This window comes from Sphingomonas sp. 179-I 2A4 NHS, assembly GCF_045369135.1.
Taxonomy (GTDB): domain Bacteria; phylum Pseudomonadota; class Alphaproteobacteria; order Sphingomonadales; family Sphingomonadaceae; genus Sphingomonas.
Genome location: NZ_JBIQFL010000009.1, coordinates 53,822 through 110,141, shown reverse-complemented (window position 1 = coordinate 110,141; position 56,320 = coordinate 53,822). Strand labels below are relative to the sequence as shown.

Here is a 56,320-nt window from a genome sequence, read left to right as displayed (position 1 = left end):
CGCGAGCTGCCGTGGCATGAACGGCGCGCGCGGCTGGAAGCGTTCGTCCCGCGGCTCGATCCCGAGCGGTTCGACATTTCCGCGCTGATCGAAGCCGCGGATTTCACCGAGCTGGAAGGCATCCGGGCCGGCGCGCGCGACGCGGCGATCGAGGGCGTGATGCTGAAGCGGCGCGATTCGCCGTACGTCACCGGGCGACGCGTTGGCCTGTGGTACAAATGGAAGCGCGACCCGCTGACCGCCGACTGCGTCATGATGTACGCCCAGCGCGGCAACGGGCGGCGATCGTCCTTCTACAGCGATTATACCTTCGGGTGCTGGACGGAAGGCGGCGAGCTGCTGCCGGTGGGCAAGGCCTATTCCGGGATCACCGACGAGGAGCTGAAGCAGCTCGACAAGTTCGTGCGCAACAACACGGTCAATCGCTTCGGCCCGGTGCGCGAAGTGGAGAAGACGCTGGTGCTGGAGGTGGCGTTCGATTCGATCCACGCCTCCAAGCGGCACAAGTCGGGCGTCGCGATGCGCTTTCCCCGCATCGCGCGGATCAGGACGGACAAGCCGGCGGCGGAGGCGGACACATTGGCGGCGTTGCAGCGGCTGGTGACGTGATGGGCGCCGCCAGCGCGCCGTCAGGCGAGGCCGACGCGCAGGTGCGCTTCGGGCAGTGGCGTGCCCAGGTCGCTACCTGCCCGCGATCCCGCGACGGGCGCGCCGGCGGCTGTCGGTAGTGCAAGGAGGCTCAGCGCATAGCCGATGACGGCGCTGCCGCCGTAGCCGACGAGGGGCGTCGGATAGTTGCCGAACGCGGACGCCACGATCGTCGCGAACCAGACGGCGCCGAACACCGCATAGGTCGGCCGTTTGGCGGGATCTTGGCGCCAGCCGATGATCGCCGGGATCAGGAGAAGCGCCAGCCCGCCCCACACGGCGATGCCGGCGGCGGGGTGAACGTCGAACGACGAATAGAGGATCTGATCGACATAGGGGACGGCCATCAGCGTATCGGCCTGCGCCAGCGTTGCCACGAAGCCGGCGACGCTCGCCGCCAGCGCGACGAGGACGTGGCGATCACGGCTGGTGATCGCAAGCGCGGCGAGGCTGAGCGCAAGGATGCCGGCCATGGCACGGTCGGGCTGGAGGGCGATGGCCGCAGCGGCAGCGACGATGCCGATCGTCGCCAGCGTCGTGCGGGCCCGCGAGAAGGCGACGAGCATCAGCGGCACCAGGATCGAGGTGGGCTGGATCGCCAGACCGCCCACGCTGACCCAGCGGGACGCGCCATCGACCCGGGCGCCGATCAGCGCCGTCGCCAGTAGCGCCGCCGCCATCGCCGCGATCACGGCCCCGGTCGCTGCCCGCCCCGCCGCCACGGCGCGCCCGAACAGCAGCAGCATCGTCAGGCCGATCACCAGCGCCCCGCCGTTGATGCCGAGGTACCGCGCCGGCGCAGCGGCGATGGCCATATAGGCAAGGCCGAGCAGGACGGCGCCGATCGCGCACGCAATGCCGACCGTGCGGGGGCGACGGATCATCTCGTACATGGTCATGCTGTTCGATCCTTTGCTGAACGCAGCGTCGCCGATGAGCGCGCCGAAGGGGTGAACAACATGCGCGGCGATGGCCCGCGGCATGAGCCCGCACAGGCTGTCGAGCGTGAACAGGAGCGCCCTGGTATCGTCCGGGATGCTGGCCGCCTCGTGACGGACGGCCCATCCCCAGGGCTGCAACGAAGGCGGCAGGGTGGCTTGCAGGGCGCGGCAAGCGAGATCGGTGAGGCGGCGGCGAATACTCAAGCTCATACCGTCGCCTCCCGCTGCTGCGGCGCCCGGCTTGCCGTGCCGCCGGGGGGATTGGCGCGGGCGATCTGCACGCCGCTCGCGGTCAGGCGGTAGACGTGGCGCGGCGGGCGCCCCCCTTCCGCCGGTTGCTGCCACTCCGCCTCGAGATATCCTTGCGATTCGAGGCGAATGAGCAGCGGATACAGCGTGCCGGACTTCACGCCGGCCTGGCGTGCGAGATCATAGCCGTGCGACCATTGGCCGCCGCGATCTAGGAGGACGGCGAGGACGTTCCGGGCATGAGGAGAGAGCGCACGCGTTCGAGACATTCACTATAACTCTACCTAGGTAGAGTTCCCGTCAAGCGGGAATCTGGATGCTGCTGCGCTCCTTCGTTGCGGTGTGTGAGTTGGAGCAGACGTTGGCGCTGGAAGTCGCGTGTGGTTCGGTCAAGCATCGAGGCGGCAGCGCTGCGCTGTGCTTTCGCGCGGAACAGGACGGACAGGCCAGCGGCGGAGGCGGGCAGGCATACGACTGCGCGGGAGGATGTATGGCGGGCATGAAAACGGGCGAGGTGAGGGGCGGGTGCCTGTGCGGGGCGGTTCGCCTGGCGGCGGCGGGTGCCCCCTATCGGGTCGGCCTGTGCCATTGCCTCGACTGCCGCAAGCACAGCGGCGCCCTGTTCTTCGCGGCGGCGATCTATCCCGAGGGTGCGGTGATCGTGACGGGCGAAACGCGTGCCATGGGCGGTCGGCACTTCTGCCCGCAATGCGGCTCCTCGATATTCTCGCGCTACGGCGACGAGATTGAGGTCAATCTGGGTGCGCTGGACGAGACCGACCAGTTCGTGCCGACCTACGAATGCAGGACGATCCGGCGTGAAGGCTGGATGCCGCCTTTCGGTCTCGACGCTCGTTATGAGCGCGATCGGACCGCGACGGGGCGGGAAGGCAATTAGGACGCGGTGGGATCAGCTTTCCGCCGAGGTCGAGCCCGGTGGCGCTGCAGCTATCTGACGCTCCATCCACCTCGCCTTCAGCGTCTCGCTGGTGTCGCGCGAGCCGTCGTGGCTCCAGCCGGGCGGGCGCCAGAGGTAGCCGAGCTTGGCGCCCCACGGCGCGGCGCGCAGATCGCGCGCGATGGCGATCCATTCGTGAAAGGCGGCCCAGAGAAGGTTGAAGCTGCCGAGCTGGTGGACGATGCCGTAGCGCGGGCGATCGTCGTCACGTTCGGGCTCGAAGGTGCGGAACAGGCGATCCCAGATGATGAACACCCCGGCATAGTTGCGATCGAGGTAGCGCGGGTTGGTGGCGTGGTGGACGCGGTGGTGCGAGGGCGTGTTCATCACCGCCTCGAACCAGCGCGGCATCCGCCCGATTACCTCGGTGTGAATCCAGAACTGGTAGATGAGGTTCAGGCCGGCGACGAAGAACACCATCGCGGGCGGAAAGCCGATCAGGAACAAGGGCAGGCGGAAGAGGAAGGCGAGGCTGAAGAAGCCGGTCCACGTCTGTCGCAGCGCGGTGGAGAGGTTATAATGCTGCGAGCTGTGGTGGATGACATGGCTTGCCCAGAACCAGCGGACGCGATGCGCGGAGCGGTGGAAGGCGTAATAGGCCAGATCGTCGATGACGAAGGCGACGACGAACCAATACCAGGCATAGCCAATATCGAAGAGGCGGAACTGGTGTAGCCAGTTGGCGAGCGCAAGGAGCCCGCCGGCGGACAGCACCCCGGCCACCGTGCTGCCGAGCCCGAGGCCAAGCGAGGTCAGCGTATCGCGCGGTTCGTAGCGCGTGCGATCCTTCACCCGCGCGACGATCATTTCCGCCAGCACGAGCATCACGAAGCCGGGCACCGCCAGGCTCACCGGATCGGGCAGCGCTGCCACCGTCACGCATCCTCTCTCTTGTTGAGAGGAGCTTACACCCGTGTCAGTTGCGGCGCCAGCCGGCGGACGTCGAGGTTGTCCACCCCGGCGACGAGCACTGTCCCGAAACGATCCTGCGTCGCGACCAGCATGCCATCGGCGGTTGCCCGCACGTCTCGCCAGGCGATCTCCCGCGCGGCGGTGCGCGCGCCATGCGCCTTCAGCACGACGACGCGCATGTTTTCGCCGAAGATCAGCGCGGCGCGGCGATCGGCACCCAGGGCCACCGAACGGGCGACGAAGCCGGGAAGCGCATCCTCGGCGGCGCGCATCGCTTCCTCCGGCCCTTCAAGCGCCGCATCCTTCCCGCCGAGCTTCAGCCGCGCGGCGATCCCGCCGAGCAGGAGCACCGCGGCCAGCGAGCCGGCAAAGACGAGCCAGTTCATGTGGCGACGATCAGTCGGCGGGCTTCACCGCATCCATCAACGGGCGAAGACCAGTGAGATCGTAGCCGGCGGCCCGCGCCTGCGTGACGAGTTCGTCCTGATCCGCGCCAAGCCCGGCCTGCGACAGCGCCCACAGGTTGCACGAGCGGGTGCCGGAGCGGCAATAGGCCAGCACCGGCCCGTTGGCGTTCGAAAGCGCGTCGATCATCGCCGTCACTTGCGGCATCGAGAAGCCGGCGTGGGTGACGGGGATCGCGGTATAAGCCAGGCCGTGATCCTCAGCCGCGGCGCGGATCGCGTCACCGCTCGGCTGACCGCCTTCCTCGCCATCTGGGCGGTTGTTGACGATCGCGACGAAGCCGGCCGCCTTGATCGCGGCGATATCCTCTGGGTCGATCTGCGGAGCGACCGAGATACGGTCATCGATGCGGCGGATGTCGAGCATGATGCGCAGATAGCGCAGGTTGGCGCGGGGGAGAACCGGTTCGTCGGTGTTGGCGCGGTTCTTTTTGGGCGCTCAGTTCTCCCGGATCACGCGCAGGAACGCGTCTCCATAAGCGTCGAGCTTGCGCTGGCCGACGCCGGTGAGCATGCCGAGCGAGGCGCGCGAGGCGGGGCGCATCCGGGCCATGTCGCGCAGCACCGAATCGTGGAAGATCACATAGGGCGGCACGCCGGCCTCCTGCGCCAGTTCGCGGCGGCGGGTGCGCAGCGCGTCGAACAGCGGATCGTTGACCGGATTGGGCGCGTGATCGCCGCGGCGGCGCCGTTCGCGCTTGGGCGGAATGACGAGCTTCAGATTATCCTCGCCCTTGATCAGCCCCCGCGCGGCGGGGCCGAATTCGAGGCCGCCGTGGGGATTGGTGCGCAACGCGTCACGCAGCAGCAGGGCGCGGCCGACCGGCTTCAGCAGCATGCGCTCCTCGCCATCGACGATGTTCCACACCGACAGCGCCTCATGCCCGTTCATCAGGCTGCGCTCGGACGACTTACCGGTCAGCACCTCCTCGATATAGGTGGAGCCGAAGCTTTGCCCGGTGCGGAAGACGGCGGAGAGATACTTGCGCGCCGTCTCGGTCGCGTCGATCGCCGCCGGGGGTGACAGGCAATTGTCGCAATTGCCGCATGTTTCCGGGGGCTCTTCGCCGAAATGGGCGAGCAGGATGCGGCGGCGGCAGCCGGCGGTCTCGACCAGCGCGCCCAGTGCATTGAGGCGCTGGCGCTCGCCGGGCTGGCGGTGCGGCTCCACTTCGCCGATGCGCTGGCGGGCGCGGGCGAAATCGTCGGCACCCCAGAAGAGATGCGCGATCGCCGGATCGCCGTCGCGCCCGGCGCGTCCGGTTTCCTGGTAATAGGCCTCGATCGACTTGGGCAGGCCGGCATGCGCGACGAAGCGGACGTCGGGCTTGTCGATCCCCATGCCGAACGCGACCGTGGCGCAGATCACCATATCCTCGCTGGCGACGAAATCGGCCTGGTTCTTCCGGCGCACCTCGGGATCGAGCCCGGCGTGATAGGCGCGCACGGGCCGGCCGGTGGCGGTGCGCAGCGCCTCGGCGAGCTTCTCGGTCCCGGCGCGCGAGGGAACGTAGACGATGCCGGCACCCGGCGTGTCGCGCACGATATCGGCGATCTGGCGCGTCGTATTGTCGCGCGGGGTGATCGAATAACGGATGTTGGGCCGGTCGAAACCGGCGACGATCATGCCGTCGTGCGGGATGCCGAGCTGATCGAGGATGTCGGCGCGGGTATGCTCGTCGGCGGTGGCGGTGAGCGCGAGCCGCGGCACGGCCGGGAAGCGATCGAGCAACGGGCGCAGCAGGCGGTAATCGGGACGGAAATCATGCCCCCATTCGCTGACGCAATGCGCCTCGTCGATCGCGAACAGCGCGACGCGGCCGCGGTCGAGCAGGTCGCGGAAGTCGGCGGTGGAGGCGCGTTCGGGCGCGACATACAACAGGTCCAGCGCGCCATCGAGGAAGCGGCCGCGCGTCTCCGCCTTGTTTTCGTCGACGCTGGTGAGCGTGGCGGCGCGGATGCCGACCGCCTCGGCCGCGCGCAGCTGATCGTGCATCAGCGCAATGAGCGGCGAGACGACGATGCAGGTGCCATCGAGCATGGTCGCGGGCAGCTGATAGGTCAGCGACTTGCCGGCGCCTGTCGGCATCACCGCCAGCGTCGACTGGCCGGCGAGCACACGATCGACGACGTGACGCTGGACGCCGCGGAAATCGGGGAAACCGAACAGCTTGTGGAGGACGGAAACGGGATCGGCGGCCATTGCGGGTGGCTCTAGGCGCCCGGTGCCGGCGTGTCACCCGCGCGACCGGTGCTTTCATCCCGCCGCGCGAGCCCCTAGGTTCCGGCGATGAACAAGGTACGCGACAACCGGGCCGAACAGGAATTCGAGCTCGACGTGGACGGCCATCGCGCGATCGCCGCCTATCAGCGCGAGGGCGAGCGGATCGTCTTCACCCACACCGTCGTCCCGCGCGAGATCGAGGGGCGGGGCGTTGCCTCGCGCCTGATCCGCGCCGCGCTGGACAGTGCGCGCGACCAGGGGCTGAAGGTGATCGCGCAATGCCAGTTCGTCGCGGCGTTCATCCGCAAGCATCCGGAGTATCGCGACCTGCTGGCGTGAAGCGCGCGCGGGCGGCGGCGGATCACTCCGCGATTTCGGCGTCCGTTTCCTCTTCCTCGCGGCGCTCGTTCGCCTGGCGCGCCCATAGCTCGGCATAGGTGCCGCCGGCGCGCAGCAGCTCGGCATGGGTGCCCTGTTCGACGACGCGGCCGGCCTCCAGCACGACGATCTTGTCGGCGTGGACGATGGTGGACAGGCGGTGGGCGATGACGATCGTCGTCCGGCCGCGCTCGATCGCGTGGAGCGTCGCCATGATGTCCGCCTCTGTCCGGCTGTCGAGCGCGGAGGTGGCTTCGTCGAGGATCAGGATCGGCGGGTTCTTGAGCAGGGTGCGCGCGATCGCGACGCGCTGCTTCTCGCCGCCCGACAGCTTCAGCCCGCGCTCGCCGACGCGGGTGGCATAGCCGTCTGGCTGGCTTTCGATGAAGCCCGCGATCGCCGCCCCGCGCGCGGCGGAGCGGATCTCGGCATCGTCGGCACCTTCGCGGCCGTAGGCGATGTTGTACCCGATCGTGTCGTTGAACAGCACCGTATCCTGCGGGACGATGCCGATCGCGCGGCGCAGGCTGGCCTGGGTGACCTCGGCGATATCCTGGCTATCGATGGTGATGCGGCCACCGGTGAGATCGTAGAAGCGGTACAGCAGCCGGGCGAGCGTGGACTTGCCAGCGCCGGACGGGCCGACGACCGCGACGGTGGCGCCGGCCGGGATGTCGAGCGTGATGCCCTTCAGGATATCGCGACCGGGATCATAGCCGAAGCGCACGTTCTCGAACTTCAGATGCCCGCGGGAGACGTTGAGCGGCTTGGCGCCCGGTGCGTCGACCACCTCCGACGGCGTGTCCACCAGGTCGAACATCGCGCCCATGTCGATCACGCCCTGGCGGATCGTGCGATAGACCATGCCGAGAAGGTCAAGCGGGCGGAACAGCTGCGACAGGAGCGTCGAGACGAGCACCACGTCACCGGCCGAGAAGCGGCCCTGCGCCCAGCCCCAGACGACGAACGCCATCCCGGCGCCCAGCATCAGGTTGGTGATCGCGGCCTGGCCGATGTTGAGCCAGGCGAGGCTGTTTTCCGAGCGCACCGCCGCCTTGGCATAGGCGCCCATGGCGGCATCGTAACGCTTGGCCTCGCGATCTTCGGCGCCGAAATATTTCACCGTCTCGAAGTTCAGCAGCGAATCCACCGCATGGGCGACCGCGCCGGTATCGAGGTTGTTCATTTGCTCGCGCAGGGCAGCCCGCCAGTCGGTCACCTTACGGGTGAACCAGATGTAGACGACCACCATCACCAATGTCGCGGCGACGAGCGGCCAGCCGAACTTCACCCAGAAGATGCCCAGCACCAGGGTAAGCTCGAGCACCGTCGGCGCGATGTTGAACAGGAGGAAATAGAGCATCGTATCGATGCTCTTGGTGCCGCGCTCCACCACCTTGGTGACCGCGCCGGTGCGGCGTTCGAGGTGGAAGCGCAGAGACAGATCGTGAAGGTGGCGGAACACCTGCGCGGCGAGGCGCCGGGTCGCTTCCTGCCCGACGCTTTCGAACACCGTGTTGCGAAGGTTGTCGAACAGGGTGGTGCCGAACCGGGCCGCGGCATAGCCAACCACCAGCAGGATGACGAGCATCGCCGGCGAGCGCGGCACGCCGGCCATGCCATCAACCGCGCCCTGCAGCGCGAACGGCGCGCCATAGACCTGCACCAGCTTCGAGGCGACGACGAGCGCCATCGCGCCCGCGACGCGCAGCTTCATGCCGGGCGCGTCGGACGGCCAGAGATAGGGAAGGAAGCGGCGCAGCGTCGGGCCGAGAGGGCGATCTGCGCTGCGGGTGGTCGGATCGGTGGGGGGCATTGCCGCGCTATGTCGGCGCGGCAGGGCTTTCGTGCAATGGTTTGGGAATCGTGGAAGGGGGTTGCGCGGGCCCCGCCGGTTGGGAGAGGGGCGCGCGCATGGTCGACAAGAGTTGGGGGCTGCCCCCCGCGCGTTCCCCCGGTGAAGCTCGCAAGCCGATTGAGCCGCTCGCCCGCGAGCCGCTGACGGCGCGGCTCAATGCCCGCGCATCGGCGCGCGCGGCACAGGCGGCGCAGCGCGAGGCGGAGCGGCTCGCGAAGAGGGAAGCGAACGTCGCGCTCGCGGCGCGCGATCCGCATGCCGCCGCCGCGCAGCGCCACCGCGGATCGGGCCGCAAGGACGTGGTGCGCGAGCAGCGCGACACCAGCGGCTATCGCATGGTGGCGGACGAGGCGCGCATCCGCATGCTGGCCTCGCGCGGCGCCTCCCCGCAGAGCCTCGCCGACGTCCTTGGCCTGCCGATCGAGACGATCCGGCAGGCGCTGGCGGACGCCGAGTAGGGGGCTCCTGCCGCTACTTTCCTCCCGTTCGTTTCGGGGCAGTCGAGAGACCGGGCTCAGCGTTTGGCGCTGGTCTCCCGACGCTGCCCGAAACGAAGGGCGGTGGCAGTCACTTCTTCGGCGCGAGGCCCGTCACGAACTCGGCGCCGTGGCGGATCTCCGCGGTGGAGCCCTCCAGCGCGTTGCCGATCGGCTCCGCGCGGCCGCCAAGGCAGGGGGCGAGGAAGTTCTCCGTCACCGCGTTGAACGCGATGTTGTTCACCGGCCGGGCAAAGCCATGGCCCTCGTCCGGGAAGACGACATAGGTGACGGGGATGTTCTTTGCCTTCATCGCGTCGACGATCTGGTCGCTTTCGCGCACGTTGACGCGCGGATCATTGGCGCCCTGGCCGATCAGCAGCGGCTTCCTGATCCTGTCCGCGGCGAACAGCGGCGAGCGTTCCTTGAGGATCGCCTGGCCTTCCGGCGTCGTCGGGTCACCCATGCGGCGGTACATCTGCTGCTTGCCCGCCTCCCAATAGGCCGGGATCGAGGCGAGCAGGGTGTTGAGGTTCGACGGGCCGACGATGTCGACGCCGCACGCGAAAGTGTCGGGCGTGAAGGCGAGGCCGGCGAGCGTCGCATAGCCGCCGTAGGAGCCGCCCATGATCGCGACCTTGTCCTTCGTCGTCACACCCTCGCGCACGGCCCAGTCGACCGCGTCGAGCAGGTCGTCGTGCATCTTCTTGCCCCATTCCATGTTCCCGGCGGCAAGGAACCTCTTGCCGAAGCCGGTGGAGGCGCGGAAGTTGACCGAGAGCACCGCATAGCCGCGGTTCGCGAGCCACTGGTGGTAGCTGTTATAGCCATAGCCGTCGCGGTCCCACGGCCCGCCGTGGACGAACAGCACCATCGGCACGGGCTTGTCCGCCTTGCCATCGCCGTTCGCGTCGACGCCCTTGGGCAGCGTCAGATACGACACGAGATCGAGCCCGTCGCGCGACTTGATCACCGTCGGGATCATCGGGACCAGCGGCGCGCCGACGAGCGCGGGGCGCGAGACGTAAAGCTGCTTCAGCGCCTTCGCCTTGCGGTCATAGACCCAGGTGGAGGCGGGGGCGGACACCGGATCGAAGGCGACGAGCCATTTGTCGTCCGCCTCGGTACGGCTGGTGACGGTGAATTCGCCTTTGTTCTGCGCCTTGAGGAAGGCGAGATCCGCCTTCACTGCATCGCCGACGGGCACATATTCGCTGCGCAGATAATCCTGGCGGTATGCCTCGATCACGCCGGTCTTGGGATTGAACAGGCCGTTGCTGATATCGACGCGCGGATCCTGCGCGATCAGCGTCATCTTGCCGCTGGAATCCTGTGCCATGAGCGCACCGGTGTCGCGATCGCGCGAATCTGCCCAGTAGAGCGTCTTGCCATCGGTGGTGAAGCCGAGCGCGCCGGTCGTCGCGCTGTCATCCAGGCCGTAGGAGACGATCGGTGTCGGCTCCACCTTGCCGTCCGTCACGCGGAACCAATCGTCACCGCCATCGGCGCGTGGGCGTGAGGCGAGACGCACGTTCAGCGCATCATCGGCGACAAAGCCGCCATAGCCATCGTTCTGCATCACCAGCGTCAGCTTGCCGGTCTTGAGATCGAGGCTGTGGACATCGTGCCAACGCGGATCGCGATTGTTGAGGCCGATCAGGATCCGGTCCTTGATCACGGTGCTGGCGCCGATCGGCATCACGCGCACCTTGTCGAACGGCGTGTAATCGCGCGCGTCGCCGCCGGTGACCGGAACACCATAGAGGCGGAAGTTCTCGTCACCGCCCTTGTCGTTGACGAACAGCACCTGGCTCGAATCCGGCGCCCAGAAGGTCTGGCGGATCGGGCGCGCCTTTTCCGCCGTCAGCGGCCTTGCGGCCGAGGGATTGTCGGCCGGGGCGACCCAGACGTTGAGCACGCCGTCGCGCGGGGCGATGAAGCTGATCCAACGGCCGTCGGGCGACAGCTGGCCCCCGGTCTTTTCCGGATTGCCGAACAGCTTCGACCGCTCGATCAGCGGCACCGCCGCGTCAGGCCGGGCTCCCCCGGGCGCCGCCGCAACGGCCGCCGCCGTCAATGCCATGCCGGTCGCGGCCAGCAGCAGTTTCGTCGCGAGGCGCATGCTCTTCCATCCCCCATCATTATGGTGCCGACTGTGTCACGCGAATAGCACACCGGCAAGAGCAAACGGAACAGTTTGAAGGCCTTGCGGGTTTAAGGGCGGAGTGGAGGCGATGATGCAACCGATCTTCTTCGTGCTGGCGATCATGGGCTGCGGCGACGACGCCACGGGCTGCGCCGAGGCCCGGATCGAGCCGGTGCGCTATGCCACCGTGCACCAGTGCCGCGCCGCCCTTCCGCAGGCGCTGGCGCGCAACACGGACCTCGCATTTCCCGTGATCAGTGCCGCCTGCCGATCGAACGGGCCGATCATCGCGAAGAACGACAAGGCTGCGCCGCAGGGCTGAGGGCGTGGGCGCTTAGCGCTGGCTGGGTGCGGCGGTCCAGCGGGTGAACTCGGTATTTTTTTGTGTGGCAACGTCGGGCGTGGCGCTCGTGTCGGCGCCCGACGGGGCCGATGTCGCGAACCCCAACGCGGACCTTGATTAACGCCGCACTCCCCGCTACGTCCCCGCTTCCGCCAGGCCTGGAGACGTGGGTGAGTGGCTGAAACCAACGCTTTGCTAAAGCGTCGTACGGGAAACTGTACCGAGGGTTCGAATCCCTCCGTCTCCGCCACCTTCCTGTCTGCCGCGCCGCTCGGTTGACGACCACGGTGACAGCCGCTGCATTCGATAGCTCAGTGGCGGTGATCTTCGTCGCGCTCCATCAACTTCGTTGAGCGCCTTCGGCGGGCCACCCCGAAAGGTGCGGCGAAGATTTGCATCAAGGTGCGATAAGGCGCTGACCGCCCTTTGATAGCTCGGCCACGTGCTCGCGTTCGCCCTTGGGCAGGAGCTGCCGCGCCGCCTGACGCAATCGGCATTTGCACTGCAACCTTCTGTTTCCATTGGTGTTCTTGGAAGGCTCGCGCGCCGCGGACTTGCGGTAACAGCACGGGCTCTCCCGAGAACCGCAGAACCTCGACGAGATCTGTTGTCGCGGCATGCTGCGCCGCTTCTTGCCGCGAGTTCGCATGCGCTTCCTGATCGCCGAAAGTGAGCCGCCCGCTGCGCGTGAGAAGCGCCGCGAGAGCGTCGGACGCAGTTCGGGTGAGACCTTCCTCGCTCGCCTGGGCCATCTCGTCCCCGGAGCCGTCTGTGATCGGGTGAAGCCGGCGGATCGCGGTACCTGCATCCCGTCACTGGGCGCCCTGGAAAGCTATGACGCGGTGTTCCTGACCGGCTCTCCGCTGCATCTGTATGAGGACACCCCCGAGACGCGGCGCGAGATCGAGTTCATGCGCGCGATTTTTCGCTCGGGCACGCCGTCGTTCGGATCCTGTGCCGGGTTGCAGGTCGCCGTCGTAGCGGCCGGCGGTACCGTCCGGTCGATGCGGGAGCGTCGCGAGGCAGGCTTTGCGCGCCGAATCGTGCGGCAGACCAGCGGCGAGGGCCACCCGCTCCTCGAAGGCCGGCCACGCGTGTTCGACGCGCCGGCGATCCACACCGACGAGGTGGAGGCGTTGCCGCCAGGCGGCTCCTTGCTCGCCTCCAATGCCGTGACACGCGTCCAGGCAGCGGAGATCCGGCACGACGGGGGCGTCTTCTGGGGCGTCCAATATCATCCGGAGATTTCGCTGCGCGAGGTTGCGGCCGCGCTGCGCCGGCAGGCGGACGACCTAATCGAACAAGGGCTCGCCCGCGCGACGAGCGATGTGGAGACACATGCGGCGCTGATCGAGGCGCTTTACGGGGAGCCCGAACGGCGCGATCTCGCGTGGCGGCTCGGCGTCGATGAACAGATCACCGATCCGACGAGGCGGATGACCGAACTGCGCAACTTTGTCACCAGCCTCGTGCTGCCGGTGCGATCGGCGCGCGGGCGTGGGTGAGCGTCACGGGTCGCTGCCGCCGCATGGCTTGCCGGTGCGTTACCATTGATCCTCCGAGGAGCCCGCTGCGATGGACGACGCTGCCCTGACCCACCCGTCCCCGGCACCGCCCGGCCTCAGTTCCGTGCTGGAGCGCAACATGCAGCGGATGCGGGAGCGGCGGGCGCAGGAGGAAGCCGAGGCCACGCTCTCCGAGCGCGTGTCGGACGCGATCACCAAATTTGCGGGAAGCATGACTTTCGTGATGATCCACGCAGTGGCCTATGGCACGTGGATCCTCATCAACCTGGGTGTCGTGCCGGGTCTCAGGCCGTTCGACCCCAGCTTCGTGATGCTTGCGATGGAAGCGAGCGTCGAGGCGATCTTCCTTTCGACGTTCGTGCTCATCAGCCAGAACCGGATGATGGGCGCTGCCGCCAGACAGTCGGAGCTCGACCTCCAAATCAACCTCCTCACCGAGCATGAGCTGACTAGGCTGGTGGCGCTGGTTGACGCCATGGCGCGGAAGATGGGGGTGGACGCCGTGCGCCCGAGTGAGCTCGACGAAATCAAGCAGGATGTGTCACCCGAGGCGGTGCTGGACGGGCTGGAACGACAGGAGGACGAAGCGTGAAGGTCCCCCTGGCTTGATGCCGGGCCTCCCGACCGCAGGCGAACCGATGACATCGCGATCGAGCGTCGAAATGCGCCGGCTTACGGCCTGCAGGTGCCTCGCCTCAACCTGATCACCGTGCTCGCATCAACGCCGTCCCGATCTCCGCCGACTTCGCATCTCGAAGCGCGCCGCACAGGCGGATGCTTTCCAGCGTGCGTTCGTAATCGAGGACGCCGGTGCCGGCTTCGCGGATCTTGCTGCCGACCGCTGCATCAATGCGCGCGGCGCGGTCGACGCCGCATTGCATCGTGAAGGACTGGGCGAGGCGGCCGGCGAAGATGCCGTTCGCGTTGCCGAGCAACGGCTCGATGTTGGCGATGATCCAGTCGCCGGTCATCGCGACGGTGCCCGATGCATGCGCGAGGCGAAGCAGCATCGTCGCACGCTCCAGCGAGCGCAGGCGCGGGTCAGTGAAGCCGAGCGCCCAGGTGGCGATTTCCGGCTGGCCGCTGTCGGCGACCGCGGCCAGTGCGGCGCTGCGCACCACGGGATCCTCGCTGGTGAGGCCGAGATCCATGATCTTCTTGGCGGCGGGGAGGCCCCCCTGCTGGACGATCGCGGCGAAGCCATCGGCGAGATAGGTCGGGTCTATCGCGGCCTTGTCGCCGGCGATGTAGCGCTGCGCCGCGGTGGAAAGCTTCGCCCGCACGGCCTTGTCCGCCGCCTCGCGCGCCAGCAGCGAGACGAGGTCCGCGCGCAGCTTCTGCCGGTCGGGATCGTCCTTGGCATAAGCGCCCGCCGTCGGATCGAAGCCGAGTGCTGCGAGACGCGGGGCAAAGGTGCGGTCGAGATAGGCGCGATAGGCGGGCACCGCGGCGGCGGGGATCACGCCGCGGCGGTTCAGCCCGGCAAGCCGCTGCGCGCCGTCGAGCGCGGCGTTGGAATCAGGATTGGCGGCAAGCGCGGCGGTGCCGGCGAGCAGGCGGGGCGCGTCCATCCGGCCGGCGCGGAACGCGGCCCACAGGCTGTCGCTGGCGGCGATCGCCTCTGCGCCAGTCATCGTCGGGAACGTCGCGATCAGGCGGTCCCAGTCGGCGGGCTCCAGATCGAAGCGGTAATAGCCGGTGCCGCCCGCATTGGGCATCAGCGCGGCGTTGCCGGCGGGCGCGTCGATCACCGCCGACGGCCCGTCGATCAACGTGCACTTCCGCGTCGCCGCGACGCTGTAGCAGAAGGGCACCGTCCAGCGCGTCGGCTGCGGCGCCTGGCCGATGAAGGTGTAGCGCGACTGGCTGGCGACGAGGCGATTGCCGTCGCGCTTCAGCGTGATCAGCGGCACGCCCTGCTGATCGACGAAGCTCTGCATCGCGGTCACGACGCGCGGGTCCTGCGCCGCGTCGGCCAGGCTCTTGAAGAAGTCAGCCGTCGCGGCATTGCCATAGGCGTGGCGCTTCAGGTGCAGGCGCACGCCGTCGCGGAACTTCTCGTCGCCGAGATAGCCGGCGATCATCGCGATGACATGGCCGCCCTTGCCGTAGGTGATGCTGTCGAAGGCGGAATCGATGTTCGCATTCTCGGTGATCGGCTCATGGATCGGGCGGCCAACCGTGAGCGAATCCGTGTTCATTGCGGAGAAGCCGTCCTCCAGCCCGCCGACGCCGATGTTGAGTTCCGGCCGCCATTCGCCGCCGATGCGAAAGCCCATCCAGTTGGCGAAGCTTTCGTTCAGCCACAGATCGTCCCACCAGACGGGGGAGACGAGATCGCCAAACCACTGGTGGGCAAGCTCATGCGCCACCACCATGCCGAACACCTTCTTCTGCGACACCGGCGCATCGGGCGCGAGCGCGATGATACCGTCGCCGTAGATGTCGGCGCCGGCATTCTCCATCGCGCCGGGCATGATCGGCGAGCCGATCTGGTCAAGCTTGGGGAAGGGGAAGGGGGTGCCGAAATAGCGTTCCAGCAGCGTCACGATGCGCGGCGTTTCAGCCTGCACATAGGCCGTCTTATCCTTCAGCGGCTGGGTCAGCGCGATGCCGAGCGGCAGCGGCTCGGCACGCTCCGGCGTCGGCGCGATCGCCTCGACCTGGTGCACGAACGGACCGGTGACCAGCGCGACGAGATAAGTGGGAAGCGGACGGGTGGCGGCGAACTGGTGCTTCTCCAGCGCGCCGGCGCGCGTCACGCCTTGCTCGGGCGCGTTGCTGATCGCCTTGAAGCCGGGATCGGTGGTAATCGAGATGGTGAAGGGCGTCTTGAATCCCGGCTCGTCGAAGCTGGGGAAAGCGGCGCGCGCGTCAATCGATTCAAACTGCGTCCAGCTATACCATTGGTCGCCGACCTTGACGCGGTAGAGGCCCGACGCGTTGTCGCCGAAATTGCCGGTCCAGTCGAACACCAGGGTGACGGCGCCGGCGGGCACCGGCTGCGCGAAATCGAGCTGCGCAGTGCCGGTCTTGTCCACCTGCGTGAAGGTCGCCGGGATCGTTCGCCCGCCGACCCGCGCCGATGCCTTCACCTTCAGGTCGCGGCCGTGGAGGTAGAGCCGGGTGGTCGGCGCCTTTACCGTCACGTCGATCTCGCCGTGTCCGGAGAAGCCGGGCTCCTTCGGCTGGATCGTGAAGTCGAGACGATAGGCTTTGGGGGTGGCGGCATCCGATAGCCGGCCTTTGGGTGCAGCCGGATCGGCGGTGGTCGTGGGGGCGGCGGTTGCCGGCGCGGCTGCGGTTTGCGCGCCTGCCGTGGAGGACAGCAAGGCCAGGGTGGTGGCAAGCAAAATGGCGCGCATGGAAGCTCCGAAAACCAGATCACGACGATCGGTACGGCGCGGAGCTTCCGCCAGCAAGCATCCGTAATGACTATTGCGGCCAGATTGTCGCCGCTTGCCGATTATCGATGGGCCCGCGGCCATGATGCGGCGCGCCGGCGACGGTCAGCGGCAGATCAGAAGCGCATATCCCAGCCCAACGTAAACGTGCGCCCGCGGCCGGCGAAGAAGGCGAGGTTGTCGTTCGGCAGCCGCGTGTCGCTGTTATAATCGATGTAGAAATTGTCGAAGATGTTGTGCGCGCTGAGCGTGAAGCCGCCGATCCCGGTCTGGTAACGGATCGATGCGTCCGTCACGTTATAGCCCGCGAAATTGTTGCGCGGGTCGGGGTTCGCCTTTCCGCGGAAGTTGCGTGAGAGGTAATATTGCGTCTGCACGCGTGCCATCACCGGGCCATTGGCGTAATCCACGGCGAGGTTGAGCCGGTCGGGCGAGATGTTGGTCCCGTCGAGATCGGTGTCGACCACCCCGTCGGGTGCGCGGCTGTCGCTGTCATATCGACCGAGGATATGGGCATAGCCGGTCGATAGGCGCAGGCCCTTCAGCGGCATGGCGACGCCCAGGTTTACCTCCAGGCCCTGGATCTCGACCCGCTGCCGCTGCACCTCGAAGATGCCGTTGCCGAGCGCGACGAGCACCTGGCCATTGTCGCTCGACGACCAGAAATAGGTCGCGCTGGCATCCAGCGGCCCGCGCTTCACCTCGACGCCGACTTCGCGGTTGTTGGAGATGACGGGATCAATCGCGCGGAAGCTGCTGAGATCAGTACCGGGCACGCTCACCGCGCGGGTGATGCGGCCGATGTCGGCCATGGTGAAGCCCTCGGCATAGCTTGCATACGCGCGGATGCCGCTGACCGGCTCCAGGATCACGCCGCCATTCCACAGCACCTGATCGAAGCCGGGTTCACCGCCCTTCACCGCCACGCCGCCGAACGTCGCCGGGTTGCGCCCGTCGTACGTGGTGGAAGCGAGCGTGTGGTAATCGTCGATGCGGACCTTCACATTCTCCCAGCGCGCGCCGCCGGCCAGGCGCATCTTGCCGTCAAACAGCTTGAGGTTCGCCTGCGCGAAGGGCGCAAGGCTGCGGAAATCCGCCGGGGGCACCCAGATGCGGTTGGTGGCGATCAGCCGCTGCTCTGTCTTGTCCCACAAGGCGTCGAAGCCAATCGTCGCGACCAGCGCCTCGAAGCCGGGGACGGCGCGTTCGTAGCTCGCGCGGGCGCCGATCTTGCGCGACCGGTTTTCGGACTGATCGAACAGCGTATTGAGCGGGGCGATCGCCGGATCCTGGAAGGTGGCGATCGGCGCCAGCTCGCCGCCGAACGTGTCGTACGTGCGGTTGAAGAACAGCTGCGCGGTGAGATTGCCGCCCGCGACATCAGTGTCGGTATAGGATAGCGACAGTGCCTCCGCGCGGTTCGCCGCCGGCTTGCCGGGCGCGTCGCCACGCACCGCACTGGTCGGGAGACCGGTGGCGCGGTTGCCCGGCAGCGCGACATAGTCGCCGTCGCCGTTCAGCTCGTAGCGGTTGGCGATAAGGTCGAGGCGTCCGGTGCTGCCCAGTTCGACGCCGAAGCGGCCGAAAAGATTGTAGGCGCGCGAATCCTGCGTTTCGCCCTGCGTCAGGTTGATCCCGATCCGCCGGTTCTCGGCATCGTAGAAGACGCCGCGCCGCTCATAGGAGGCGCCGACCGTCGCGTCGAAGATGCCGGACTTGTACTGGACGAGGCCCGCCGCCTTGCCGCCGAGCGAGTTGCCTTCGAACCCGTCCGCCGCCGTGCCCTGCAGCAGGACACGGCCTGTGATCCCCTCGGCCCGCGGGGCGCCGACCGTCACCTGGTTGACGATGCCGCCGGTGCCGCCGACGCCCTGCAGCGCGTTCGATCCGTAGATCAGCTCCACGCGGTCGATGAAGAAGCCGTCGATGGTGAAGCCGTCGCGGCTGCCGTCGCGCAGCGGCGTGGTCTGTGGGATGCCGTTGATCGCATAGAGCGGCGAGCGACCACGCAGTGTCTCGCCCGCGCCCGAAAGCTTGCCGCGCGTGGGGGAGAAGCTCGGCGTCAGGACCGCGACGGCATCGGTGATGCTGCCGGAAATGGCGATCTGCTGATCGAGCGTGGTCTTTTCGATGACGTCGATGGTCAGCGGCAGCGCGTTGGGCGGCAGGATCGTGCGAGCCGCGGTCACGACGATGTCCTCGTCGGCCACGGAGCCGTCCGGATTACCCTGTGCTTCGGCTGGCGCCTCGGGAGAAGCAGCCGTCTCGGCCAGCGTAGACTGCGGAATCGCGACCGCCATGACCGCGGCGCTGCTCCACCAGATGCTCCGCAAACCCGCCGTCATTGCCACGCTACATGCCCCCCGCATTGACCAGAATGGAGGCGGCGCCTAACGCGAGTGCTTCGCAATAACAAGCTTAATTGAGAACGATTCGCGAATGGGCCGTGCGCTGCTCTTCCAGGTCCATTGGTTCCTCGGCATCACCGCGGGGCTCGTGCTTGCCGTGATGGGTGTGACCGGCGCGACGATGAGCTTCGAGGCGGAGATCCTCGAGGCTGCCAATCGCGGCATCATCACGGTCTCGCCTTCATCCACGCCGCCGCTCACCGGGCCGCAGCTTATCGCCCGCATCGAAGCGCAGCGGCCCGATATCCGCATCTCGCGGCTGATCGTGGAGCGTGATCCGACGCGTGTCGCGGTGGTCCGTTACACCGAGGGCGGTTCGAAGAAGCGTGAGCGGAGCTACCTCGATCCCGCCACCGGGCAGATGCTGGGTGAACCACGCGGCGAGGCCTTCTTCGAAACGATCAGGTCGGTACACCGCTGGATGGCGCTGCCGGGTGACGGCAATGGCTTCGGCCGGCGGGTCACCGGCTTTGCCGCGCTGTCGCTGATCTTCTTCGCCCTGTCGGGGCTTTATCTGCGCTGGCCGCGCCGCCCGCTCGACTGGCGCAGCTGGTTCGTGCTCGATCTGCGCAAGACCGGGCGCAACCTCTATCGTGCGCTGCACACGGTGATCGGCAGCTGGCTGATCCTGTTCTACCTCATCAGCGCCGGCACGGGACTGTGGTGGTCCTACGGCTGGTATCGTGACGGTGCGCAGCGGCTGCTGGCGCCGGCGCGCGCCGAGGTCGCCCGTGCGATGCCGGTGAGCGACGAGCCCGCGGACCTGCGCGTCGCGTGGCGCGGGTTCGAGCGGGCGACCGGCGGGCGCAGCTATGAGCGGATCACTGCCAGCGTGCGCGATCACGCCGTCGAGTTTCGTGCCAAGCTGCCCGGCGCGCGGCACGATCGCGTCTCGGACGAACTGATGATCGATGGCACCACCGGCGCGGTCATCTCCCACGTCCCTTATGCGGATCGTCGCTGGGGCGAGGACCTGGTCACCAGCGTCTATGAACTGCATCGCGGCGCCTATTGGGGGATGCCGGGGCGGATCGCGATGACGCTGAGCAGCCTCACGATGCCGCTGTTCACCATCACCGGCTTCCTGCTCTACTTTGCGCGGCGACGGCGCAAGGCAGCGCTGAAGGCCATATCGGCGCAGGTGCCTGATGGTCCGCCGGCGGCAGGCGTGACGACGATCGTCGCATTTGCCTCGCATACCGGATCGGCCGAACGGATCGCGCGGCTGACGGCGCAGGCCCTGCCAGATTCGGCCGTCCTGCCGATCGCCGCGCTCGATACAGGCCGGATCGCCAGCGTCGGTCGGCTGCTGATCGTCGCCAGCACCTATGGCGAAGGCGAGCCGCCCGATGCGGCCCGAGGCTTCGCGCGGCAGCTGCAAGAGGCGCCCGGTGACTTCTCGCATCTCCATTACGCCGTGCTGGCGCTGGGCGACCGCGAGTATCCGGACTTCTGCGCCTTCGGCCACCAGGTCGACCAGTGGCTCCACGCTGGCGGGGCCGAGCGGTTGTTCGACGTGATCGAGGTGGACGACGAGGATGCGGGCGCGCTGCGCCAGTGGCAGCAGCAGCTCGCCGGCCTGGGCGCGCGAACCGACCAGCCGGATTGGGCGCCGGCGGAGCTTGGCGATTGGCGCCTGGCGGAGCGGCGGCTGCTCAACCCCGGCAGCAGCGGCGGCGCCGCGTTTCATGTCGCCTTGATCCCACCCGCGGGCGAGCCCGCCTGGGCCGCGGGCGATATCGTGGAAATTCTGCCGCAGCAGGATCCGCGGCGCGTGGATGCCTTCATCGCGCGCCACGGACTTAACGACACGCCGGCTCTGCGCGCGCAGCTGGCGACGCGAATCCTGCCGCTCGACGAGCCACTGCCGATCGATATCGACACGCTGAAGCCGCTCGCGCACCGCGAATATTCGATTGCCTCGGTCGCGCCGTCCGGCCGCGTCGAACTGATCGTGCGCGAGTGCCAGGCCGCGGACGGCTTTGCCGGCCTCGGCTCCGGCTGGCTCACCGCCGGCGCGCCGATCGGTGGTATCGTGAAGGCGCGGGTGCGAAGCAATGCGGCCTTCCACGCGCCGGAAGACCCGGCGACCCCGATGATCCTGATCGGCAACGGTACGGGCCTTGCCGGCCTGATGGCGCATCTTCGCCAGCGTGCCGGGACGCTAGGGGCTGGGCCAGCCTGGCTGTTCTTCGGCGAACGCCATCCGGATCATGACGACTTCCATGCTGTGGAACGGCAGCGGCTGCAGTGCGCGGGCGTCCTCGCCGCGAGCCACACCGCCTGGTCCCGCGGCGTGCCCAGGCGCTACGTCCAGGATGCGCTCGCAGACGCTGCGCCGATCGTGCGCGATGCCGTCGCGAACGGGGGCGCGATCTACGTGTGCGGCAGCATGGTGGGCATGGCCTCGGCGGTCCACCATGTGCTCGCGGAGATGCTGGGCGAGGATGTGCTGGAGGCGATGCTCGCCGAGGGCCGCTATCGCCGCGACATCTACTGATCGCTCCACGGGGCCCGCGCGCCATTTTCAGGCGTCAATTGTCCGCAAGACGACACAAAGCGCTTGTCCTTCGCCGCGGAAGCCCGAAGAAGGCCGCCGGGCTGGGGCGATGACGCAAGGGGGGGGAAGGGATGCGGTTGATGAGGCGTGTGGCGGCAATGGTCGCCATGGCGGCGGGCGCTGTCGTGACGGGCGGGGCGGCGCCAGCCGAGCCCGCGCCGCCGGCGACCACCGTCTATCGCCATGCAACCGTGCTCGATGGCACCGGCGCCGCGCCGCTGCGCGACATGGCGGTGATCGTCCGCGGCGACCGCATCCAGCGGGTCGCGCCCGACGCCCAGCTCGCGCGCGCTCTTCCTGCCGGCGCGACGATCGTCGACCTCAGCGGCCGCTACCTTCTTCCCGGGCTGATCGACAGCCATCAGCATGTCGCGACGCCGCCCAATCGCCGCCGGGCCGAGGCGCTGATGCGCCGCGATCTCTACAGCGGCATCACCGCGACGCGGATCATGGCGGACGATCTTCGCGCCGTCGCTGAACTGGCGCGCGCCGCGCAGGTCGCGGAAATCGCCTCGCCCGACCTCGTCTATGCCGCGTTGTTCGCTGGGCCGAGCTTCTTTGACGATCCGCGCGTGCTCGCCGTCAGCGCCGGGGTGAAGCCGGGCGAGGGCGCCTGGATGCAGGCGATCGATGACCGCACCGATCTGCCGCTCGCAGTAGCGCGGGCGCGCGGCACGGGGGCGAGCGCAATCAAGGTGTACGCGAACCTCCCCGCGCCGCTCATCGCCCGCATCACCGAAGAGGCGCACCGGCAGAAGATGCAGGTGTGGGCGCACGGCATGGTCTTCCCGACGCCCCCGGCCGATGTGATCGCCGCCGGGCCGGACGTCGTCTCGCACAGCTGCTACCTCGCCTATCAGGCGGTCGACCAGCGGCCGCAAAGCTATCAGCAGCGCGTGCCGATCGATCCGGCGCCGTTCCTCGCCGGTCGCAACCCGGTGATGGCGTCGCTGTTCGCGGACATGCGCCGGCGCGGCATGCTGCTCGATGCGACATTGCGGGTCTATCAGGAGGGCGAGGCGCGGGCGCGCGCCGGGGGGCCGCCGGCTTATTGTTCGCTCGATCTCGCCGCCGCACTGACCGCCCAGGCGCACCGCGCCGGGATCGAGATCGCCGCCGGCACCGATGGGGATACCGGCGCGGGCGCGCCGTACCCCGGCCTGTTCGACGAGCTTGAGCTGCTGGTGCGCAAGGCCGGCTTCACGCCGGCGCAGGCGATCCGCTCCGCAACGCTGGTCGGCGCCAAGTCGATGGGCCGCGAGGATGAGATGGGCACGATCGCGCCCGGCAAGCTCGCCAACCTCGTCGTTCTCGCGCGCGACCCGCTGGCCGACATCGCCAACATGCGTAGCGTGGTGATGACCGTGAAGCGCGGCCGCGCCTATCCGCGCGAGGACTTCCGCGACGTGACTGAAGAGGAGCTTGGCCGTGATTGATCGCCGCACCGTTCTTGCCGGGCTCGTCGCGGGCAGCGCCTCGGGCGCCGTCGCACAGACCCGGAAAGCGCCGGCGCGCGACATGCTGATCGTCAATGCGCTGGGCGGGTTCAGCGATCCCAATGCGCCGCGGGGGCAAGGCGCGGTGCCGGCGGAGGAGCGCGCGCTGCTGAGCGACCGGGTGGTCAATGATGCGCGCGCCTCCGGCATGGACGCGATCAACATCACGCTGGGCCATGTCTCCGGCGCCGGCGATCCGTTCGAGGCGACGGTTCGCGACATCGGCATCTGGGATCGCCGCATCCGTGCGCGCCCCGATGCGCTGGCCAAGATTCACACCGCGGCCGACATGCAGCGTGCCTATGCGGCGGGGCGGATCGGCGTCATCTACGGCTTCCAGAACACCACCATGCTCGGCGATGATGCGTCTCGCGCCGACACGTTCGCCGATCTTGGCGTGCGGGTGATTCAGCTGACGTACAATCCCGCCAATGCGGTTGGCAGTGGATCGATGGCCCCGGAGAACGGCGGTATCACGCCGTTCGGGCGCGAGGTGATCGCCCGGCTCAACGCCAATCGCGTGATGGTAGATCTGTCGCACAGCGGGGAGCGCACTTGCCTTGAGGCGGCGCGGCTGTCGGCACAGCCGATCTCGATCAACCACACCGGCTGCCGCGCGCTCACCGACATGCCGCGCAACAAGACCGATGAGGAGTTGCGGCTGGTCGCCTCGAAGGGCGGGTTCGTCGGCATCTATTTCATGCCGTTCCTTAACCCGTCGAGCGTTGCGAGCGCGGCCGACGTGGTCGCGCATATTGAACATGCGGTGAAGGTCTGCGGCGAGGATCATGTCGGCATCGGCACCGATGGCGGCACGACGGCGGTGGACGACATCGCCGCCTATCGCGCCGCGATCCGGCAGGAGATCGCCGAGCGCAAGGCCGCTGGCATCTCCGCGCGCGGCGAAAACCCGGATACCTTGCCGTTCGTCGAGGATCTGAGCGGGCCGACGCAATATCGCCGCCTGATTGCCCTCCTCGAACAGCGCGGCCACAAGGCGGCGCGGATCGAGAAGATCATGGGCGGCAACTTCCTGCGCTACGCCCGCGACGTGTGGGGCGCATGAGCCCGGAGCTCATCGCCTTCGTCAACCAGCTGCTGGTGCCCTGCGGGCTGGCGCTGATCATGTTCAGCATGGGGCTGACGCTGGCGCCGCGCGACTTTGCCGGCATCCTGCGCGGCGGGCGTGCGGTGGTTGCAGGCTTCGGCATCCATCTGCTGGTGCTGCCGCTGCTCGGCCTTGGAATCGGCCTTCTGTTCCGCCTGCCGCCGGAACTGGCGCTCGGCCTCTTCATCGTCTCGATCTGCCCGGCGGGCACCACGTCCAACGCGCTGACGTTCGTCGGGCGCGGCAATGTCGCGCTGGCCGTGGTGCTGACGGTGATGACCAGCATCGTCACCGTCTTCACCATTCCGCTCTTGCTGCGCTGGGCCGTGCCATGGTTCCTCGGCGGCAGCGAGGCGGCGGTGCCGCAGCTCGACGCGCTGGCGACTATGGCGCAGCTTGCGCGGATCACCTTGCTGCCGATCGCCGCCGGCATGATCGTCCGCCGCTTCGCGCCCGATGCCGCCGCTGGCATCGCTCGCCGGCTGCGGCCCACTGCGATGATCGTGCTGGTTGCGGTGATTGGCTTTTCGGTCGCGGTCAGCTTCGAGATGGTGATCGCAAACCTCGTCGCGGCGACGCCCGCGATCTACGCGCTGAATATCAGTGCCATGGCGTGCGGGCTGCTCGCCGGGCGCTTGCTGCGCCTCGACACGCGCGACCGGATGACGCTGGCAATCGAGACGGGCGTGCAGAATGCGACGCTGGCGCTGTTCCTGACGCTCACCGTCCTCGGCAGCCTGCCGATGGCGGTGACGCAGAACATCTACGGCGTGGTGATGCTGCTCAACGCGACATTGCTGATCCGCCTGTTCCGCCGGCGGATCGCCAGGGAGGCAGAGGCATGACGGTCCGCATGATCACCGCCGCGGAGGTGAGCGAACGGCTGACCTATGACGTCGCGATTGCGCTGGTGCGCGAAGCGATGGAGGCGCTGTCGGCCGGGCGGACGCGCCAGCTGCTGCGCGGCATCATTGATCTCGATGGCGAGAATGCGTTCGGCGTCATGCCGGGATCGCTCGACGGCGGCGCGTTCGGTGCCAAGCTCGTCAGCGTCTTCCCCGGCAATGTCGCGCGCGGCGGCCTGTCGCATCAGGGGCTGGTGATGATCTTCGATCCCGCCACCGGCGCGCCCCGCGCGGTGGTCGACGCGGGCGTGCTGACCGCGATCCGCACCGCCGCCGCGTCCGCTGGTGCGACCGAGGCGCTTGCCCGGCCGGACGCCAAACGGCTGGCGGTGTTCGGGACCGGTGAACAGGCCCGCCGCCATATCGAGGCGCTGCGCGCAGTCCGCAGTTTTAGCGAGGTGATCGTCTGGGGCCGTGATCGCGCGCGGGCCGAGCAGCTCGCGACGGAGATGGATACGCGGGCCGCTTCATCGCCGCGCGAGGCAGTCGCGGAGGCTGACATCATCTGCACCGTCACTGCCGCCAGCGAGCCGTTCCTGTTCGCTGCCGACGTTGCGCCGGGCACCCATATCAACGCCGTCGGATCGAGCCGCGCCGGCCCGGCGGAAATCGCCAACGATCTCGTCGTACGATCGCGTTTCTTTGCCGATCACCGAGCGGGAGTGCTGAGCCAGGGCGCCGAGTTCCTGAACGCCAAGGCGGCCGGGCTGGTCGGCGACGATCATGTGCTGGGCGAGATCGGCGAGGTCTTCGCCGGCACGCTCCCCGGCCGTGTCACGGCAACGGACGTGACGCTTTACAAGTCACTCGGCAGCATCGTGCAGGATCTCGCCTGCGCAGCCTGGCTTGCCGCCGACTGAGCAGCCGCTCGCGCTACGCGGGCTGCCCCTCGCTCTCGGCCCGGCTGAGGCTCAGCACATGCCGGATCTTCCGCGCCAGCGCTTCGCGCGTGTAGGGCTTTGACAATAGTTCCACGCCGGGATCGAGCCGGCCGTGGTGGACGATCGCGTTCTCGGTATAGCCTGAGGTGAAGAGCACGCCGATGTTCGGCAGCCGCTCCTTGGCTTTGCGCGCAAGCTCCGGGCTGCGCAGGGGGCCCGGCATCACCACGTCGGTGAACAGCAGGTCGATCGGGATGCCGCTTTCGATCACGTTCAGCCCGCCCTGCGCGTCGCGCGCCTTCAGCACGCGATAGCCGAGTTCGGACAACAGCGAGACGGCAGTTTCGCGCACGCCATCGTCGTCCTCCACCACCAGGATGGTCTCCGATCCACCCAGCACCGGCGCCGCGCTGATGTCGGTCAACACGTCCTCGTCCTGCAGTACACGCGGCAGGTAGAGCTTGATCGTCGTCCCTTCGCCGACTTCGCTGTAGATCTTCAGATGCCCGCCGCTCTGCTTCACCAGGCCATGGACCATCGACAGGCCCAGGCCCGTTCCCTTGCCTTCGGGCTTGGTGCTGAAGAACGGCTCGAACACCTGCTCGATCAGCTCCTTCGGGATGCCGGTGCCGGTGTCCGTCACCGCCACCACGACATATTGGCCCGGCGTCACCTCGGCATGCTGGCGGCAATATTCGTCGTCGAGGAAGGCATTGCTCGCCTCAATCGTCAGGCGGCCGCCATTTTCCATCGCATCGCGCGCGTTGATCGCAAGGTTCAGGATCGCATTCTCGATCTGGCTCGGATCGATCAGCGTGTTCCACAGCCCGCCCGAAACGATCGTCTCGATCTCCACGTCCTCGCCAAGCGCGCGGCGAAGCAGATCGTCCATCGTGCGCAACAGCCGGCCAAGATTGATGACCTTGGGTTCGAGCGGCTGGCGCCGGCCGAAGGCGAGCAGCTGCGAGGCGAGCTTCGCGCCGCGGGTGACGCCGGCCATGGCATTTTCCACCCGCCGCTCGGCACGCGCATTCCCGGCGACGTCGCGTGCCAGCAGCTGGAGATTGCCGCTGACCACCTGCAGCAGGTTGTTGAAATCATGCGCCACGCCGCCGGTCAGCTTGCCCAGCGCCTCCAGCTTCTGCGAATGGCGCAGCGCCCGCTCGGCGATCTCACGCTCGCGCGCCTCGTGGTGCAGCTGGTCCAGCGCCTCGCGCAGTTCCGCGGTGCGCTCGCTGACGCGCTGCTCCAGCGTCTGGTTCATCTGGTGCAGCTGATCCTCGGCGCGCTTCTGATGCGTGACGTCATAGCCATCGACGAAGATGCCGGAGACCTTGCCGGAGGTATCGAAGATCGGCTGGTACACCAGGTGGACGAACCGCTCCTCCGGCTCCGAGTCCGGGCTGCGCTGGATCATCACCGGCATGTTGCGCCCGACGAATGGCTTGCCTTCGGTCTTCACCTTGTCGAGCAGCTCGAAATAGCCCTGGCCGGTGATCTCCGGCAGCGCCTCGCGCAGCGGGCGGCCGATCAGGTCGCGATGGCCGACGAGCTGCATGTAGGCGTCGTTGACGAGTTCGAACCGGTGTTCCGGGCCGGCGAGGATGCACATGAAGCTTGGCGCCTGGCGGAACAGCTGGTGCACCCGGTCCCGCTCGCGGGTGCGCTGCTCCATGATCTCGGCGCGGACGAGCCCGGCGGCGATCTGCCCGGCGAGCAGTTCGAGGAAACTGAGGTATTGCTCTTCTGCTGGACGGAAGGGATTGAGCCCCACCACCAGCGCGCCGCGCGCGCGCCGCCCGCTCTGCCCGGCAAGCGGGATGATCGCCACCTTCGTCGGCGGCTTGCTCCAAGCGCCCTGCGGCAGCGTGCCGGGGGGCGCGTCCTCGACCAGGATCCGCCCGTCGCTCAGCAGGCGCTCGATCCGCCAAGGCTCAGGCGCCGCCAGCGGATCCTCGGGCGCGATCCCCGTAGCGGCCGCAAGATGCGGTGTCCGGTCGTCACCGAACAGATAGACCAGGCTGAACGGCAGGTCCTGAAGATTGCGCGACAGGCCGGTTTGCACCGCCTCCACCACTTCCGCCTTGTCCTGCGCGGTGGTGAGCGCAGAGGCGAGCTCGCGCAGCGAGGCGAGCCGCCGCTCGCTGATCACGCGATCGGTTTCCTCCGAAACCGCGCAGAACACGCCCTCGACCTTTCCACTGTCGCCGATCAGCGGGCTGTAGGAGAAGGTGTGGTACGTCTCTTCGGGATAACCGTTGCGCTCCAGCAGCAGCAGCAGCGCGCGATCCCAGGTCGCCTCGCCCTTCTCATAGACGGTGGCCAGGCGATCCTTGATGTCGTCCCAGATTTCCGCCCACAGGATCTGGGTGGGCGTCGCCAGCGATTTCGGATGCTTGATGCCAAGCGTCGGCTGATAGGCGTCGTTGTAGAAGAAATTGATATCCGGGCCCCAGCCCAGCCACATCTCGAACCGCGAGGTGAGCAGCAGGCGAAGCGCGACCTTGAGGGCATTGGGCCATGTTTCCGGGGTGCCGAGCGACGTCGCGCTCCAGTCATGTGCCCGCATCAAACGGGCCATCTCGCCATCGCCGACGAAGATATCGCTGTAGCGCTGTTGCTCGGAAACCTGGATCATCAACTGGGGTCGCTCCGGCTGCTGGGCCGGTCGAGTAGCCCGTAAATCCCGTTACGGCCAGTATCGCCGCGAAGAGCTGCGATTATTGTTACGACGTGCCCGCGCTTGCGGCCTGAACCTTTGGGCGATGCGCAAGCGACAGAATAGCCGCCGCCCGCGCTCTCGATGTGCTCAACCGATCCTGTCCGACCGGTCAGTCGGATCCGAACAGATCGCGGGTGAAGACCTTCTCGGCCACGTCCGCCAGCTCTTGCGTGTTGCGGTTGGCGATGATGACGTCGGCGGCCTGCTTGAACTCGGCGACATCGCGGATCACGCGCGATCCGAAGAATTCCTCCTCCTGCATCGCGGGCTCGTAGATCACGACGTTGATGCCCTTAGCCTTGATCCGCTTCATGATGCCCTGGATCGAGGACTGGCGAAAATTGTCCGATCCCGCCTTCATCACCAGCCGGAACACGCCCACCGTCCTAGGGCGACGGGCGATGATCTGGTCGGCGAGGAAGTCCTTGCGGGTGCGGTTGGCGTCGACGATCGCACGGATCAGGTTCTGCGGCACCTCGGAATAATTGGCGAGGAGCTGCTTGGTGTCCTTGGGCAGGCAATAGCCGCCATAGCCGAAGCTGGGATTGTTGTAGTGTGTGCCGATGCGCGGATCGAGGCCGACGCCGTCGATGATCTGGCGCGTGTCCATGCCGCCGGCGATGGCGTAGCTGTCGAGTTCGTTGAAGAAGGCGACGCGCATCGCGAGGTAGGTGTTGGCGAACAGCTTGATCGCCTCCGCCTCGCGGGCGTTGGTGAACAGGATGCTGACGTCCTTCTTCACCGCGCCCTCAAGCAGCAGATCGGCAAAGATGCGGGCGCGTTCGGACTGTTCGCCGACGATGATGCGCGACGGGTGAAGGTTGTCGTGCAGTGCCCGGCCTTCGCGCAGGAACTCCGGGCTGAAGATCACCTGGTCAGTGTTGAGCCGCTGGCGAACGTCGTCGACGAAGCCGACGGGGATGGTGGATTTCACGACGATCGTAGCATTGCGGTTGTGCGCGATCGCCGTAGAGATCACCGCCTCGACGGACGAAGTATCGAACTTGTTGGTCTCGACATCATAGTTCGTCGGCGTCGCCACGATTACGTAGTCCGCGCCGGCCAGCGCCTCGGCGGGATCGAGCGTCGCGGTGAGGTTCAGCGGCTTATCAGCGAGGAAGTGCTGCAGTTCGTCGTCCAGTATCGGCGACTTGCGGGCATTCAGCATCGCGACGCGCTCTGGCGTGATGTCGACCGCAACCACCTCATTGTGCTGCGCCAGCAGCACCGCGTTGGAGAGACCGACGTAGCCGAGCCCGAAAACCGCAACCTTCATCTCGTTCTCTCTCGCTTGTCCAACGATGCAACAAGGAACGAGACGACGGGATCGCACAAGGATGTGGGCCGCCTGCTCTCCCTCTGGAGGCGCCTATGCCGTGATGCGTAATCGAGCGTCAACGCCAGGCCATCCGAGTTTGCCAAATGCAACATCACCCCAGGCACGGGCCCGGGGTGACGAGAAATGCTGTTGAATGAGGCGAACGCGATCAGATGTGGATCGGCTTGCCCTGCACCGCCATCGCGGCTTCCTTGATCGCTTCCGAATGCGTCGGGTGCGCGTGGCAGGTGTAGGCGATGTCCTCGCTGGTCGCGCCGAACTCCATCGCCTGCGCCGCCTGCGCGATCATCGTGCCCGCGACGCTCGCGATGCACCACACGCCCAGCACGCGATCGGTCTTGGCGTCCGCGATCACCTTCACGAAGCCGTCGGGCTCGTGGTTGGTCTTGGCGCGGCTGTTCGCCATCATCGGGAACTTGCCGACCTTGATCTCGCCCTTTTCCTTGGCGGCTTCCTCGGTCAGCCCGACGCCCGCGATCTCCGGCCAGGTGTAGACCACCGACGGGATCACATCATGGTTCACGATGCCATGCTGACCGGCGATGTTCTCGGCAACGGCAATGCCCTCGTCCTCGGCCTTGTGCGCCAGCATCGGACCGGGAATGACGTCGCCGATCGCCCAGACACCGGAAACCGAGGTGCGAAAATCGTGGTCGGTTTCGATCTGGCCGCGGTTGTTCGGGGTGAGGCCGATCTTCTCCAGCCCCAGGCCGTCGGTGTTCGGCTTGCGGCCGATCGACACCAGCACGCAATCCGCCTCGATCGTCGATGTCTCGCCGCCCGCCGCCGGTTCGACGGTCAGCGTCGCCTTGTCACCGTTCACGGCAACACTGGTCACCTTGGTGCCCAGCTTGAACTCGATGCCCTGCTTCTTGAAGATCTTGTTGGCTTCCTTGCGCACGTCGCCGTCGAAGCCCGGCAGGATCTGGTCGAGGAACTCGACGCAGGTCACCTTCGCACCCAGACGCCGCCAGACCGAGCCAAGCTCCAGTCCGATCACGCCGCCGCCGATCACGACCATATGCTCCGGCACCTTGGGCAGTTCGAGCGCGCCGGTCGAATCGACCACCACCTTCTGGTCGATCGTCACGCCCGGCAGCGGGGTCACGCTGGAGCCGGTAGCGATGACGATGTTCTTCGCGGTCACCTTCTGCCCGTCGACGGTGACACTGTGCGCGTCCTCGAAGCTGGCGCGGCCCTTCAGCCACGTCACCTTGTTCTTCTTGAAGAGGTATTCGATGCCGCCGGTTAGGCTCTTCACCGACTCGCGGCGCTGGCCGTGCATCGCGTCGAGGTCCAGCTCCGGCGTCACCTTCACGCCCATCTTCGCCATCGCGCCATTGGCGGCCGCGTCGAAATACTCGCTCGCGTGAAGCATCGCCTTCGAAGGGATGCAGCCGACGTTGAGGCAGGTGCCGCCCAGCGTCTCGCGGCTTTCGGCGCACGCGGTCTTCAGGCCCAGCTGCGCCGCGCGGATCGCTGCGACGTAGCCACCCGGACCGGCACCGATCACGAGAACGTCAAAGTCGAATTCGTCAGCCATCAGGAGCACTCGCCTTGCGGATATGGAGATCGCCGTGCGACATAGACCCTGATGACGGGGGTGCAACCCCGCGGGACATGAGGAGAGCGGCGATGGACCTGAACTGGAGCCCGGAAGAGCAGGCGTTCGAGGCGGAAGTGCGGGAATTCCTCGCCACCAGCCTCACCCCGGAGCTGAAGCGGGCGGGCCAGCTTTCCACCAGCGTCTACGCCGATCACGAAGCAAGCATGAAGTGGCAGGAGATCCTCGTCGCCAAGGGCTGGGCCGCGCCGCACTGGGCGCCCGAGCACGGCGGCACCGACTGGACGGTGGCGCAGCATTACATCTGGAACCGCGAGCGCATCGCCGCTGGCGCCCCTGGCCTGTCGCCGATGGGCATCTCGATGGTCGCCTATGTCATCATGAAATACGGCACGCCGGAGCAGCAGCAATTCTTCCTGCCGCGCATCCTGTCGGGCGAGGTCTTCTTCTGCCAGGGCTATTCGGAGCCCAATTCGGGCAGCGACCTGGCCTCCCTGCAAACCAGCGCGGTCGAGGATGGCGACGACCTTATCGTCAACGGCCAGAAGGTGTGGACCACCCACGCGAACGAGGCGAACTGGATCTTCGCACTGGTGCGCACCTCGAAGGAAGGCCGGCCGCAACAGGGCATCACCTTCCTCCTCATCGACATGACGACGCCGGGCGTCGAGGTGCGCCCCTTCACCATGACGTCGGGTGAGCAGGTGCAGAACGCGGTATTCTTCACCGACGTACGCGTGCCCAAGGCAAACGTGATGGGCGAGATCGACCGCGGGTGGAGCGTGGCGAAATATCTCCTCGAATTCGAGCGCGGCGGCAACGCCTATGCGCCGGCATTGAAGGCGCGGGCGGACGCGATTGCACGCCACGCGGCGGAGACGACCGGCAGCGACGGCGCGCCGTTGATCGACGATCCGGTATTCGCCGCCAAGCTGGCGCGTGCCCGCGTGCGCGCCGACGTACTGGAGATCATGGAGCTTCGCCTGCTGTCCGCCGCCAATGACGACGGCAGCGTCGGCGCGCTCTCCTCGATGATGAAGATCATGGGTACCGAGCTTGCCGGCACGCTCACCGAACTGGCGATGGAAGCGGCCGGAGACCGCGGCCTCGTCTATCAGCCGCACGCCACCATGCCGGGCGGCGCGGTGCCGGGCCACACGCCGCCGGCGGATGGCTATGTCTCCGGCGAGACGTGGCATGCGCTCGCACCGCTGCGCTACATGAACGAGCGCGCCGGGCCGATCTACGCCGGCTCGAACGAGATCCAGCGCAACATCATCGCCAAGCAGGTGCTCGGTCTCTGATCAGCCCCTGATCAGCGCGCGCGTCACTTCGGCGCAGCTTCGTCGCGCGGCTATTGACTACACCCGTAAACAATGTGACTACTAGTGTAGTTGCAGGAGAGCGAGTCGTGGCCGAACGGATCAGCGATGCCGAACATGCCGTGATGGAGGTGCTGTGGGACGATAGCCCGCTCACCGCGCAGGAGGTGGCGGAACGGGTCGATCCCGATCGCGGCTGGAGCGCCAATACGGTCAAGACGCTGCTCGGCCGGCTGCTCGCCAAGAACGCCATCACCCATGAAGAGGACGGCCGTCGCTATCTCTACCGCCCGGCGGTCGAACGCAGCGATTATGTCGCAGGCGAATCGCGCCGCCTGATCGACCGGCTGTTCGGCGGCAAGCTCACCCCGCTCGTCGCGCATCTGGCGGAGCGGGACGAACTGTCGGCGCAGGACATTGCCGAGATCGAAAGCCTGCTGAAGGCGCTCAAGCAATGAGCGGCGCGGCGGTGAGCGCACCCGCTCTCAGCGCGCTCGTCCCCTGGGCGGTCGAGGCGCTCGTCGCCTCCGCCATCCTCATCGCGCTGGTCCTCCTGCTGCGTGGCCCCGTCCGCCGCAGCTTCGGGGCGCCGGTCGCCTATGCGCTCTGGGCGCTGCCGGCGCTCCGCCTCCTTCTTCCGCCCTTGCCGCAGGGGCTGCGCGAAAGCGTCGCCGCGCCGCTCGGCACGTCCTTCACCGAACCCTTTACCGCGCCTTTTTCGCAGGTCGGGCAGCAGGTCACGATCTTCATCGTCCCTGCCGCCACCGATGGCGCCGCCGCTTTCCCTAGCCTTACCCCAGGTATCACCCTCGCCCTGTTGTGGGGCCTGGGGGCGGCGGCGTTCCTCGGCTGGCATCTGACGAGCTATGCGCGCTTCCGCCGCCGGCTCCTGTCACGCGCGACGCTGGTCGGCGAGATCGGCAAGGTTCGGGTGGTGGAAAGCGCCGCCGCGGCCGGGCCGCTCGCCTTCGGGATCGCACGCCGCTACGTCGCCTTCCCGCGCGATTTCGCCGCCCGCTACGATGCGGACGAGCGGGAATTGGCGCTGGCGCACGAGCTTGGCCACCATGCCCGCGGCGATCTGGTCGCCAACTGGATCGCGCTTGGCGTGCTCGCGGTCCACTGGTTCAACCCGCTGGCCTGGTATGCTTTCCGCGCCTTTCGCGCCGATCAGGAAATGGCCAATGACGCGCGCGTCCTCGCCCGCCTCGGCGAAGGAGCGCGCCACGCTTATGCCTGTGCGATCGTGAAGGCGGCGCATGGCGGCGCGATCGCCGCCGCCTGCCACCTGCACACCGTCGATGATCTGAAGGGGCGGCTGCGCATGCTCGGCATGAGCCGCATCTCGCGCGGCCGCGCGCTCGCGGGGCTCGGCGCCATCGCGGTCAGCGGGGCAGGGGCGCTTGCCCTCACCGCATCTGGGACCCAGGCCGCCGAGCGGATGCGCGCGAGCGTCGAGACGGCCGCCAAGGTCGCCATCCCCGATGTCGTCCCGGCGATCGCCGCACCGGTGCAGGACGTCCGCGTCGTCATCGAGCGCGACGGCAAGCGCACCGAGATGAAGGGCGCCGCCGCCGAAGCCTGGATCGCCGCGAACCCCGGGCCGTTGCCCCCTGAGCCGCCCGACGCGCCGGCAGCGACCGCACCAGCGGCCCCGGCTGCGCCCGCCGCAGCTGCGATTGTCCCGCCCGAGCCGCCGCAGCCACCGGCCGCGCCATCAGTGCCTAACGTGCATGTTCGCACGATGACGCCCGCCAACATGCATGTCGCGGTCAACGTGCCCGAGGTGCGCTCGGCCCGCTGCCAGGGCGATGTCGAGCGTCCGGTGGTGGAGCACGATGTGGTCGACGGCAAGCGCCGCATCACCATCTGCACCGATCGGATCGAGCGGACCAGCGCGCGCGCCGAGGCACGGGCAATGGCAAGCGCGATGAACGCGGAGAAGATCAGGCGGCTGACGATGGTCTCCACCCGCAACGCCATGCTCGCCGCGCGCCATCGCGTCGCCGAAAACCACCGCATGCCGGCGGAGGCGCGCGAGCAGACCCTCGCCAGACTGGACGAGGAACTGGAGCGGCTTGGTGACGAGGCCGAGGAGAACTGATCGCTTGTGCTTGTCATCCGCGGCGTGAGCAGCCATCTGCTGCGCCATGGATGAGCCGCCCACCGGTATCCCGATCCAGCTCGAGCCGCTGGTCCTGCGCGTGCTGGCGCCCAATGCTTCGGCCTACACCTACACCGGCACGCAGACGCATATCGTCGGCACCGCGGATGTAGCGATCATCGATCCGGGCCCGGCGGACGAAGCGCATCACGAGGCGCTGCTGGCGGCCGTCGCCGGGCGACCGGTGGTGGCGATCGTCATCACCCACCATCACCGCGATCACAGCCCCGGCGCGCCGCGCCTGAAGGCAGATACCGGTGCGCCGATCGTCGGCGCCGCGCCCTTCGCGCTGGAAGACGATGGCCCCCGGTCGGATGCGTCCTTCGATCATGATTACGCCCCCGATCGCGTGCTGGCGGAAGGGGAGACGGTGTCCGGCACCGGCTGGACGCTGGAGGCGATCGCGACGCCCGGGCACACCTCCAACCACCTCGCCTTCGCCTTGCGCGAGACGCAGGCGCTGTTTTCCGGCGATCACGTCATGGGCTGGGCCACCAGCGTCGTATCGCCGCCCGATGGTGACATGACCGCGTACATGGCCAGCCTCGAAAAGCTGATGTCGCGCGATGACCGGGTCTATTATCCCGGCCATGGCGAAGCGATCGAGAAGCCGCAGCGGCTGGTGCGCGGCCTGCTCGGCCATCGCAAGCAGCGCGAAGGCCAGATCCTGCGGCTGTTGCGGGCCGGCACGGCCGAGATTCCGGCGATGGTCGAGAAGATGTACGTCGGGGTCGACAAGCGGCTCTATCCTGCTGCGGAACGGTCGGTGCTGGCGCACCTCATCGATCTCGATCGCCGCGGGCTGGTGCGGTCTGCGGATGGAGCGTGGCACGCTACGGATGCGGCCTGACGGGCGCGGGGTCGCGGTCGCCGCGATCGGGCTGGCGCTGGCCTTCGCGATCGTTGTGGCGACGCTCGCCGGCTATCGCTGGTGGAACGACCGGCATGTTGTGGCGACCGACGATTCCGGCCTCGCCGTCGCCCGTGTCGTCGCCGCGACCCTTCACACCAGCGCGGACCTTCGCGTCAGCCGGTTGACCGGCACCGTCCAGGCGACGGGCGCCACCAGCCGCTTGTGGGGCTGGCTCAATTCCTCGCGCGTCGTGAAAGCGCCTTTCTCGGTCGATTATTTCGTCGACGTTCGGCGGCTCGATGCAGGGGATTTCCGCTTCGATCCGGAGCGCCGCGTGCTCCTGGTCGAGGTGCCGGACGTGGTGCCCGGCGCGCCCAATATCGATCATTCGCAGGTCACGCTGGATCAGACGTCCGGCGTCTATGTCTCGCGCGATGCGATGACGGAGCTTCAGCGCAAGGTCGCGTTGACGGCCAGCAACGTCGTGGCGGAGAAGGCGCGCGACCCTGAGAATTTGCGCAAGGCGCGCGAGAACGGCCGCGTCGCGATCGAGCGCCTGTTCGGCGGCGCGCTTGCCGCTGCCCGTCTGCCGGTGCGTGTCGAGGTCGTCTATGCCGGTGAGCGTCGCGCGGATGATGGCGAGCGCTGGGACGTCAGCCGCAGTATCGAGGAAGTGCTGGCGAACGCGTCCTGATCATCGCCGCGAACAAGTAAAGTCGTGGCTCCGGAACGACAGAATGGCCAAGCCATTCACCGTGCGTGATATTTCGCGACTGTTGCTGGCAGGCCCGTGATCTTCTGCCTTCCTCCCGATCGTGCTAAATCGAAGTACTCGGGAAGGGGAGACTCGCGATGGCCAGCATCGCGCCGACACGTGCTGCACTTCGTGACGATCGGGGGTTCTTCTTTGCCCTCGCCGCCGCGATGGCGATCATCAATGTCCTCGGCTTCGGCACGCAATATGTCATGGGGCGGTCCAGCTTCGGCGCGCCGCCGCTCGTCCATCTTCATGCATTGGTGTTCATGGGCTGGATCGGCTTCTTCGTCTTCCAGACGTGGCTTGCCGCCAGCGGGCAGGTGAGGCGTCATCGCCGCCTCGGCTGGCTCGGTGCTGGCTGGGCCGCGCTGATGGTGGTGGTCGGCGTCTCCACCACGGTGGCGATGATGCGCGCCGGCCACGTGCCCTTTTTCTTCCTGCCGGCCTACTTCATCGTCATGAACACGCTCGCCGTCCTCACCTTCGCGGTGCTCCTGTGGTGGGCGGTCGCGTGGCGGCGGCGCACCGAATGGCATCGCCGGCTGGTGATCTGCGCGATGACGGCGATCATGGGTCCCGCTTTCGGGCGGCTGCTGCCCGCGCCCTTGATGATCCCCTTCACCGCCTGGGGCATGTTCGCGGCGATGATGCTCTTTCCGATTGTCGGCGCCTTCTATGACTGGCGACGGCGTGGGCGGGTGCATCCGGCGTGGCTGGCGGGCGCCTGGTGCTGGTCGGCATGCAGGCGATGATGGACGTGATCGCCATCACCCCGGCGGGCGCGGCCATCTATCGCGCGGTGGTTGCCGGTTCGCCCGGCGCGGCTGTCGCGCCCTATGAATATCCGCCTTTCCCGCCGATGGCTTGATCGATCGCGCCTGCCGGGCCATCTGCACGGCATGGACCAGCCGCAGAACCTCAAGGGCGTCGACATCCGCGCCGAGATCGACCGCCTTCGCAAAGAGCGTAATGCGGTGATCCTCGCCCATTATTATCAGAAGCCGGAGATCCAGGATCTCGCCGATTTCGTCGGCGACAGCCTCGATCTGTCGCGCAAGGCGCAGGCGACCGACGCTGACGTCATCGCCTTCTGCGGCGTGCGCTTCATGGCCGAGACGGCAAAGATCCTCTCGCCCCAGAAGACGGTGATCCTGCCCGACATGGATGCCGGCTGCTCGCTTGAGGACAGCTGCCCGCCCGAGCAGTTCGCCGCCTTCCGCGCGCAGCACCCGGATGCGATCGCGCTCACCTACATCAACTGCTCCGCGGCGGTGAAGGCGCTCTCCGACGTGATCGTCACGTCGTCGTCGGCGGAAAAGATCCTGTCGCAGATCCCGAAGGACCAGAAGATCATTTTCGGCCCGGATCGCAACCTCGGCGGCTATCTCGCGCGCAAGACCGGCCGTGATCTCATCCTCTGGCCGGGCGTGTGCATCGTGCACGAGGCGTTCAGCGAAACCGAGCTCCTCAAGCTGAAGGCGCAGCATCCGGACGCGCCGATCGCGGCGCACCCGGAATGCCCGCCGGTGATCCTCGATCACGCCGATTACGTGGGTTCGACGAGCGGCATCCTTGCCTATGCGGGCGAGTTCTCGGGCGACACGCTGATCGTCGCGACCGAGCCGCACATCATCCACCAGATGGAAAAGGCGCTGCCGGGCAAGACCTTCATCGGTGCGCCGGGCGCCGACGGCAACTGCAACTGCAACATCTGCCCGTACATGGCGCTCAACACGATGGAGAAGCTCTACGTCGCGCTGCGCGATCTCGAGCCGCGGATCGAGATGGACGAGGATCTGCGCCTCAAGGCCAAGAAGAGCCTCGACGCGATGCTGGCGATGGCCAGCAATACCGTCGGGCAGGGCGATCTCGGCCCCGCGCGCGTGACGGGCGACTGATCGCCTGACCCCTCCCCCAACAGGGGAGGGGACTGACCGTAGCTCAGGCCGCGGCGCGCACCGCGTCGCAGATGCGGTCCACCACCGCTTCCACCTGCGCCGCATCATCGCCTTCCGCCATCACGCGGATCACCGGCTCGGTGCCGGACGGGCGGATGACCAGCCGGCCGCTGCCCGACAGTTCCTCCTCCGCCGCCGCGATCGTCTCGCGCACGCTGTCTGCCTCCAGCGGCTTGGCGCCGCGCGCATATTTCACGTTCTTCAACAGCTGCGGCAGCGGTTCGAAGCGGTGCAGCACCTCGCTCGCCGGCGCGCCGGTGCGCTGCACCTCGGCCAGGATCTGCAGCGCGGCGACCAGACCGTCGCCGGTGGTGCCATAATCCGACAGGATGATGTGCCCCGATTGCTCGCCCCCGACATTGTAGCCGCGCGCGCGCATCGCCTCGAGGACGTAGCGGTCGCCCACCGACGTGCGCACCAGCCCCAGCCCCTGCGCGGCGAGATGCCGCTCAAGCCCGAGGTTCGACATGACGGTCGCGACCAGCCCACCGCCGGCGAGCGCCCCGCGGCGCGCGAAACTGGTCGCGATCGTCGCCATCAGCTGGTCGCCGTCGACCACACGGCCGCGCTCGTCGACCACGATCAGCCGGTCCGCGTCCCCGTCCAGCGCGATGCCGATCGCCGCGCCGCTCGCCACGACCGTCTCGGACAGCGTCTGCGGCGCGGTTGATCCCACGTGATGGTTGATGTTCTTGCCGTTCGGCTCGACGCCGATCGCCACCACTTCCGCGCCGAGCTCCCACAGTGCCGACGGTGCGACCTGATACGCCGCGCCGTTGGCGCAATCGACCACCACCTTCATGCCATCCAGCCGGGCATCGGCCGGGAAGGTGGACTTGGCGAAGTGGATATAGCGCCCGCGCGCATCCTCCACGCGGCGCGCGCGGCCGATGTCGCCCGCGGCGGCAAGCGGGATGTCGCCGTCGATCAGCGCCTCGATGGCCGTCTCCGCTTCGTCGGACAGCTTGTAGCCGTCCGGCCCGAACAGCTTGATGCCATTGTCGGCAAATGGATTGTGGCTGGCGGAGATCATCACGCCGATGTCGGCGCGCATTGATTGCGTCAGCATCGCCACCGCAGGCGTCGGCATCGGGCCAAGCAGCACCACGTCCATGCCCACCGCGGTAAAGCCGGCCACCAGCGCATTTTCCAGCATGTAGCCCGACAGGCGCGTATCCTTGCCGATCACCACGCGGTGGCGATGATCGCCGCGCACGAAATAGGCGCCCGCCGCCATGCCGACCTTCATCGCCATTTCTGCCGTCATCGGGCTGATGTTCGTCAGGCCGCGGATGCCGTCGGTGCCGAAATACTTGCGTGCCACGCCGCTTCTCCGGTTGCTCGATACTTGTCGCGGCACTTGGGGTGACGCAGAACCGTTTGGCTCTTGCCGAACGGCGCACCGCGGAACAAGTCCGTGGCGACGAGGAGCGTGAAAGGCCTGATGTCTCAATCTACTCGTATTCTTCTGGCGCTGGTCGTGGGGCTGGTCGGCGGCATCATCCTTGCCGCCATTGCGCCCGCCGCGGTCGAGCCGACCGCCAGCGTCGCGCAGCCGATCGGCCAGGCATGGCTGAACGCGCTGCAGATGACGATCGTCCCGCTCGTCTTCTCGCTGCTGGTGACGGGTGTCGCGGCGACCGCGGAGGCGGCGCAGGCCGGCCGGCTCGCTGGCCGTGCGGTGCTGCTGTACGTCATGGTCATGTTCGGCTCGGCGCTGGCAGCGGGGCTGCTGACGCCCGTGTTCCTGGAGATCGCCCCGCTCCCCGCCGAGTCCGGCGCGGCGCTGCGCCAGGCGCTGACCGGCGTCGCGCCCAATCCGCCGGTGCCGCCGCTCGGCGAGTTCTTCGCCGGGATCGTGCCCAACAATGTCGTGCGCGCCGCGGCCGACAGCAATTTCCTCTCGATGATCATCTTCGCGCTGATCTTCGCCTTTGCGCTGATGCGCATCGATGCGGAGCTTCGCGCGCTTCTCGTGCACATGTTCACTGCCGTGCGCGATACGATGCTGGTGGTGATCGGCTGGATCCTGTGGATCGGCCCCGTGGGCGTTTTCGCGCTCGCGCTGGTCGTCGGCGCCCGCGCCGGCAGCGGCGCCTTCCACGCGCTCGTCCATTATATCCTGATCGTCTCGGCGGTCGGCGTGGTCGTGTCGCTGCTGGCGTACCCGACAGCGATGTTTGGCGGGCGGGTGTCGCTGGCCCGCTTCTCGCGCGCCGCCCTGCCGAGCCAGGCGGTCGCCGTCTCGACGCAATCTTCGCTGGCCAGCCTGCCGGCGATGCTGTCGAGCGCCCATTCGCTCGGCGTGCCGGTGGCGACGGCGGGCGTTACGCTGCCGCTCGCGGTCGCGCTGCTGCGCGCCACCGGCCCGGCGATGAACTTCGCGGTCGCCATCTATATCGCGCACTGGTTCGGCGTGCCGCTGACGTTCGGTACGATGGCGATCGGCACGCTGGTGGCTGCGTTGATGTCGCTCGGCGCGGTCAGCCTGCCGGGCACGGTCAGCTACATCAGCTCGGTCGCGCCGGTCTGCGCGGCGATTGGGGCGCCCACCGTGCCGCTGGGGCTGCTCGTCGCGGTCGAGACGATGCCCGACATTGTCCGCACGCTGGGCAACGTCATGTGGGACATTGCGACGACGGTGACGCTCGCGCGCGGTGAGCGGACGCCGACTGACGAGGCGGACATGATCCTGGAGGATTTGCCATGAAATACCGCACACTGGGTGATGGGCTGAAGGTTTCCGCGATCGGCATCGGCTGCATGCCGATGGCCAGCAAGGAAGGCGGCCGGCTCAACTATGGCGTGGCCAATGATGACGAAAGCATCGCCACCATTCACCGCGCGATCGATCTCGGCATTACCTTCTTCGACACGGCCGAGATCTATGGCCCGCTGTTCAACGAAGAACTGCTAGGCCGCGCGATCAGGGGCAAGCGCCACGGCCTCGTCATCGCCACCAAGTTCGGCTTCCTCGGCCCCAATGGAAACTATGGGATCAATTCGCAGCCTGCGAACATCCGCCGCGCCTGCGAAGGTTCGCTCCAGCGGCTCGGCATCGACACGATCGACCTCTATTACCAGCATCGCGTCGATCCGAACGTACCAATCGAGGACGTCGTCGGCACGCTGGCGGAGCTGAAGGCCGAAGGGAAGATCCGCCACATCGGCCTGTCCGAGGCTGGGGTCGGCACCATTCGCCGCGCCGCCGCGGTTCACCCGATCGCCGCGCTGCAGAGCGAATATTCGCTGTGGGAGCGGGACGTGGAGGAAGAAATCCTGCCCACCTGCCGCGAACTCGGCATCGGCTTCGTGCCCTACAGTCCGCTTGGCCGCGGCTTCCTCACCGGCTCGATCACCTCGCGCGACGAGCTGAAGGAGGGTGACTATCGCCTCAACGATCCGCGCTATGCTGAGGGCAATTTCGAGCGCAACATGGAAGCGGTGGCGGTGGTGAAGCGGATCGCCGACGCACACGGCGTCAGCGCCGCGCAGGTCGCGCTCGCCTGGCTGCTCGCGCAGGGCGAGGACGTGGTGCCGATCCCCGGATCGAAGCGCCGCGCGACGATGGAGGATTCGGCCAAGGCGCCCGAGGTGGTGCTGACCGTCGACGATCTCACCGCGCTCGACGCCGCCGCACCGCGCGGCGGCACCGCCGGCCCGCGGTATCACGAACCGATGCTGAAGATGGTGCGGATCTAAGGCCCCAGGCCGCCCCCTAATGATGCGTCACCCCGGCCCCTGGGTCGGGGTCCCGCTTCTTCCACTGGTCAGGAAAAGCAGCGCCCACCGCGCTCAAACACTCACCGCCGCTTCAACGCCCAGCGCAGCACGCCATTCATCCCCCGCGCACTCAGCCGAACCGCCGGGCGAGCGAGCGGGGAGGGCGCGCGCCCGTGCATCGTCGCGGCCCAGGCTGGCAGCAGATCCAGCCCCGCCGGCGCGATCACCGCCAGCGCCGAGCGCGTCAGTGGGTCCGGGCCGGAAGCCAGCAGCGCATTTGCCACGTCACGGGTGCGCACATCGCAGCGCAGCTCGCTGCGCACCTGTCGATAATAAGCTTCAACGTCACGCCGTGTTGCGGGCACGTCGGTGGCGCCCAGCCGGCGCGCGATGGTGGCGGTTTCCGACAGATAGCGGTCCTGGTCCTCGCCGGTCATCCCCGGCTCGCGATACCGCAGGAATGCGCGCAGGAAGCTGTCGACCTCGGCAACGTGAACCCAGGTCAGCAATTCCGGATCGTTCGCATCGTACGGCGTGCCATCCGGCAGCGTTCCGTGGACATGATCGTGGATCGACCGCACCTTGGCGATCGTGCGCTCGGCGGATTGCGTGCTGCCGAACGTGGTGACGGAAATGAACTGCGCGGTGCGGCGAAGCCGGCCGAACCGATCGCGTCGAAAGTCGCTGTGGTCCCACACGCCGGCCAGCGCGCGTGGATGAAGCATCTGTAGCAGCAGCGCGGAAACGCCGCCGATCATCATGGCCGAAAAGTCGGCATGGACTCGCCATGCGACGGAGCTCGGGCCGAAGAGGCCGTCATCGCCTGGGGGACGAGACAGGTCGACTTCGCCCGAGCCGACAAGCGCTCGGATCTTGCCGCCGAGCGCGGCTCGCAGATCGGGCACCAGTTCGGCCACCCGACCCGCTCGGTCTTTATTCGTCGCCGGCCGCTGCCGCCGCCGGCTTGCGCCCGCGCTTTGCACCGGTCTCGGCCGCTTCGGCGCCCTTGCGGGTCATGCCGGGCTTGCGGCCCAGGCCGATCTTCTTGGCCATCGCGCGGCGCGCTTCCGAATAGGTCTCGGCGACCATCGGATAATCCGGCTTCAGGCCGTAGCGCTGACGGTATTCGGCCGGGGTCAGGCCGTGGCCGGCAAGATGGCGGCGCAGCGTCTTGTAAGGCTTGCCGTCGATCATCGAAATGATGTGATCCTTAGAGGCAAGCGACTTGCGGACGGAAACCGCCGGCGAATATTCGCTGGCCGGCTCTTCGGACGTCACAGCCTGACCGGTGGTCGAAAGCTGGCTGACGGCCTCATGCATCTTCTGCAGGAAACCCGGCACCTCATCGCTGGACGCGCGGGTGTTAGGATTGGAAAGCCACGCGATCGTCAGTTCGGTGGCCAGCTCGACCGCATTTGTGTCAACGGTATCTTCGTTCATGCGAGGCTCCTTACGTTTTTGTCGCCATAGCAAGACAATTCCGCTGGTCAACCGCTTGGCCGGGATTCGTCAAAATTTTGTTCAGAAAGGAGTATCATGTTCTAAAATCTGAACCCGATTTTATTTGGGGAGGGCTCAGAACAACTACTCGTTCATCTGGCGTTAACTGGTTTAGCACTGTTTAACGGTTTTCGCCTGACAACGGTGCCACAGCGCGAAAATCGCGCCGTAAGACTCCGTTTGGCGGCGCATTTCACGGCAGCGGTGCAGGTCCGTTCCTTGGCCCATGCACAGTATCTCGCCAGCGCCACCGAAGCCCGATAACGGGGACGGATGAGCGAGGCTGCACCCGACAGGACGATCTCGATCGGGGTAGCCTTTGCGGTCGCCGCGGGCGGAATCGGGCTGTTTTCCATCATGGATGCGGTGATGAAGGGACTGGTGCTCGCGCTCGGCGTCTACAACACCTTGCTGTGGCGCTCGTTCGGCAATGTCGCGCTCGGCGCGGCCGCCTGGCGCGTCGTGGGCTACCGCCGGCCCAGTCGCCGCGCGCTCACGCTCCACGTCACGCGCGGCGCCGTTACTTGCGCCATGGCACTTCTGTTCTTCTGGGGGCTGGCCCGTGTGCCGATGGCACAGGCAATTGCCTTGTCCTATATTGCGCCGCTGCTGGCGCTGATCCTTGCCGCCTGGTGGCTGAAGGAGCGGATTTCGCGCCGTACGATCATCGCCTCGATCGCGGCAAGCCTCGGTATCGCCACCATTTTTGTCGGCCAGGCACGTGCCGCGCTCGGCCCCGAAGCGTTCGAGGGAGCGATCGCGGTGCTCGCCTCGGCCGTGCTCTATGCGATCAATCTCATCCTCACGCGGATGCAGTCGCTGGCCGCCCGCCCGGCCGAAACGGCGTGCCTGCAATCACTGGTGATCCTCGTCCTGCTCGCCTGCGCCGCGCCGTGGCTGGCGGTCGTCCCGCCGCTCTCCGGGCTCGCGCCGCTTGCACTGGCCGCGCTGCTCAGCTTCGTGTCGATGATGATGCTCTCCTTCGCCTATACGCATGGCGAGGCGGGGTATCTGGCGATGACCGAGTACACCTCCTTCGTTTATGCCGCGGTGCTCGGTTTCCTGATCTTCGGGGAACGCGTGTCGCCCTTCACCCTCGTTGGCGCGGTCGTGATCGTCGCTGCCTGCGTCTATGCCGCGCGCCGCCGCGACATCGCTGCGCAAAGCCTGGAGCAAACCGCATGACCGTCACCATCCGCCCCGCGACACCCGATGACGCGGCGACCATGCTGCGCTTCATCCGCGAGCTTGCGGCCTACGAGCGGGAGCCGGACGCGGTGGAGACGACCGAGCCGATGCTGCGCGATGCGCTGTTCGGCGCTTCCCCGGCGGCCGAGGCGCTGATTGCGGAGCGCGACGGGGAGAGTATCGGCTTTGCCCTCTTCTTCCACACCTTCTCCACCTGGACGGGCCGGCGCGGCCTGTGGCTGGAGGATCTGTACGTGACGCCCGAGGCGCGCGGGTCGGGCGCCGGCGCGGCGCTGCTAAGGGCACTTGCGGGGCTGGCGCTGGACCGCGGTTGCCCGCGGCTGGAATGGACGGTGCTCGACTGGAACACGCCTGCGCTCGAATTCTATCGCGCCAAGGGCGCCGTCCCGCAGGACGAATGGACGACGCAGCGCGTCACCGGCGCCGCGCTGCAGGCGCTCGCCGGCCGCTGACCGCTTGCCCCGCAAGGGGTGATCCGAAGGTATTCCTGTCCTACAGGCCCCGCTCCGTGGCACAGCCGCGTTGTGCGGCAGGGAAGATCATCGGTGTTGGAGAAAAACGTGCGATCGCCTCAACTTCCTCAACATTCGCGGGCGGGCGAGCGCTGATGGCCTGGGTGTGGCTGGTCATCGGCGGCCTGTTCGAGGTCGGCTTCACCACCTGCCTTCGCCACGTCGAGGGGTTCCGCAACCTCGGCTGGACGGCCGGCTTCCTCGGCTCGGTGACGGCGTCGATGGCGCTGCTGGAATATGCCTCGCGCTCGATCTCGATGGGCACCGCTTACGCGGTGTGGGGCGGCATCGGCGCGCTGGGGACGGTGCTGGTGGGCATCGCCTTCTATGGCGAGCCGGCGACGCCGGTGCGCATCGCGCTGATCTTCGGCGTCGTGCTGTGCATCGCGGGGCTGAAGCTCACCGCGCATTGAGGTAAAGGCATTGAGGCAAGGGCCGCCCCTCCCGCACGGGGGAGGGGCGTTCCGTTCAGGTTCCGCTCTCAGCCGCGACCCGGCACGTCATGGTCGTGCGGCTCTTCGCCTTGCGCCTTGGCTTCGTTGTAGCGCTCGATCGCCTCGACCGTGATCTGCCGCGCCTCGTCAGCGCCGCCCCACTTGCCGATGCGGACCCACTTCTTCTTCTCCAGGTCCTTATAGTGGGTGAAGAAATGCTCGATCTGCTGGAAGACGATCTCAGGCAGATCGTCCTTCTCGCCGACGTTCGAGTAATAAGGGAAGGTCTGGTCGACCGGCACGCAAACGAGCTTCTCGTCGCCGCCCGCCTCGTCCTCGAGGTTCAGCACCGCGATCGGCCGCGCGCGCACGACGCAGCCCGGGATGAACGGCGAGCGCGACACGACCAGCGCGTCGAGCGGATCCCCGTCGGGCGACAGCGTGTGCGGCACGAAGCCGTAGTTTGCCGGATAGCGCATCGGCGTGTGCAGGATGCGATCGACGAACAGCGCACCGCTGGCCTTGTCGAACTCATACTTCACCGGCTCGCCACCGGTCGGCACTTCGATGATGACGTTCAGGCTGTGCGGCGGGTTGTCCCCCGTCGGCACCATATCGATGCGCATGTTATTCCTCTTTCACTTTAGCGATGATGATGCGCCGCAAGCTCACCTGGGCGACAGCAGGCGATCCAGTCCGGCTTCTCCCGAGCCAATCTTTTCGAGCCGCGGGTAGCGCAGCCCGCCGTGCCAGTCGAGCGCGACTTGCCGATAATGGTCGCCCTTACGCACCCACAACTGGATCGGTTGCGGGTTATCCTTTGCCGCGGCGATCGCAGACTTCATCCGCTCGTCCGAATAGCCAAGGCCATTCACCGACACGATCGTCGTGCCGATCGTCAACCCTGCGTCGAAGGCCGGCGATCCCCAGGTGACGGACGTAACCTCGTTGTTCGCGCCAACGACGAAGCCGCCGGAATAGGTGAGGTCGGTCACCTTGCGCGTCTTCTCGCCATGCCGGAACGACGGCGGTGCCTCGGCGGTATAGACCAGCCGATAGCCGTTGCCTTCGAAGCCGTTGAGCGGTGCACCCTTGCCATGCTCGGTCAGCCGCTCGGTCAGCAGTGTGCGCCAGTCATACGGCTGGATTTTGTTCAGCGTCGCGACGACATCGTCGAACGTATAGGTCAGCACGCCCCAGTCGCCGTCGCGCACGCCGAAGAAGGCCTTGGCGAAATCGTCGATCGACTTCTTGCCGGCCGAAAGCTCGCGCAGCTTGGCGTCCACTTCCAGCCAGACGAGCAGGCCCTCGTTGTAATAATCCTCGCTCCGCTGCCAGCTCGTCCAACCCTTGGGCTTGCGTGCCGAGATGATCGGATCGTTGGTGGTGTCGATGAGGTCGCGCCACTGCCGCGCCGGCTGGCCGTCATAAAGCGCGGCGATCGCGGCCAGCTGGTCCAGCGTGTCCTGCTTCGAAACGAGGCCCGATCGCGCCTGGAGCACATAGCCCCAGAATTGCGTCTGCCCTTCATACACCCACAGCAGCGAATTGCGCACCGGCGTGCGGAAATCGGGCGTCCAGGAATCCGCCCCGCGGCGGAACTTGCCGTTCCAGCTGTGGGTGAATTCGTGCGGCAGCAGGTTGCGCCGCCCCGGCCCCTCGTTCCAGCGGGTGAAGTAGCCCGGCGTCACGCCGTTCTCGCTCGACCGGTGATGTTCGAGGCCGATCCCGCCCAGGCTGTCGCTGATCGACAGGAGGAACGTGTACTTGTCGTAATGCTGGCTGCCGAACGCCTTTACGGCCTGTTCCACCAGCCGCTTGTGCGCATCGATCTGCGCCGGCGTCGCGGCCAGTTCGGCCGGCGTATCGGCATATACGGCCAGCGACACGCGCGGCGTCAACGCGAAGGTCTTGCCGTAACGCCCCGCCAGGATCGGCGAATCGACCAGCACCTCGTAATTGGTGCGATCGTAGGAATAGGTCGATCCGTTCACCTTGGCGGGAACGGCGCCCGATGCGGTCCACCCGGCAGGGTATTTCACCGTCATCTTCACCGGGATCTGCCGGGTGAACCAGCCGGCCGGATAAAGGCTGACGGAGTTCGGCTGCAGGCTCAGCATCTCCTGCGTCATTGCCACGCGGCCCTGGTCGGGCTTCGTCGCGGAGATGAACTCGAAGCGCGCCTCGATCGATTTGGCGCCCTGCGGCACGTCGATGTGAAAGGCGAACACGTCGACCGGGTCGCGAGTCCACGGTAGCTTCTTGCCGTCAGCGGTGATGACGAGGCCGGACAATTTCTCGATCTCGCCGCGCGGGCCGTGCTTGCCAGGCAGCCACGCCGGGTACAGCAGCACCATCGGCCCGGCCTTCGCCACGGGGATGGTCTCGGTCACGCGGAAGATGCCGCGCGTCACGTCGGTCGCATCCACGTCCAGCACGATCGTGCCGGGATAGGGCTGGTCCACCGGATCGGGGATGCTGGTGGTGAACGGGGCCGGCTTCGGTGCGGAATTGCCAGCGGGATTCTGTGCCGAAACGACGGCAGCGGAAGCGAGCAGGACGCTCGCGATAACAGGACGGATCATGGAAAGCCTCGCTAGCGTCCAACGCCGCGAAGCTCAATTGCCCAGCATGTTGATCGTGAAGGCGACGACGCCAAGGTTGAAGACGAAGGCGGCGAGCCCGTGCCCGATCGCCACGCGCCGCATCGAGCGGGACTGGATCGCCACGTCCGCCGTCTGGAACGTCATGCCCAGCGTGAAGGCGAAATAGATGAAGTCCCAATAGTCCGGCGCATCCCCGGTAGGAAAGTCCAGCCCCTCGGCGTCCTTGCCCTGATCCTGGGTGTAGAACAGATGGGCGTAGTGCAGCGCATAAGCGGTGTTCGAGAACAGCCACGTCGCCGCCAGCGTCGCGATGATCAGCGCCTTGTCGCTGCCGGCGTGCTCGCCGCCGAGTTCACTCGCCACCGCGGCCAGGATCACTGCCGTCACCAGCGCGGTCAGCACCAGCAACGCTGATCGATTGGCGTCATTCTCCTCCGCCGTTCGCCGCATGTCGGCGGTCTTGTCATCGAGCAGCGGCCACAGCGAGAGAAGGAACAGCGCGCTCGCCGTGTCGAAACCGATCATCAGCGCGCGGCCGGCCGGGGCACCCGCCAGCGCGGCAACGGTGACGGCAACGATCATCAGGACGGCAAACGCCACGAAGCGCGGAGGAGCGATGGTCTTGCCGACCTGCCACTGGCTGCGCGCCCTTGCCATGTTTCAGGTGCTAGCGCGCCGCGCAAGCCGCGCCTAGATGCGGCCGTGATGGCCCGTATCCAGACTCCCAACCGCGTCCGCGGCACGCAGGACATTTTCGGCAGCGAACAGCGTCGCTTCGCCCATGTGCTCGATACCTTCGATCGCGTGCGCAAGCTCTATTGCTTCCAGCGTGTCGAGATCCCGATGTTCGAGGCGACGGAAGTCTTCGCCCGCTCGATCGGCGAGACGACCGACGTCGTGTCGAAGGAAATGTACACCTTCCCCGATCGCGGCGGCGATTCGCTGACGCTGCGACCGGAGTTCACCGCCGGGATTGCCCGCGCTTATCTGACCGAAGGGTGGCAGCAGTTCGCGCCGCTGAAGGTCGCGACCTCGGGCGCGGTATTCCGCTACGAGCGTCCGCAGAAGGGGCGCTATCGCCAGTTCCACCAGATCGACGCCGAAATCCTCGGCGCGCCCGAGCCGGCGGCTGACGTCGAGCTGCTGACGCTCGCGGATCAGCTGCTCCATGAACTCGGCATCGCCGACGGCGTGACGCTTCAGCTCAATACCTTGGGCGATGCGGAAACCCGCGACGCCTGGCGTGCCGCGCTGGTGGCGCATTTCGAGGCGCATCGCGGCGACCTGTCGGAGGACAGCCTTACGCGGCTCGAGAAGAATCCGATGCGCATCCTCGATTCCAAGGATCCGCGCGATCGCCCGATCGCCGACGCCGCGCCGGGGATCGACGATTTCCTGACCGAAGAGGCCCGCGCCTTCTTCGATGCGGTGACCGCCGGGCTCGATGCGGCGGGCGTGAAGTGGACCCGCAACGACCGCCTCGTCCGCGGCCTCGATTACTATCGCCACACCGCGTTCGAGTTCGTCACCGATCGTCTCGGCGCGCAGGGCACGGTGCTGGCCGGCGGGCGCTACGATGGCCTCATCGAAAGCCTTGGTGGCCAGCCGACCGCAGGCGTTGGCTGGGCAGCTGGCGTCGAGCGGCTGGCAATGCTGCTGGAGGAGCCGGAATTCGCTGGCCCGGTCAACGTGATCGCTGAGAGCGCGGGGCTTGAGCTTCTGGCGACCGCTGCGGTCGCGGCGCTGCGCCGCGGCGGCGTTGCGGCCGAAGCAACGATCGAGGGTAGCCCGCGCAAGCGCTTCGACAAGGCGCTGAAGCGCAAGCCGTCGCAGACGATGAGCCTGTCGCTGCGGGATGGCGCGCTTCAGGCGTCGCAGCGCGGCTATGGCGCCGGGCAGGACGAGATCGATCAGGTGCGCGCCATCGTCGATCCGGTGATCGCGACGCATCAATGACCGCCATCTCGCTTGACCGCATCCGACAGATCGAGGCGCGGCGTGACGAGCTCGCCGCGCTGATGGCGACCGGCGACTTGCCGGGCGATCGCTTCGTTGCGGTTTCCAAGGAATATGCCGAGCTGGAGCCCGTCGCGCAGGCGGCGGCGGAGGTGCGGCGTCTGCGGCAGGAGGCGGAAAGCCTCGCGCACATGACCGGCGACGGCGATGCCGAGCTTCGGGCGATGGCCGAGGACGAGCTGCGCGAGAACAAGGTCGCGCTGGAGGCGGCGGACCGCAAGCTCGCGCTGGCGCTGCTGCCGCGCGATGCGGCGGATGAACGCTCGGCGATGCTCGAAGTGCGCGCCGGCACTGGCGGTGACGAGGCCGCGCTGTTCGCCGGGGACCTCTTCCGCATGTACCAGCGCTATGCGGAGCGTCAGGGGTGGCGGGTCGAGCTGATCTCCGCCTCGGAAAGCGACGCCGGCGGCTACAAGGAAGTGGTCGCCTCGGTCACCGGCACCGGCGTGTTCGCGAAGCTGAAGTTCGAAAGCGGCGTCCACCGCGTGCAGCGCGTGCCCGTCACCGAAAGCGGGGGGCGGATCCACACCTCCGCCGCCACCGTCGCGGTGCTGCCGGAGGCGGAGGATGTCGACGTGCAGATCGACGACAAGGATCTGCGCATCGACATCTATCGCTCGTCCGGCCCCGGCGGCCAGTCGGTCAACACCACCGATTCCGCGGTGCGCATCGTCCACATCCCCACGGGGCTGACGGTTATCCAGCAGGACGAGAAGTCGCAGCACAAGAACAAGGCGAAGGCGCTGAAGGTGCTGCGCACGCGCCTCTACGAGATGGAGCGCGAGCGGCTTCATGCGGAGCGTGCCGGCGCGCGCAAGTCGATGGTGGGCAGCGGTGACCGCTCCGAACGCATCCGCACTTACAACTTCCCGCAGGGCCGCGTGACCGATCATCGCATCAACCTGACGCTGCACCGCCTGCCCGAGATCCTTGCCGGCGACATGGACGAGCTGATCGGCGCGCTGATCGCGGAGGATGAGGCGGAGCGGCTGGCCACGCTCGATGGCTAACGCTCGGGCCGCGCTCAACGCCGCGGCGGCGCGCTTCGCTTTCTCAGAAACGCCCCGGCTCGATGCCGAACTGCTGCTCGCCTGTGCGCTCGGCATCACGCGCGAACGCCTGCTGCTGACGCTTGCCGATCAGCCTGTGCCGCCCACCTTCGCAGCGCTGGTCGAGCGGCGGGCGGCGCACGAGCCCGTCGCCTATATCACCGGCACGCGCGCCTTCTGGACGATCGATCTCGACGTGGCGCCCGGCGTCCTCATCCCGCGTGCCGACAGCGAGACGCTGATCGAGGCTGCGGTCAATCATTTCGCGGGCACGGCAGGGCCGCGGCGCGTGCTCGATCTCGGCACCGGCTCGGGCGCGCTGCTGCTCGCCGCGCTCGATCAATGGCCGGATGCGACCGGCGTCGGGATCGACGCGTCGCCGCGCGCGCTGGAGATCGCCTCGCGCAATGTCGCCCGCATCGCGCCTGGCCGCGCCGTCATCGTTGCCGGCGGTTGGGAAGGGACGGGGGAAGCGTTCGATCTCGTGCTGTGCAACCCGCCCTATATCGAGGACGGCGCGGCGCTGCCGCCGGAAGTCTCCCGCTATGAACCCTCCAGCGCGCTTTATGCCGGCGCCGACGGCCTCGACGATTACCGCCGCCTCGCCCCGCTGCTAGGTGCGCAGATCGCGCCGGGCGGGGTCGCCTGTATCGAGATCGGCGCGACACAGGCGGCGGCGGTCAGCGCGTTGTTTGCCGCGGCGGGATTGGCTGTACATTCGCGACCGGATCTTGCCGGTCGTGACCGTTGCTTGACCATTGCCGCTTGAAACGCGCCATTTGAGTACAATATTTCCCTTTGAGAAACCGTGTTCACCCGCTATGGCGAAGGCAGGGGCACGCAAAATCAACATAATCCGTTGAATTTGGGCGATTTGCCCACCCTTCGTCATCAGCCGCTGCAGTCCGGCGGCCGGGACAGGCCTTGGAGGAGAAGCGCCGCGCGCGCTCTTCGCCCGGGGCGGGGAATGTTGCACCGATTATCCCGGGAGCATGGCCGGTTTAGGTTTGAGGACGAGGACAGTAATTTGATCAACAACCGTCAGAACGGCCGCCGTCGTGGTCGTGGTGGGCAGCAGCGGCCTCAGGGCGGAGGCGGCCAGGGTTCGCGTGATAGTGGCAATCGGATCGACAGCCGCGCACGGGGCAACGCCAGCCAATTGTACGAAAAGTACAAGAACATGGCATCGGATGCGCAGCGCCAAGGCGATCGCGTCACGACCGAGTATTACCTGCAATTCGCCGATCATTATTTCCGCGTGATGGCGGATCAGCGTGGCCGCTACGAAGAGCAGCAGCCCCGCCGGCAGCAGCCTGATTTCGACAGCGACGACGAGTTCGGTGACGAGGGCGAGCCGATCCGCGCCGAGGAGCAGAGCCGTGGCGGTGACGAGCGCGGTGAGCGCGACGGCAACCGCCAGGGCGACAATGGCCGCCAGCAGGAGGGCTACCGGCAGCGTGACGACCGCCGGCCGCGCGCCGACGACAACCGTCAGCGCGATGACAATCGCCAGCGTGACGAGCAGGGCGGGCGCCAGCGCTACGGCAATGGACGTCCGGCAGAACCCCGCGTGGCCGAGACCGCGATTGCCAGCGAGCAGCGGGACGGCCGGACCGGTGCCGCTGAGAGCGACGCTACTCAGGCCCAGCCGTTTGCCCCGACCATGGCGCAGGAAGGCGAGCCGGCGCGCGGCGAGATGATGAACGAGGCGGCTGCCGCACCCAAGCGCCGTGGGCGCCCGCGTAAGGTGGCGCCGGAAGCAGGCGAGCAACTCGGGCTTGATTCCAGCGTCCTCCCGCCGTCGATTGGTGTGAGCGACGCGGGTGAACAGGGGGCGGCACCCAAGCCGCGTCGTCGCCGTACGCCGGCGCCGGTGGAAGTGGCATCGAGCTGATCCGTCCGCTTCTTACAGCCTGAACCGCATAACGGCCGGCGTTCCCAGGTGGAGCGCCGGCCGTTCTCATGAAATGCCGCCTCAAGGCAGCAGCAATGATGCGTCGCCGTAGGAATAAAAGCGGTAACGCTGGGCAATCGCATGCGCATAGGCCGCCTGCATCCGGTCGAGCCCCATCAGCGCCGATACCAGCATGAACAGGGTTGATCGCGGCAAGTGGAAGTTGGTCAGAAGGCCGTCGATGCCGCGGAAGCGGTAGCCGGGGGTGATGAAGATGGAGGTATCGCCTTCAAACGGCTGGACGACGCCGTCCTCGTTCGTCGCGCTCTCGATCAGGCGAAGCGATGTGGTGCCGACGGCGACGATCCGCCCGCCGGCCGCGCGCACTGCGTTGAGACGTTCGGCTGTCACGGCGTCGATGCGGCCCCATTCAGCATGCATGGCATGATCCGCGGTGTCGTTTGCCTTGACCGGAAGGAAGGTGCCGGCGCCGACGTGAAGCGTCAGCGTAGCGTGGCCGATGCCCGCCTGATCAAGCGCAGCCATTAGCGCGGGCGTGAAGTGAAGTGCTGCGGTCGGCGCGGCGACGGCGCCGGCTTCTCGCGCGAACATCGTCTGGTAATCGTCGGCGTCGCGTTCATCGGTGGGGCGCTTCGCAGCGATATACGGCGGCAGCGGCATGCGTCCGGCGCGTTCCAGCAGCAGTTCGACCGGTTCCTCCCCCGCGAATTCGAGGGCGAAGCTGCCATCGGCCGCGCGATCCCCCGCCACCGCGCTGACACCATTGTCGAAATCGATCTCGTCACCGTCACGGAGCCGCTTCGCGTTGCGGACGAACGCGCGCCAACGGCGAGGCCCCTCGCGCTTGTGTAACGTCGCGCCGACCCGCGCGTTGCCGCGCGTGCCCTCCAGCTGGGCGGGGATCACGCGCGTATCGTTGAAAACCAGCAGATCGCCGGCGCGCAGCTGTGACGGCAGATCGGTCATGACGCGGTCAATCGTGGCCGAGCCGTCGAGCACCAAGAGGCGCGCCGCATCACGCGGCTGGGCAGGGCGAAGGGCGATCCGGTCGGTCGGGAGGTCGAAGTCGAACAAATCGACGTTCATCGCGGTGGCAGGCTCATATTGTGGCAGGGCGCCTGCCGTTAGCAGCATGCCGCCGTTTCCGCGAGGTTCAACCCGCTAGCTAAGCTCCATCCATGTCGGGGCGTGGTCGCTGGTCTTTTCCCAGCTGCGCACATGGCGATCGACGCCGGCGGCCTTCAGGCGCGGTGCAATCGCGGGGCTGAGCAGCAAGTGATCGATGCGCAGGCCTGCGTCGCGCGCGAACGCATTCCGGAAGTAATCCCAGAAGGTGTAGATGCGCTCGGCCGGGTGGAGATGGCGCACTGCGTCCGTCCACCCCTGCGCCAGCAACTTCGCGTATCGCGACCGGACGTCCGGCACGAACAGCGCGTCCTGCGTCCAGCGCTCCGGCTTGTACACGTCCAACTCGGTCGGCATCACGTTGAAATCGCCGGCGAGCACGACCGATGCGCCGGAGCCCAGCAACTCCTTTGCATGATCGACCAGGCGATCGAACCATTCGAGTTTATAGTCGAACTTTGGCCCTGGCCGCGGGTTTCCGTTGGGCATGTAGAGCCCGGCGATGATGATGCCGTTGACTGCCGCCTCGATATAGCGGCTCTGGGTCGGGTCGGGATCCTCCGGCAGGCCCCGGCGCGTTTCGTGGATCGACCCCACGCGCGAGAGGATGGCGACTCCATTCCAGCTTTTCTGGCCGTGCCACAGCGCTTGATAGCCCGCGGCGTTGATCGCTGCGGCGGGGAAACGCTCGTCGGGCGCCTTCAGCTCCTGAAGGACGACGATGTCCGGAGCCGCCTCCTCCAGCCACCGCAGCAGGACGGGTAGGCGACCGTTGACGCCGTTTACGTTGTAGGTCGCGATCTTCACGTGGGCTGCCGCGATCAGCCGACCTTGGTCAATTCTTCGGCAGCGGCATCCAGCTTCGCGCGATCATTGCCGACCTCGTCGATCAGCTTGCGGGCGACTTCCTGCGACAGCCCATGCTTGCCGGCAAAATAGGCCAGTTCATAGCCTTCGCCAGCGGCCACGGTTCGCCGGTCAGCGGCGCCCCGCTTGCTCTTGTCATCGGACATCGTTCTTCTCCTTTTGCCAGAATGAATCCACATGGCGGCCGTGAGTTCCTGCCGTGTAGGGGCCGTGCCGCCGCAACCTGCGTCAACGTCATTAGGGGTGGCCGGGAACTCGTCGGGGCGGCACACGTCTGCCCATCATGGAAGACGCGATTGCTCATCTTGGGCTGCTCGACGACGAAGCGATCCTGCTCGATGCCGACGCCCTGAAACTGGCCAAGCTCGATCACCCGGACGTATCGCTGACGCCTTACGTCGATCTGCTCACGGAGATGACGGAGCGACTGGTCATCACGGGCGGGGACGCGGAGACGGCGGCGCATCGTGCCGCGATCCTCGCTCAGGTGATTGCCGACGAATATGGCTTCATTGGGGATTCGGAGAGCTACGATGATCCGGACAATGCCGATCTGATCCGTGTCATTGATCGTCGGCGCGGCCTGCCGGTCAGCCTGTCGATCCTCTATGTCGCGGCGGCGCGGCGGCTCAGCTGGGCTGCGGATGTGCTGAACACGCCCGGCCATGTCCTGCTGAGGATCGGCTCGGGCGTGGAGTCGGTGCTGGTGGATGCCTTCGCTGGTGGCGTCATCGTCGACCCGGATCACCTCTCTGCCCTGCTTGAACGCGCGCTTGGCCCCGGCGTGAGCCCGACGAGCG

51 protein-coding genes and 1 tRNA gene (2 of these 52 cut by a window edge) are annotated in these 56,320 nt (G+C 67.3%); 30 read left to right on the top strand and 22 right to left on the bottom strand.

From position 1 onward, the window contains the following. Positions 1-609, top strand: the 3' end of a protein-coding gene (locus tag ACH0CP_RS14895) for a cisplatin damage response ATP-dependent DNA ligase (RefSeq protein ID WP_406875773.1). The gene continues 984 nt to the left of window position 1, outside the view; only the last 609 of its 1,593 coding nucleotides appear in the window; the start codon falls outside the window, past its left edge; its stop codon occupies positions 607-609. 20 nt (positions 610-629) lie between these two features. Here ACH0CP_RS14895 and ACH0CP_RS14890 read toward each other — a convergent pair whose 3' ends face one another. Together ACH0CP_RS14890 and ACH0CP_RS14885 are read right to left on the bottom strand one after the other, a co-directional pair. Next, positions 630-1,799, bottom strand: coding sequence for a hypothetical protein (locus tag ACH0CP_RS14890; protein ID WP_294444870.1), 1,170 nt, complete (start codon positions 1,797-1,799; stop codon positions 630-632). Beyond that, on the bottom strand, positions 1,796-2,107 hold the full coding sequence (locus ACH0CP_RS14885; RefSeq protein ID WP_294444868.1) for a PadR family transcriptional regulator: 312 nt from the start codon (positions 2,105-2,107) through the stop codon (positions 1,796-1,798). Before ACH0CP_RS14885 ends, ACH0CP_RS14890 begins: the two co-directional genes overlap by 4 nt. A 47-nt stretch (positions 2,108-2,154) precedes the next feature. Between ACH0CP_RS14885 and ACH0CP_RS14880 the strand changes: the two genes are divergently transcribed. After that, positions 2,155-2,736: a GFA family protein gene (locus ACH0CP_RS14880; protein ID WP_294444867.1), complete on the top strand. Its 582-nt coding sequence runs from the start codon at positions 2,155-2,157 to the stop codon at positions 2,734-2,736. Between the two features lie 12 nt (positions 2,737-2,748). Here ACH0CP_RS14880 and ACH0CP_RS14875 read toward each other — a convergent pair whose 3' ends face one another. The 4 genes from ACH0CP_RS14875 to recQ all read right to left on the bottom strand — a co-directional run bounded on the left by ACH0CP_RS14875 (position 2,749) and on the right by recQ (position 6,375). After that, a complete protein-coding gene (locus tag ACH0CP_RS14875; protein WP_294444872.1) occupies positions 2,749-3,621 on the bottom strand; it encodes a sterol desaturase family protein in 873 nt (290 codons plus the stop codon). A gap of 80 nt (positions 3,622-3,701) precedes the next feature. Continuing rightward, positions 3,702-4,094, bottom strand: a complete 393-nt coding sequence (locus ACH0CP_RS14870; RefSeq protein ID WP_294444865.1) for a hypothetical protein — start codon at positions 4,092-4,094, stop codon at positions 3,702-3,704. Positions 4,095-4,104: 10 nt separating this feature from the next. Continuing rightward, the gene (locus ACH0CP_RS14865) at positions 4,105-4,539 is read right to left on the bottom strand and encodes a TIGR01244 family sulfur transferase (protein WP_294444864.1); all 435 of its coding nucleotides are present in this window, start codon (positions 4,537-4,539) and stop codon (positions 4,105-4,107) included. A 72-nt stretch (positions 4,540-4,611) separates the two neighbouring features. Next, positions 4,612-6,375, bottom strand: a complete 1,764-nt coding sequence (recQ, locus tag ACH0CP_RS14860; protein ID WP_294444863.1) for a DNA helicase RecQ — start codon at positions 6,373-6,375, stop codon at positions 4,612-4,614. A gap of 87 nt (positions 6,376-6,462) precedes the next feature. Here recQ and ACH0CP_RS14855 point away from each other — a divergent pair, with 87 nt between their 5' ends. After that, positions 6,463-6,735, top strand: a complete 273-nt coding sequence (locus ACH0CP_RS14855) for a GNAT family N-acetyltransferase (RefSeq protein WP_294444862.1) — start codon at positions 6,463-6,465, stop codon at positions 6,733-6,735. Positions 6,736-6,757: 22 nt separating this feature from the next. On the opposite strand, the gene ACH0CP_RS14850 is transcribed toward ACH0CP_RS14855, so the two are convergent. Next, positions 6,758-8,590 (bottom strand): ABC transporter ATP-binding protein/permease, encoded by a 1,833-nt coding sequence (locus tag ACH0CP_RS14850; protein ID WP_294444861.1) that lies wholly within the window; start codon positions 8,588-8,590, stop codon positions 6,758-6,760. Positions 8,591-8,688: 98 nt separating this feature from the next. On the opposite strand from ACH0CP_RS14850, the gene ACH0CP_RS14845 reads away from it, so the two are divergent. Next, entirely contained in the window at positions 8,689-9,090 is a 402-nt protein-coding gene (locus ACH0CP_RS14845) for a hypothetical protein (RefSeq protein ID WP_294444860.1), read from the top strand. Positions 9,091-9,199: 109 nt separating this feature from the next. Here the strand turns inward: ACH0CP_RS14845 and ACH0CP_RS14840 are convergent, their stop codons facing one another. Then, the gene (locus ACH0CP_RS14840; protein ID WP_294444858.1) at positions 9,200-11,230 is read right to left on the bottom strand and encodes a S9 family peptidase; all 2,031 of its coding nucleotides are present in this window, start codon (positions 11,228-11,230) and stop codon (positions 9,200-9,202) included. 115 nt (positions 11,231-11,345) lie between these two features. Between ACH0CP_RS14840 and ACH0CP_RS14835 the strand changes: the two genes are divergently transcribed. The 4 genes from ACH0CP_RS14835 to ACH0CP_RS14820 all read left to right on the top strand — a co-directional run bounded on the left by ACH0CP_RS14835 (position 11,346) and on the right by ACH0CP_RS14820 (position 13,715). Next, complete coding sequence (locus tag ACH0CP_RS14835; RefSeq protein WP_294444871.1) at positions 11,346-11,576, top strand: hypothetical protein; 231 nt, start codon at positions 11,346-11,348, stop codon at positions 11,574-11,576. A 181-nt stretch (positions 11,577-11,757) separates the two neighbouring features. Beyond that, positions 11,758-11,847 (top strand) — tRNA-Ser (locus ACH0CP_RS14830). A 397-nt stretch (positions 11,848-12,244) separates the two neighbouring features. Beyond that, positions 12,245-13,102: a type 1 glutamine amidotransferase gene (locus ACH0CP_RS14825; protein WP_294444969.1), complete on the top strand. Its 858-nt coding sequence runs from the start codon at positions 12,245-12,247 to the stop codon at positions 13,100-13,102. A 70-nt stretch (positions 13,103-13,172) separates the two neighbouring features. Next, positions 13,173-13,715: a DUF1003 domain-containing protein gene (locus ACH0CP_RS14820; RefSeq protein ID WP_294444968.1), complete on the top strand. Its 543-nt coding sequence runs from the start codon at positions 13,173-13,175 to the stop codon at positions 13,713-13,715. Between the two features lie 112 nt (positions 13,716-13,827). Here ACH0CP_RS14820 and ACH0CP_RS14815 read toward each other — a convergent pair whose 3' ends face one another. After that, positions 13,828-16,488: a M1 family metallopeptidase gene (locus ACH0CP_RS14815; protein ID WP_294444967.1), complete on the bottom strand. Its 2,661-nt coding sequence runs from the start codon at positions 16,486-16,488 to the stop codon at positions 13,828-13,830. Between the two features lie 155 nt (positions 16,489-16,643). Beyond that, positions 16,644-18,827: a TonB-dependent receptor gene (locus ACH0CP_RS14810; RefSeq protein ID WP_406875772.1), complete on the bottom strand. Its 2,184-nt coding sequence runs from the start codon at positions 18,825-18,827 to the stop codon at positions 16,644-16,646. 139 nt (positions 18,828-18,966) lie between these two features. Between ACH0CP_RS14810 and ACH0CP_RS14805 the strand changes: the two genes are divergently transcribed. The 5 genes from ACH0CP_RS14805 to ACH0CP_RS14785 all read left to right on the top strand — a co-directional run bounded on the left by ACH0CP_RS14805 (position 18,967) and on the right by ACH0CP_RS14785 (position 25,864). Further along, positions 18,967-21,435: a PepSY domain-containing protein gene (locus ACH0CP_RS14805; RefSeq protein WP_406875771.1), complete on the top strand. Its 2,469-nt coding sequence runs from the start codon at positions 18,967-18,969 to the stop codon at positions 21,433-21,435. Positions 21,436-21,575: 140 nt separating this feature from the next. Beyond that, complete coding sequence (locus ACH0CP_RS14800; protein WP_406875770.1) at positions 21,576-22,931, top strand: amidohydrolase family protein; 1,356 nt, start codon at positions 21,576-21,578, stop codon at positions 22,929-22,931. Then, positions 22,924-24,057, top strand: a complete 1,134-nt coding sequence (locus tag ACH0CP_RS14795) for a dipeptidase (RefSeq protein ID WP_294444927.1) — start codon at positions 22,924-22,926, stop codon at positions 24,055-24,057. The genes ACH0CP_RS14800 and ACH0CP_RS14795 overlap by 8 nt, the downstream gene beginning before the upstream one ends. Continuing rightward, positions 24,054-24,944 (top strand): bile acid:sodium symporter family protein, encoded by an 891-nt coding sequence (locus ACH0CP_RS14790; RefSeq protein WP_294444928.1) that lies wholly within the window; start codon positions 24,054-24,056, stop codon positions 24,942-24,944. Before ACH0CP_RS14795 ends, ACH0CP_RS14790 begins: the two co-directional genes overlap by 4 nt. Next, positions 24,941-25,864 carry an ornithine cyclodeaminase family protein gene (locus ACH0CP_RS14785; RefSeq protein ID WP_294444929.1) on the top strand — a complete coding sequence of 308 codons (924 nt, stop codon included), beginning with the start codon at positions 24,941-24,943 and terminating at the stop codon, positions 25,862-25,864. Before ACH0CP_RS14790 ends, ACH0CP_RS14785 begins: the two co-directional genes overlap by 4 nt. A 13-nt stretch (positions 25,865-25,877) precedes the next feature. Here the strand turns inward: ACH0CP_RS14785 and ACH0CP_RS14780 are convergent, their stop codons facing one another. From ACH0CP_RS14780 to lpdA, 3 genes are all read right to left on the bottom strand, one after another. Continuing rightward, the gene (locus ACH0CP_RS14780; RefSeq protein WP_406875769.1) at positions 25,878-28,523 is read right to left on the bottom strand and encodes an ATP-binding protein; all 2,646 of its coding nucleotides are present in this window, start codon (positions 28,521-28,523) and stop codon (positions 25,878-25,880) included. Positions 28,524-28,716: 193 nt separating this feature from the next. Then, a complete protein-coding gene (locus ACH0CP_RS14775; protein ID WP_294444931.1) occupies positions 28,717-29,883 on the bottom strand; it encodes a nucleotide sugar dehydrogenase in 1,167 nt (388 codons plus the stop codon). Positions 29,884-30,094: 211 nt separating this feature from the next. Next, on the bottom strand, positions 30,095-31,489 hold the full coding sequence (gene lpdA / locus ACH0CP_RS14770; protein ID WP_406875768.1) for a dihydrolipoyl dehydrogenase: 1,395 nt from the start codon (positions 31,487-31,489) through the stop codon (positions 30,095-30,097). Between the two features lie 92 nt (positions 31,490-31,581). On the opposite strand from lpdA, the gene ACH0CP_RS14765 reads away from it, so the two are divergent. The 7 genes from ACH0CP_RS14765 (at position 31,582) to nadA (ending at position 38,504) form a co-directional block, all read left to right on the top strand. Beyond that, positions 31,582-32,814 (top strand): acyl-CoA dehydrogenase family protein, encoded by a 1,233-nt coding sequence (locus ACH0CP_RS14765; RefSeq protein ID WP_294444709.1) that lies wholly within the window; start codon positions 31,582-31,584, stop codon positions 32,812-32,814. A gap of 107 nt (positions 32,815-32,921) precedes the next feature. After that, positions 32,922-33,290 (top strand): BlaI/MecI/CopY family transcriptional regulator, encoded by a 369-nt coding sequence (locus ACH0CP_RS14760; RefSeq protein ID WP_294444710.1) that lies wholly within the window; start codon positions 32,922-32,924, stop codon positions 33,288-33,290. Beyond that, positions 33,287-34,936, top strand: a complete 1,650-nt coding sequence (locus ACH0CP_RS14755) for a M56 family metallopeptidase (protein WP_294444712.1) — start codon at positions 33,287-33,289, stop codon at positions 34,934-34,936. The genes ACH0CP_RS14760 and ACH0CP_RS14755 overlap by 4 nt, the downstream gene beginning before the upstream one ends. Positions 34,937-34,982: 46 nt before the next feature. Next, positions 34,983-35,846, top strand: a complete 864-nt coding sequence (locus ACH0CP_RS14750; protein ID WP_294444713.1) for an MBL fold metallo-hydrolase — start codon at positions 34,983-34,985, stop codon at positions 35,844-35,846. Next, positions 35,836-36,543: a hypothetical protein gene (locus ACH0CP_RS14745; RefSeq protein ID WP_294444714.1), complete on the top strand. Its 708-nt coding sequence runs from the start codon at positions 35,836-35,838 to the stop codon at positions 36,541-36,543. Before ACH0CP_RS14750 ends, ACH0CP_RS14745 begins: the two co-directional genes overlap by 11 nt. Before the next feature lie 158 nt (positions 36,544-36,701). Beyond that, a complete protein-coding gene (locus ACH0CP_RS14740; protein WP_406888392.1) occupies positions 36,702-37,358 on the top strand; it encodes a hypothetical protein in 657 nt (218 codons plus the stop codon). A gap of 147 nt (positions 37,359-37,505) precedes the next feature. Beyond that, on the top strand, positions 37,506-38,504 hold the full coding sequence (gene nadA / locus ACH0CP_RS14735; RefSeq protein ID WP_294444725.1) for a quinolinate synthase NadA: 999 nt from the start codon (positions 37,506-37,508) through the stop codon (positions 38,502-38,504). 43 nt (positions 38,505-38,547) lie between these two features. On the opposite strand, the gene glmM is transcribed toward nadA, so the two are convergent. Beyond that, the gene (glmM, locus tag ACH0CP_RS14730; RefSeq protein WP_294444716.1) at positions 38,548-39,888 is read right to left on the bottom strand and encodes a phosphoglucosamine mutase; all 1,341 of its coding nucleotides are present in this window, start codon (positions 39,886-39,888) and stop codon (positions 38,548-38,550) included. Positions 39,889-40,008: 120 nt separating this feature from the next. Here glmM and ACH0CP_RS14725 point away from each other — a divergent pair, with 120 nt between their 5' ends. After that, positions 40,009-41,274 carry a dicarboxylate/amino acid:cation symporter gene (locus ACH0CP_RS14725; RefSeq protein ID WP_294444717.1) on the top strand — a complete coding sequence of 422 codons (1,266 nt, stop codon included), beginning with the start codon at positions 40,009-40,011 and terminating at the stop codon, positions 41,272-41,274. Beyond that, positions 41,271-42,266, top strand: a complete 996-nt coding sequence (locus ACH0CP_RS14720; protein ID WP_294444718.1) for an aldo/keto reductase — start codon at positions 41,271-41,273, stop codon at positions 42,264-42,266. Before ACH0CP_RS14725 ends, ACH0CP_RS14720 begins: the two co-directional genes overlap by 4 nt. Before the next feature lie 101 nt (positions 42,267-42,367). Here the strand turns inward: ACH0CP_RS14720 and ACH0CP_RS14715 are convergent, their stop codons facing one another. Continuing rightward, positions 42,368-43,204 (bottom strand): oxygenase MpaB family protein, encoded by an 837-nt coding sequence (locus tag ACH0CP_RS14715; protein WP_294444719.1) that lies wholly within the window; start codon positions 43,202-43,204, stop codon positions 42,368-42,370. Between the two features lie 16 nt (positions 43,205-43,220). Beyond that, entirely contained in the window at positions 43,221-43,727 is a 507-nt protein-coding gene (locus ACH0CP_RS14710) for a MucR family transcriptional regulator (protein WP_294444720.1), read from the bottom strand. A gap of 333 nt (positions 43,728-44,060) precedes the next feature. Here ACH0CP_RS14710 and ACH0CP_RS14705 point away from each other — a divergent pair, with 333 nt between their 5' ends. The 3 genes from ACH0CP_RS14705 (at position 44,061) to ACH0CP_RS14695 (ending at position 45,921) form a co-directional block, all read left to right on the top strand. Beyond that, complete coding sequence (locus ACH0CP_RS14705) at positions 44,061-44,972, top strand: DMT family transporter (protein ID WP_294444721.1); 912 nt, start codon at positions 44,061-44,063, stop codon at positions 44,970-44,972. Beyond that, complete coding sequence (locus ACH0CP_RS14700) at positions 44,969-45,448, top strand: GNAT family N-acetyltransferase (RefSeq protein WP_294444722.1); 480 nt, start codon at positions 44,969-44,971, stop codon at positions 45,446-45,448. Before ACH0CP_RS14705 ends, ACH0CP_RS14700 begins: the two co-directional genes overlap by 4 nt. 155 nt (positions 45,449-45,603) lie before the next feature. Next, the gene (locus tag ACH0CP_RS14695) at positions 45,604-45,921 is read left to right on the top strand and encodes a multidrug efflux SMR transporter (RefSeq protein WP_294444724.1); all 318 of its coding nucleotides are present in this window, start codon (positions 45,604-45,606) and stop codon (positions 45,919-45,921) included. Positions 45,922-45,989: 68 nt separating this feature from the next. Here the strand turns inward: ACH0CP_RS14695 and ppa are convergent, their stop codons facing one another. The 3 genes from ppa to ACH0CP_RS14680 are packed head-to-tail and all read right to left on the bottom strand — an operon-like array spanning position 45,990 to position 49,205. Continuing rightward, positions 45,990-46,568: an inorganic diphosphatase gene (ppa, locus tag ACH0CP_RS14690; protein WP_406875766.1), complete on the bottom strand. Its 579-nt coding sequence runs from the start codon at positions 46,566-46,568 to the stop codon at positions 45,990-45,992. A 42-nt stretch (positions 46,569-46,610) separates the two neighbouring features. Further along, positions 46,611-48,527: a M61 family metallopeptidase gene (locus ACH0CP_RS14685; protein ID WP_406875765.1), complete on the bottom strand. Its 1,917-nt coding sequence runs from the start codon at positions 48,525-48,527 to the stop codon at positions 46,611-46,613. A 33-nt stretch (positions 48,528-48,560) separates the two neighbouring features. Continuing rightward, positions 48,561-49,205: a DUF1345 domain-containing protein gene (locus ACH0CP_RS14680; protein WP_294442784.1), complete on the bottom strand. Its 645-nt coding sequence runs from the start codon at positions 49,203-49,205 to the stop codon at positions 48,561-48,563. A 48-nt stretch (positions 49,206-49,253) separates the two neighbouring features. Here ACH0CP_RS14680 and hisS point away from each other — a divergent pair, with 48 nt between their 5' ends. The 4 genes from hisS (at position 49,254) to ACH0CP_RS14660 (ending at position 53,507) form a co-directional block, all read left to right on the top strand. Next, positions 49,254-50,504, top strand: coding sequence for a histidine--tRNA ligase (gene hisS / locus ACH0CP_RS14675; protein ID WP_294442785.1), 1,251 nt, complete (start codon positions 49,254-49,256; stop codon positions 50,502-50,504). Continuing rightward, positions 50,501-51,574, top strand: a complete 1,074-nt coding sequence (prfA, locus tag ACH0CP_RS14670; protein ID WP_294442786.1) for a peptide chain release factor 1 — start codon at positions 50,501-50,503, stop codon at positions 51,572-51,574. Before hisS ends, prfA begins: the two co-directional genes overlap by 4 nt. Then, positions 51,567-52,382, top strand: a complete 816-nt coding sequence (gene prmC / locus ACH0CP_RS14665) for a peptide chain release factor N(5)-glutamine methyltransferase (protein ID WP_294442787.1) — start codon at positions 51,567-51,569, stop codon at positions 52,380-52,382. Before prfA ends, prmC begins: the two co-directional genes overlap by 8 nt. A gap of 258 nt (positions 52,383-52,640) precedes the next feature. Further along, a complete protein-coding gene (locus ACH0CP_RS14660; protein ID WP_294442788.1) occupies positions 52,641-53,507 on the top strand; it encodes a DUF4167 domain-containing protein in 867 nt (288 codons plus the stop codon). An 81-nt stretch (positions 53,508-53,588) separates the two neighbouring features. Here ACH0CP_RS14660 and queA read toward each other — a convergent pair whose 3' ends face one another. The 3 genes from queA to ACH0CP_RS14645 all read right to left on the bottom strand — a co-directional run bounded on the left by queA (position 53,589) and on the right by ACH0CP_RS14645 (position 55,666). Beyond that, positions 53,589-54,614, bottom strand: coding sequence for a tRNA preQ1(34) S-adenosylmethionine ribosyltransferase-isomerase QueA (gene queA, locus ACH0CP_RS14655; RefSeq protein ID WP_294442853.1), 1,026 nt, complete (start codon positions 54,612-54,614; stop codon positions 53,589-53,591). A 75-nt stretch (positions 54,615-54,689) separates the two neighbouring features. Next, complete coding sequence (gene xth / locus ACH0CP_RS14650; protein ID WP_294442789.1) at positions 54,690-55,460, bottom strand: exodeoxyribonuclease III; 771 nt, start codon at positions 55,458-55,460, stop codon at positions 54,690-54,692. A 14-nt stretch (positions 55,461-55,474) separates the two neighbouring features. After that, positions 55,475-55,666: a DUF3606 domain-containing protein gene (locus ACH0CP_RS14645; RefSeq protein ID WP_294442790.1), complete on the bottom strand. Its 192-nt coding sequence runs from the start codon at positions 55,664-55,666 to the stop codon at positions 55,475-55,477. 137 nt (positions 55,667-55,803) lie between these two features. Here ACH0CP_RS14645 and ACH0CP_RS14640 point away from each other — a divergent pair, with 137 nt between their 5' ends. Continuing rightward, positions 55,804-56,320: the 5' portion of a SirB1 family protein gene (locus ACH0CP_RS14640; protein ID WP_294442791.1), read on the top strand. Its footprint extends 293 nt past the window's final position; the window shows 517 of its 810 coding nt (coding positions 1-517); the start codon lies at positions 55,804-55,806; its stop codon lies off the right edge, out of view.

Coding starts and splice junctions, on each gene's coding strand:
- ACH0CP_RS14780 (WP_406875769.1), bottom strand. CDS start 28,523: ATGATCCAGGTTTCCGAGCAACAGCGCTACAGCGATATCTTCGTCGGC.
- prfA (WP_294442786.1), top strand. CDS start 50,501: ATGACCGCCATCTCGCTTGACCGCATCCGACAGATCGAGGCGCGGCGT.
- ACH0CP_RS14775 (WP_294444931.1), bottom strand. CDS start 29,883: ATGAAGGTTGCGGTTTTCGGGCTCGGCTACGTCGGTCTCTCCAACGCG.
- ACH0CP_RS14875 (WP_294444872.1), bottom strand. CDS start 3,621: ATGCTCGTGCTGGCGGAAATGATCGTCGCGCGGGTGAAGGATCGCACG.
- prmC (WP_294442787.1), top strand. CDS start 51,567: ATGGCTAACGCTCGGGCCGCGCTCAACGCCGCGGCGGCGCGCTTCGCT.
- ACH0CP_RS14815 (WP_294444967.1), bottom strand. CDS start 16,488: ATGCGCGCCATTTTGCTTGCCACCACCCTGGCCTTGCTGTCCTCCACG.
- ACH0CP_RS14800 (WP_406875770.1), top strand. CDS start 21,576: ATGAGGCGTGTGGCGGCAATGGTCGCCATGGCGGCGGGCGCTGTCGTG.
- ACH0CP_RS14765 (WP_294444709.1), top strand. CDS start 31,582: ATGGACCTGAACTGGAGCCCGGAAGAGCAGGCGTTCGAGGCGGAAGTG.
- ACH0CP_RS14885 (WP_294444868.1), bottom strand. CDS start 2,107: ATGTCTCGAACGCGTGCGCTCTCTCCTCATGCCCGGAACGTCCTCGCC.
- ACH0CP_RS14890 (WP_294444870.1), bottom strand. CDS start 1,799: ATGAGCTTGAGTATTCGCCGCCGCCTCACCGATCTCGCTTGCCGCGCC.
- ACH0CP_RS14755 (WP_294444712.1), top strand. CDS start 33,287: ATGAGCGGCGCGGCGGTGAGCGCACCCGCTCTCAGCGCGCTCGTCCCC.
- ACH0CP_RS14685 (WP_406875765.1), bottom strand. CDS start 48,527: ATGATCCGTCCTGTTATCGCGAGCGTCCTGCTCGCTTCCGCTGCCGTC.
- ACH0CP_RS14680 (WP_294442784.1), bottom strand. CDS start 49,205: ATGGCAAGGGCGCGCAGCCAGTGGCAGGTCGGCAAGACCATCGCTCCT.
- ACH0CP_RS14710 (WP_294444720.1), bottom strand. CDS start 43,727: ATGAACGAAGATACCGTTGACACAAATGCGGTCGAGCTGGCCACCGAA.
- ACH0CP_RS14870 (WP_294444865.1), bottom strand. CDS start 4,094: ATGAACTGGCTCGTCTTTGCCGGCTCGCTGGCCGCGGTGCTCCTGCTC.
- ACH0CP_RS14745 (WP_294444714.1), top strand. CDS start 35,836: ATGCGGCCTGACGGGCGCGGGGTCGCGGTCGCCGCGATCGGGCTGGCG.
- ACH0CP_RS14810 (WP_406875772.1), bottom strand. CDS start 18,827: ATGGCGGTCGCGATTCCGCAGTCTACGCTGGCCGAGACGGCTGCTTCT.
- ACH0CP_RS14865 (WP_294444864.1), bottom strand. CDS start 4,539: ATGCTCGACATCCGCCGCATCGATGACCGTATCTCGGTCGCTCCGCAG.
- ACH0CP_RS14880 (WP_294444867.1), top strand. CDS start 2,155: ATGCTGCTGCGCTCCTTCGTTGCGGTGTGTGAGTTGGAGCAGACGTTG.
- ACH0CP_RS14645 (WP_294442790.1), bottom strand. CDS start 55,666: ATGTCCGATGACAAGAGCAAGCGGGGCGCCGCTGACCGGCGAACCGTG.
- ACH0CP_RS14750 (WP_294444713.1), top strand. CDS start 34,983: ATGGATGAGCCGCCCACCGGTATCCCGATCCAGCTCGAGCCGCTGGTC.
- ACH0CP_RS14790 (WP_294444928.1), top strand. CDS start 24,054: ATGAGCCCGGAGCTCATCGCCTTCGTCAACCAGCTGCTGGTGCCCTGC.
- ACH0CP_RS14820 (WP_294444968.1), top strand. CDS start 13,173: ATGGACGACGCTGCCCTGACCCACCCGTCCCCGGCACCGCCCGGCCTC.
- ACH0CP_RS14835 (WP_294444871.1), top strand. CDS start 11,346: ATGCAACCGATCTTCTTCGTGCTGGCGATCATGGGCTGCGGCGACGAC.
- ACH0CP_RS14825 (WP_294444969.1), top strand. CDS start 12,245: ATGCGCTTCCTGATCGCCGAAAGTGAGCCGCCCGCTGCGCGTGAGAAG.
- lpdA (WP_406875768.1), bottom strand. CDS start 31,489: ATGGCTGACGAATTCGACTTTGACGTTCTCGTGATCGGTGCCGGTCCG.
- ACH0CP_RS14840 (WP_294444858.1), bottom strand. CDS start 11,230: ATGCGCCTCGCGACGAAACTGCTGCTGGCCGCGACCGGCATGGCATTG.
- hisS (WP_294442785.1), top strand. CDS start 49,254: ATGGCCCGTATCCAGACTCCCAACCGCGTCCGCGGCACGCAGGACATT.
- ACH0CP_RS14700 (WP_294444722.1), top strand. CDS start 44,969: ATGACCGTCACCATCCGCCCCGCGACACCCGATGACGCGGCGACCATG.
- ACH0CP_RS14725 (WP_294444717.1), top strand. CDS start 40,009: ATGTCTCAATCTACTCGTATTCTTCTGGCGCTGGTCGTGGGGCTGGTC.
- ppa (WP_406875766.1), bottom strand. CDS start 46,568: ATGCGCATCGATATGGTGCCGACGGGGGACAACCCGCCGCACAGCCTG.
- recQ (WP_294444863.1), bottom strand. CDS start 6,375: ATGGCCGCCGATCCCGTTTCCGTCCTCCACAAGCTGTTCGGTTTCCCC.
- ACH0CP_RS14855 (WP_294444862.1), top strand. CDS start 6,463: ATGAACAAGGTACGCGACAACCGGGCCGAACAGGAATTCGAGCTCGAC.
- queA (WP_294442853.1), bottom strand. CDS start 54,614: ATGAACGTCGATTTGTTCGACTTCGACCTCCCGACCGACCGGATCGCC.
- ACH0CP_RS14805 (WP_406875771.1), top strand. CDS start 18,967: ATGGGCCGTGCGCTGCTCTTCCAGGTCCATTGGTTCCTCGGCATCACC.
- ACH0CP_RS14845 (WP_294444860.1), top strand. CDS start 8,689: ATGGTCGACAAGAGTTGGGGGCTGCCCCCCGCGCGTTCCCCCGGTGAA.
- ACH0CP_RS14740 (WP_406888392.1), top strand. CDS start 36,702: ATGGCCAGCATCGCGCCGACACGTGCTGCACTTCGTGACGATCGGGGG.
- ACH0CP_RS14850 (WP_294444861.1), bottom strand. CDS start 8,590: ATGCCCCCCACCGATCCGACCACCCGCAGCGCAGATCGCCCTCTCGGC.
- nadA (WP_294444725.1), top strand. CDS start 37,506: ATGGACCAGCCGCAGAACCTCAAGGGCGTCGACATCCGCGCCGAGATC.
- ACH0CP_RS14705 (WP_294444721.1), top strand. CDS start 44,061: ATGAGCGAGGCTGCACCCGACAGGACGATCTCGATCGGGGTAGCCTTT.
- ACH0CP_RS14720 (WP_294444718.1), top strand. CDS start 41,271: ATGAAATACCGCACACTGGGTGATGGGCTGAAGGTTTCCGCGATCGGC.
- ACH0CP_RS14695 (WP_294444724.1), top strand. CDS start 45,604: ATGGCCTGGGTGTGGCTGGTCATCGGCGGCCTGTTCGAGGTCGGCTTC.
- ACH0CP_RS14785 (WP_294444929.1), top strand. CDS start 24,941: ATGACGGTCCGCATGATCACCGCCGCGGAGGTGAGCGAACGGCTGACC.